The 53,973-nt window shown below is 71.3% G+C and carries 58 protein-coding genes (1 of these 58 only partly in view); 33 read left to right on the forward strand and 25 right to left on the reverse strand.

From position 1 onward, the window contains the following. The first annotated feature begins 624 nt into the window (after positions 1-624). From ABTW72_RS27145 to ABTW72_RS27155, 3 genes are all read left to right on the forward strand, one after another. Complete coding sequence (locus tag ABTW72_RS27145; protein WP_350863216.1) at positions 625-1,659, forward strand: hypothetical protein; 1,035 nt, start codon at positions 625-627, stop codon at positions 1,657-1,659. A 226-nt stretch (positions 1,660-1,885) separates the two neighbouring features. Beyond that, the gene (locus tag ABTW72_RS27150) at positions 1,886-2,860 is read left to right on the forward strand and encodes a pirin family protein (RefSeq protein ID WP_350863218.1); all 975 of its coding nucleotides are present in this window, start codon (positions 1,886-1,888) and stop codon (positions 2,858-2,860) included. Between the two features lie 51 nt (positions 2,861-2,911). Further along, on the forward strand, positions 2,912-3,580 hold the full coding sequence (locus ABTW72_RS27155) for a hypothetical protein (RefSeq protein ID WP_350863221.1): 669 nt from the start codon (positions 2,912-2,914) through the stop codon (positions 3,578-3,580). A 266-nt stretch (positions 3,581-3,846) separates the two neighbouring features. Here ABTW72_RS27155 and ABTW72_RS27160 read toward each other — a convergent pair whose 3' ends face one another. Next, positions 3,847-4,515, reverse strand: coding sequence for a DUF1345 domain-containing protein (locus tag ABTW72_RS27160; protein ID WP_350863224.1), 669 nt, complete (start codon positions 4,513-4,515; stop codon positions 3,847-3,849). Between the two features lie 42 nt (positions 4,516-4,557). Beyond that, on the reverse strand, positions 4,558-4,830 hold the full coding sequence (locus ABTW72_RS27165) for a DUF2795 domain-containing protein (RefSeq protein WP_030332551.1): 273 nt from the start codon (positions 4,828-4,830) through the stop codon (positions 4,558-4,560). A 155-nt stretch (positions 4,831-4,985) separates the two neighbouring features. Here ABTW72_RS27165 and ABTW72_RS27170 point away from each other — a divergent pair, with 155 nt between their 5' ends. The 6 genes from ABTW72_RS27170 to ABTW72_RS27195 all read left to right on the forward strand — a co-directional run bounded on the left by ABTW72_RS27170 (position 4,986) and on the right by ABTW72_RS27195 (position 8,868). Continuing rightward, a complete protein-coding gene (locus ABTW72_RS27170) occupies positions 4,986-5,396 on the forward strand; it encodes a DUF2267 domain-containing protein (protein ID WP_203124864.1) in 411 nt (136 codons plus the stop codon). A 217-nt stretch (positions 5,397-5,613) separates the two neighbouring features. Further along, the gene (locus tag ABTW72_RS27175) at positions 5,614-6,639 is read left to right on the forward strand and encodes a TerC/Alx family metal homeostasis membrane protein (protein ID WP_350863227.1); all 1,026 of its coding nucleotides are present in this window, start codon (positions 5,614-5,616) and stop codon (positions 6,637-6,639) included. Positions 6,640-6,714: 75 nt separating this feature from the next. Beyond that, the gene (locus ABTW72_RS27180) at positions 6,715-7,314 is read left to right on the forward strand and encodes a sulfite oxidase-like oxidoreductase (protein WP_350863230.1); all 600 of its coding nucleotides are present in this window, start codon (positions 6,715-6,717) and stop codon (positions 7,312-7,314) included. Positions 7,315-7,321: 7 nt separating this feature from the next. Further along, positions 7,322-8,086, forward strand: coding sequence for a ferredoxin reductase (locus ABTW72_RS27185; RefSeq protein WP_350863660.1), 765 nt, complete (start codon positions 7,322-7,324; stop codon positions 8,084-8,086). A 34-nt stretch (positions 8,087-8,120) separates the two neighbouring features. Continuing rightward, on the forward strand, positions 8,121-8,414 hold the full coding sequence (locus ABTW72_RS27190; protein WP_091408116.1) for a DUF6510 family protein: 294 nt from the start codon (positions 8,121-8,123) through the stop codon (positions 8,412-8,414). Positions 8,415-8,448: 34 nt separating this feature from the next. After that, positions 8,449-8,868, forward strand: a complete 420-nt coding sequence (locus ABTW72_RS27195) for a hypothetical protein (RefSeq protein ID WP_350863233.1) — start codon at positions 8,449-8,451, stop codon at positions 8,866-8,868. Between the two features lie 27 nt (positions 8,869-8,895). Here ABTW72_RS27195 and ABTW72_RS27200 read toward each other — a convergent pair whose 3' ends face one another. Both ABTW72_RS27200 and ABTW72_RS27205 read right to left on the reverse strand, forming a co-directional pair. After that, positions 8,896-9,039 carry a hypothetical protein gene (locus tag ABTW72_RS27200; RefSeq protein ID WP_350863236.1) on the reverse strand — a complete coding sequence of 48 codons (144 nt, stop codon included), beginning with the start codon at positions 9,037-9,039 and terminating at the stop codon, positions 8,896-8,898. Positions 9,040-9,155: 116 nt separating this feature from the next. Further along, positions 9,156-9,563 (reverse strand): pyridoxamine 5'-phosphate oxidase family protein, encoded by a 408-nt coding sequence (locus ABTW72_RS27205; RefSeq protein ID WP_350863239.1) that lies wholly within the window; start codon positions 9,561-9,563, stop codon positions 9,156-9,158. Between the two features lie 273 nt (positions 9,564-9,836). Between ABTW72_RS27205 and ABTW72_RS27210 the strand changes: the two genes are divergently transcribed. The 4 genes from ABTW72_RS27210 (at position 9,837) to ABTW72_RS27225 (ending at position 14,789) form a co-directional block, all read left to right on the forward strand. After that, positions 9,837-10,559, forward strand: coding sequence for a VOC family protein (locus tag ABTW72_RS27210; RefSeq protein ID WP_350863242.1), 723 nt, complete (start codon positions 9,837-9,839; stop codon positions 10,557-10,559). Positions 10,560-10,628: 69 nt separating this feature from the next. Next, the gene (locus ABTW72_RS27215; RefSeq protein ID WP_350863244.1) at positions 10,629-11,156 is read left to right on the forward strand and encodes a GNAT family N-acetyltransferase; all 528 of its coding nucleotides are present in this window, start codon (positions 10,629-10,631) and stop codon (positions 11,154-11,156) included. A gap of 123 nt (positions 11,157-11,279) precedes the next feature. Beyond that, the gene (locus tag ABTW72_RS27220; protein WP_350863247.1) at positions 11,280-13,433 is read left to right on the forward strand and encodes an amylo-alpha-1,6-glucosidase; all 2,154 of its coding nucleotides are present in this window, start codon (positions 11,280-11,282) and stop codon (positions 13,431-13,433) included. 54 nt (positions 13,434-13,487) lie between these two features. Further along, a complete protein-coding gene (locus ABTW72_RS27225) occupies positions 13,488-14,789 on the forward strand; it encodes an NAD(P)/FAD-dependent oxidoreductase (RefSeq protein ID WP_350863249.1) in 1,302 nt (433 codons plus the stop codon). Positions 14,790-14,852: 63 nt separating this feature from the next. On the opposite strand, the gene ABTW72_RS27230 is transcribed toward ABTW72_RS27225, so the two are convergent. From ABTW72_RS27230 to ABTW72_RS27240, 3 genes are all read right to left on the reverse strand, one after another. Then, positions 14,853-15,947 carry an AI-2E family transporter gene (locus ABTW72_RS27230; RefSeq protein WP_350863252.1) on the reverse strand — a complete coding sequence of 365 codons (1,095 nt, stop codon included), beginning with the start codon at positions 15,945-15,947 and terminating at the stop codon, positions 14,853-14,855. Positions 15,948-16,005: 58 nt separating this feature from the next. Next, a complete protein-coding gene (locus ABTW72_RS27235) occupies positions 16,006-16,800 on the reverse strand; it encodes a spermidine synthase (protein WP_350863254.1) in 795 nt (264 codons plus the stop codon). Positions 16,801-16,903: 103 nt separating this feature from the next. Further along, on the reverse strand, positions 16,904-17,881 hold the full coding sequence (locus ABTW72_RS27240; RefSeq protein ID WP_350863257.1) for a DUF2267 domain-containing protein: 978 nt from the start codon (positions 17,879-17,881) through the stop codon (positions 16,904-16,906). 200 nt (positions 17,882-18,081) lie between these two features. On the opposite strand from ABTW72_RS27240, the gene ABTW72_RS27245 reads away from it, so the two are divergent. Then, complete coding sequence (locus tag ABTW72_RS27245) at positions 18,082-18,396, forward strand: hypothetical protein (protein ID WP_350863260.1); 315 nt, start codon at positions 18,082-18,084, stop codon at positions 18,394-18,396. Between the two features lie 76 nt (positions 18,397-18,472). Here the strand turns inward: ABTW72_RS27245 and ABTW72_RS27250 are convergent, their stop codons facing one another. Then, on the reverse strand, positions 18,473-18,811 hold the full coding sequence (locus tag ABTW72_RS27250; RefSeq protein ID WP_350863263.1) for an STAS domain-containing protein: 339 nt from the start codon (positions 18,809-18,811) through the stop codon (positions 18,473-18,475). A 211-nt stretch (positions 18,812-19,022) separates the two neighbouring features. Between ABTW72_RS27250 and ABTW72_RS27255 the strand changes: the two genes are divergently transcribed. The 5 genes from ABTW72_RS27255 (at position 19,023) to ABTW72_RS27275 (ending at position 23,445) form a co-directional block, all read left to right on the forward strand. Continuing rightward, complete coding sequence (locus ABTW72_RS27255) at positions 19,023-20,780, forward strand: PP2C family protein-serine/threonine phosphatase (protein WP_350863266.1); 1,758 nt, start codon at positions 19,023-19,025, stop codon at positions 20,778-20,780. Further along, complete coding sequence (locus ABTW72_RS27260; RefSeq protein ID WP_350863269.1) at positions 20,777-21,814, forward strand: cobalamin B12-binding domain-containing protein; 1,038 nt, start codon at positions 20,777-20,779, stop codon at positions 21,812-21,814. The genes ABTW72_RS27255 and ABTW72_RS27260 overlap by 4 nt, the downstream gene beginning before the upstream one ends. A 116-nt stretch (positions 21,815-21,930) precedes the next feature. Then, a complete protein-coding gene (locus tag ABTW72_RS27265) occupies positions 21,931-22,278 on the forward strand; it encodes an STAS domain-containing protein (RefSeq protein WP_350863272.1) in 348 nt (115 codons plus the stop codon). Positions 22,279-22,362: 84 nt separating this feature from the next. Then, positions 22,363-22,809, forward strand: coding sequence for a response regulator (locus tag ABTW72_RS27270; RefSeq protein WP_350863275.1), 447 nt, complete (start codon positions 22,363-22,365; stop codon positions 22,807-22,809). A 114-nt stretch (positions 22,810-22,923) separates the two neighbouring features. Then, positions 22,924-23,445, forward strand: a complete 522-nt coding sequence (locus ABTW72_RS27275; protein WP_350863277.1) for an ATPase — start codon at positions 22,924-22,926, stop codon at positions 23,443-23,445. A gap of 24 nt (positions 23,446-23,469) precedes the next feature. Here the strand turns inward: ABTW72_RS27275 and ABTW72_RS27280 are convergent, their stop codons facing one another. The 3 genes from ABTW72_RS27280 to ABTW72_RS27290 form a co-directional block, all read right to left on the reverse strand. Next, positions 23,470-24,318, reverse strand: a complete 849-nt coding sequence (locus tag ABTW72_RS27280; RefSeq protein WP_350863280.1) for a hypothetical protein — start codon at positions 24,316-24,318, stop codon at positions 23,470-23,472. Positions 24,319-24,606: 288 nt separating this feature from the next. After that, the gene (locus tag ABTW72_RS27285) at positions 24,607-25,032 is read right to left on the reverse strand and encodes an OsmC family protein (protein ID WP_030332593.1); all 426 of its coding nucleotides are present in this window, start codon (positions 25,030-25,032) and stop codon (positions 24,607-24,609) included. Positions 25,033-25,102: 70 nt separating this feature from the next. Continuing rightward, complete coding sequence (locus ABTW72_RS27290; protein WP_350863283.1) at positions 25,103-26,050, reverse strand: serine/threonine-protein kinase; 948 nt, start codon at positions 26,048-26,050, stop codon at positions 25,103-25,105. 200 nt (positions 26,051-26,250) lie between these two features. Here ABTW72_RS27290 and ABTW72_RS27295 point away from each other — a divergent pair, with 200 nt between their 5' ends. The 3 genes from ABTW72_RS27295 to ABTW72_RS27305 all read left to right on the forward strand — a co-directional run bounded on the left by ABTW72_RS27295 (position 26,251) and on the right by ABTW72_RS27305 (position 28,824). Next, positions 26,251-26,481 (forward strand): DUF8847 domain-containing protein, encoded by a 231-nt coding sequence (locus ABTW72_RS27295; protein WP_112587606.1) that lies wholly within the window; start codon positions 26,251-26,253, stop codon positions 26,479-26,481. 113 nt (positions 26,482-26,594) lie between these two features. Next, positions 26,595-27,341 (forward strand): response regulator transcription factor, encoded by a 747-nt coding sequence (locus ABTW72_RS27300; RefSeq protein WP_350863286.1) that lies wholly within the window; start codon positions 26,595-26,597, stop codon positions 27,339-27,341. Further along, positions 27,319-28,824, forward strand: coding sequence for a sensor histidine kinase (locus tag ABTW72_RS27305; RefSeq protein ID WP_502892252.1), 1,506 nt, complete (start codon positions 27,319-27,321; stop codon positions 28,822-28,824). Before ABTW72_RS27300 ends, ABTW72_RS27305 begins: the two co-directional genes overlap by 23 nt. Positions 28,825-28,849: 25 nt before the next feature. On the opposite strand, the gene ABTW72_RS27310 is transcribed toward ABTW72_RS27305, so the two are convergent. Beyond that, a complete protein-coding gene (locus tag ABTW72_RS27310) occupies positions 28,850-29,701 on the reverse strand; it encodes an arginase family protein (protein ID WP_350863665.1) in 852 nt (283 codons plus the stop codon). 200 nt (positions 29,702-29,901) lie between these two features. Between ABTW72_RS27310 and ABTW72_RS27315 the strand changes: the two genes are divergently transcribed. The 4 genes from ABTW72_RS27315 (at position 29,902) to ABTW72_RS27330 (ending at position 35,084) form a co-directional block, all read left to right on the forward strand. After that, positions 29,902-30,051, forward strand: coding sequence for a hypothetical protein (locus tag ABTW72_RS27315; RefSeq protein ID WP_165947858.1), 150 nt, complete (start codon positions 29,902-29,904; stop codon positions 30,049-30,051). Positions 30,052-30,068: 17 nt separating this feature from the next. Then, positions 30,069-31,499, forward strand: a complete 1,431-nt coding sequence (locus ABTW72_RS27320) for a class I SAM-dependent methyltransferase (protein WP_350863289.1) — start codon at positions 30,069-30,071, stop codon at positions 31,497-31,499. Beyond that, positions 31,492-33,546, forward strand: a complete 2,055-nt coding sequence (locus tag ABTW72_RS27325) for a sulfatase-like hydrolase/transferase (RefSeq protein ID WP_350863292.1) — start codon at positions 31,492-31,494, stop codon at positions 33,544-33,546. Before ABTW72_RS27320 ends, ABTW72_RS27325 begins: the two co-directional genes overlap by 8 nt. A gap of 254 nt (positions 33,547-33,800) precedes the next feature. Continuing rightward, on the forward strand, positions 33,801-35,084 hold the full coding sequence (locus ABTW72_RS27330) for a citrate synthase (RefSeq protein WP_091408199.1): 1,284 nt from the start codon (positions 33,801-33,803) through the stop codon (positions 35,082-35,084). 232 nt (positions 35,085-35,316) lie between these two features. Here the strand turns inward: ABTW72_RS27330 and ABTW72_RS27335 are convergent, their stop codons facing one another. Both ABTW72_RS27335 and ABTW72_RS27340 read right to left on the reverse strand, forming a co-directional pair. Continuing rightward, entirely contained in the window at positions 35,317-35,961 is a 645-nt protein-coding gene (locus tag ABTW72_RS27335) for a maleylpyruvate isomerase N-terminal domain-containing protein (RefSeq protein WP_350863294.1), read from the reverse strand. A gap of 195 nt (positions 35,962-36,156) precedes the next feature. Next, positions 36,157-37,428, reverse strand: coding sequence for a glycosyltransferase family 4 protein (locus tag ABTW72_RS27340; RefSeq protein ID WP_350863668.1), 1,272 nt, complete (start codon positions 37,426-37,428; stop codon positions 36,157-36,159). 480 nt (positions 37,429-37,908) lie between these two features. Between ABTW72_RS27340 and glgX the strand changes: the two genes are divergently transcribed. The 3 genes from glgX to treZ are packed head-to-tail and all read left to right on the forward strand — an operon-like array spanning position 37,909 to position 44,055. Beyond that, positions 37,909-40,026 (forward strand): glycogen debranching protein GlgX, encoded by a 2,118-nt coding sequence (gene glgX, locus ABTW72_RS27345; protein ID WP_350863297.1) that lies wholly within the window; start codon positions 37,909-37,911, stop codon positions 40,024-40,026. Between the two features lies 1 nt (position 40,027). Next, positions 40,028-42,334 carry a malto-oligosyltrehalose synthase gene (treY, locus tag ABTW72_RS27350; protein ID WP_350863300.1) on the forward strand — a complete coding sequence of 769 codons (2,307 nt, stop codon included), beginning with the start codon at positions 40,028-40,030 and terminating at the stop codon, positions 42,332-42,334. Next, positions 42,331-44,055: a malto-oligosyltrehalose trehalohydrolase gene (gene treZ, locus ABTW72_RS27355; RefSeq protein ID WP_350863302.1), complete on the forward strand. Its 1,725-nt coding sequence runs from the start codon at positions 42,331-42,333 to the stop codon at positions 44,053-44,055. Before treY ends, treZ begins: the two co-directional genes overlap by 4 nt. Before the next feature lie 178 nt (positions 44,056-44,233). Here the strand turns inward: treZ and ABTW72_RS27360 are convergent, their stop codons facing one another. Then, a complete protein-coding gene (locus ABTW72_RS27360; RefSeq protein WP_350863305.1) occupies positions 44,234-44,854 on the reverse strand; it encodes a TetR/AcrR family transcriptional regulator in 621 nt (206 codons plus the stop codon). A gap of 195 nt (positions 44,855-45,049) precedes the next feature. Between ABTW72_RS27360 and ABTW72_RS27365 the strand changes: the two genes are divergently transcribed. Next, positions 45,050-45,505 carry an anthrone oxygenase family protein gene (locus tag ABTW72_RS27365; RefSeq protein WP_196926089.1) on the forward strand — a complete coding sequence of 152 codons (456 nt, stop codon included), beginning with the start codon at positions 45,050-45,052 and terminating at the stop codon, positions 45,503-45,505. A gap of 242 nt (positions 45,506-45,747) precedes the next feature. Here the strand turns inward: ABTW72_RS27365 and ABTW72_RS27370 are convergent, their stop codons facing one another. Beyond that, the gene (locus tag ABTW72_RS27370) at positions 45,748-46,374 is read right to left on the reverse strand and encodes a TetR/AcrR family transcriptional regulator (protein WP_350863308.1); all 627 of its coding nucleotides are present in this window, start codon (positions 46,372-46,374) and stop codon (positions 45,748-45,750) included. Positions 46,375-46,413: 39 nt separating this feature from the next. On the opposite strand from ABTW72_RS27370, the gene ABTW72_RS27375 reads away from it, so the two are divergent. Together ABTW72_RS27375 and ABTW72_RS27380 are read left to right on the forward strand one after the other, a co-directional pair. Beyond that, positions 46,414-47,244: a hypothetical protein gene (locus ABTW72_RS27375; RefSeq protein ID WP_350863311.1), complete on the forward strand. Its 831-nt coding sequence runs from the start codon at positions 46,414-46,416 to the stop codon at positions 47,242-47,244. 209 nt (positions 47,245-47,453) lie between these two features. Beyond that, positions 47,454-47,639 (forward strand): hypothetical protein, encoded by a 186-nt coding sequence (locus ABTW72_RS27380; RefSeq protein ID WP_350863313.1) that lies wholly within the window; start codon positions 47,454-47,456, stop codon positions 47,637-47,639. Between the two features lie 105 nt (positions 47,640-47,744). Here the strand turns inward: ABTW72_RS27380 and ABTW72_RS27385 are convergent, their stop codons facing one another. The 7 genes from ABTW72_RS27385 to ABTW72_RS27415 form a co-directional block, all read right to left on the reverse strand. Next, on the reverse strand, positions 47,745-48,614 hold the full coding sequence (locus ABTW72_RS27385) for a hypothetical protein (protein WP_350863315.1): 870 nt from the start codon (positions 48,612-48,614) through the stop codon (positions 47,745-47,747). An 80-nt stretch (positions 48,615-48,694) separates the two neighbouring features. Continuing rightward, entirely contained in the window at positions 48,695-49,162 is a 468-nt protein-coding gene (locus ABTW72_RS27390; protein ID WP_091408216.1) for a peptidase inhibitor family I36 protein, read from the reverse strand. Between the two features lie 237 nt (positions 49,163-49,399). Then, positions 49,400-49,573, reverse strand: coding sequence for a hypothetical protein (locus tag ABTW72_RS27395; protein ID WP_350863318.1), 174 nt, complete (start codon positions 49,571-49,573; stop codon positions 49,400-49,402). A 56-nt stretch (positions 49,574-49,629) separates the two neighbouring features. Further along, on the reverse strand, positions 49,630-50,841 hold the full coding sequence (locus ABTW72_RS27400) for an MFS transporter (RefSeq protein ID WP_350863321.1): 1,212 nt from the start codon (positions 50,839-50,841) through the stop codon (positions 49,630-49,632). A 400-nt stretch (positions 50,842-51,241) separates the two neighbouring features. After that, on the reverse strand, positions 51,242-51,664 hold the full coding sequence (locus ABTW72_RS27405; RefSeq protein WP_350863324.1) for an SHOCT-like domain-containing protein: 423 nt from the start codon (positions 51,662-51,664) through the stop codon (positions 51,242-51,244). A gap of 11 nt (positions 51,665-51,675) precedes the next feature. Beyond that, complete coding sequence (locus tag ABTW72_RS27410; RefSeq protein WP_350863327.1) at positions 51,676-51,933, reverse strand: hypothetical protein; 258 nt, start codon at positions 51,931-51,933, stop codon at positions 51,676-51,678. Then, on the reverse strand, positions 51,933-52,310 hold the full coding sequence (locus ABTW72_RS27415) for a DUF2089 domain-containing protein (RefSeq protein ID WP_350863330.1): 378 nt from the start codon (positions 52,308-52,310) through the stop codon (positions 51,933-51,935). Before ABTW72_RS27415 ends, ABTW72_RS27410 begins: the two co-directional genes overlap by 1 nt. Before the next feature lie 210 nt (positions 52,311-52,520). On the opposite strand from ABTW72_RS27415, the gene ABTW72_RS27420 reads away from it, so the two are divergent. After that, entirely contained in the window at positions 52,521-52,853 is a 333-nt protein-coding gene (locus ABTW72_RS27420) for a YciI family protein (protein WP_350863332.1), read from the forward strand. Between the two features lie 12 nt (positions 52,854-52,865). On the opposite strand, the gene ABTW72_RS27425 is transcribed toward ABTW72_RS27420, so the two are convergent. Both ABTW72_RS27425 and ABTW72_RS27430 read right to left on the reverse strand, forming a co-directional pair. Then, complete coding sequence (locus ABTW72_RS27425; protein ID WP_350863335.1) at positions 52,866-53,642, reverse strand: alpha/beta hydrolase; 777 nt, start codon at positions 53,640-53,642, stop codon at positions 52,866-52,868. Positions 53,643-53,836: 194 nt separating this feature from the next. Next, on the reverse strand, positions 53,837-53,973 hold the 3' portion of the coding sequence (locus ABTW72_RS27430) for a hypothetical protein (RefSeq protein WP_350863338.1). It continues 55 nt past the right edge of the window; 137 of the gene's 192 nt are visible here — the last part of the coding sequence; its start codon lies beyond the right edge, outside the window; it ends in the stop codon at positions 53,837-53,839.

Below are 53,973 nucleotides of genomic sequence, written 5' to 3' on the forward strand. Positions count from 1 at the left end.
CCCGAGTACTCCACGACCGCGTTCCTCAAGGGCCTCAAGCAGGTCGACGGGTGGCAGGACATGCCGCTGACCGAGGCCGCGCAGACCGTGCAGGTCTCGGCCTACCCGGACGCCTACGCCCAGTGGGAGCAGCAGGCCGCCGACCTGGTTGGCCAGTACTGGAACAGCTGACCCGCACCACGGCACTACCGCATGACCGACCGCTGGCCGGCACCCCTAACCCGGGGTGCCGGCCAGCGGCCTTTCTGCTCTAGCCGGTCGCTGGTCACCGTTCACAGTCGCCGTCCTCGTCCTCGTTCGCTGGCCGCTGGCCGCGAGGCCGTCTGCCGGCCGCGAGGCCGTCGTCCGCTGGCTGCTGGCCGCTGGCCGTGGGCCGCCGGCTGCGGGGTCGTTTGTCGTGGCCGCCGGGCTGCGGATGTTCGCTCTGCACAGGTCTTTGGAGAAGCAAATGGCGTCGTCTGATCGGCGGGTGTTCGTAGATCTTGGACAGTTTCCGTTCTGCGCGAACGGAAACTGTCCAAGATCTACGTTGGCGACGTAGCGGAGTGACGTGATCGGCGCCGAGTGATCCGATCGGCCGGCGGGTACGTACCCCTGGACGGGGACCGGCGGAGGGACACAGGCATGGCCGCAGTGGGGTACGGCGCGGATCGCGAACCGGAGTCTGAGCCGTCCGGTGAGGCCGCACCGCGACGGTGGTCCTCCGGTGCTCGTCTGTTGGTGGCCGCTGCCGCCGTCGTGTTGCTCCTGGGCGCGGCAGCGGTGGCCGTGATCGTTGCCGATCCAGACCACCTCGGCATGACCTACTCCGGTCAACCCGACGGAACTCGCCCGGACGGCACTCGCCCCGACGACGGAACTCGCCCGGACGGCACTCGCCCCGACGACGGCGCTCGCCCGGACGGCACTCGCCCGGACGACGGCGGCCGTCCGGAAGGCGTCGCTGACCCGGACGCGGCTGAGGGTCGCCGAGGTGGTGGTGCGGGTGCTGCTGCCGAGCAACTGTTGACAGCGCCGCTGGCGGGTCGGCAGGAGGGCACCTTCGTGCTCGCGGATGGGCTGTCCTCGTTCGAGCTGCGGGTGGCCGAGTTGGGCGATGACCTGTACCGGATCAGTACCCCGGCCGGCTCGGGTGTGGCGGGCCGACCGACGGTGCGGGGGGAGACCGTGCGGCTCGACCTCGTGGAGTCCGGGACGCGCGGGCCACGGGCGGTGCGGGTGTTGCTCAACGAGCGGGTCGCGTGGCGTCTCCACCTCGTTGGCGGGGTGAGCAGCCAGGTGCTGGACCTGGCCCGGGCCCGGCTGCGGGGCGTGGAACTCGCCGGCGGTTCCAGCCGTACCGAGCTTCTCCTGCCACCGATCACGGCTTCCCGCCCCGGCGATCCCACCGGCCCGCGCTCAGACCGGCCCGCCAGCATCCTCACCGTACGACTCACCGGTGGGACCAGCCAGCTCGACGTCCGGGTCCCGGGGGAGACTCCGGTACGGGTTCGGGCGGGAGCCGGTGCCGGCTCGGTGGTGGTACGCGACGCTCGCTGGGATGGGGTGGCCGCGGGCTCGGTGCTGGGTACGCCGGGTTGGGACCGGTCGGCGGAGCGCCTGTACCTGGACCTGGTCGCCGGTGCCAACAGCGTGCTGGTCTCCTCCAGCCACCGGTGAACCCACGCCGGCCCGCCCACGCCGGCCCGCCCACGCCGGCCCGCCCACGCCGGCCCGCCCCGCCCGCCCCGGGGCCAGCCGACACCGCTCAACCCGCGCCGGTCCGCCCGCGCCGCGGCCAACCCACGCCGATGACCCCGCGCCGATAAACCACGCGCTGGTGAACCCCGCCCAGGCTGGCTGGAAGCGTCGCGGTCGCGGATGGGTGTGCGCGTACAGTCGGGCGGTGGAGCGTACTGAATCGATGCTGGCGCAGACCCGACCGCCTGGCGTGGCCGAGGTCGATCCCGGCAGTGTGTTGTTGCCTGGCCACGACGTGCCGTTGGGTCGGTACACCACGGTGCGGCGGCTGCTTCCGCAGCGCGCCCGCCGGATGGTCGGCGCGTGGTGTTTTGTGGATCATTTCGGCCCGGACGATGTGGCGCAGCGGCCCGGTATGGAGGTGCCGCCGCACCCGCACACCGGGCTGCAGACGGTGACCTGGCTGCTCGACGGCGAGATTCTGCACCGGGACAGCCTCGGCAACGTGCAGCCGATCGTGCCCGGCCAGCTGAACGTGATGACCTCCGGTAACGGCATCGCCCACTCGGAGCGCTCGCCGGCCATTCACCCGCCGGTGATGCACGGTGTGCAGCTCTGGGTGGCTCTGCCGGACCCGGCGCGGGCCGGAGCGGCCGACTTCGCGCACCACGCCGACCTGCCGCGCTGGCGGGACGGCGATCTGGACGTCACAGTGCTGGTCGGCGAGTTCGCCGGGGAGCGGTCACCGGCGGTGGTGCACACCCCGCTGGTGGGGGTGCAATTGGAGTTGGGCGGCGAGGCGCCGGCGACGATGGCGTTGCGGCCGGATTTCGAGTACGCCGTGCTGGCGATGTCCGGGTCCGCGGAGGCGGCCGGGGTCGGGTTCGAGCCGGGGGCGCTGCTGTATCTGGGCTCGGGCCGTCGGGAGTTGACAGTGCGTGGCGGGGCCGGGGCCCGGTTGCTGCTGCTGGGCGGTACGCCGTTCGAGGAGCCGTTGGTGATGTGGTGGAACTTCGTGGGCCGGTCACACGAGGAGATCGCCGCCGCCCGGGAGGACTGGATGGCCGGCGACGGGCGCTTCGGCGTGGTCGCCGACGATCAGGCGCCGCCGCTGCCGGCCCCCGCCCTGCCCACGACCCGCCTCAAGGCCCGCGACCGCACCGGCGGCCTGCACGGCTGACCGCGCCGGGCGGTGGGTGTGTGGCTGGAGGTGGCGCGGGTAGTCGCCGGCATGGCGACCAGTCTGATCACTCCGGTGGAGGACCGTAAACGTCTGGCGCGCCGGCTCGCCGGTAGCGGGCGGGGCTTCGCCGAGCAGTACGGGTTCCGGGTGACCAACAACCCGGCGAGCCTGTTCCAGGTGCTGTACCTGTCGGTGCTGCTGGCCCGTCGTGGTGATTTCCGGCGGGCGTTGGACGGGGCGCGGGCGGTGCGCGACGAGGGGTGGGACAGCGCGGCACGGCTGGCGCGCTCACTGCACGAGGACCGGGTCCGGGTGCTGCGCGCCAGCGGCCAGCGCGGTGACGTGGACGCGCTGGCCGCTGTGCTGGGTGACCTGGCCCGGACGGTGATCGAGCGGTACCGGGGTGATCTGCGCCGGCTGCGGGCGGTGGCGCACCACGACCCGGTCCGGGAGCGGGCGCTGCTGGCCGAGCTTCCGGGCGTCGACGATCAGGTCGTCGACCTCTTCCTCCGCGAGGCGCAGGCGTTGTGGCGGGAGGTGGCCCCGGTCGCCGACCGGCGGGCGCTGGCTGCCGCACGTCGGCTCGGACTGGGCAGGTCGGCGGACGACCTGGCCGGCCTTGCCACTGGCGAGTCCGAGCAGTTGGCCTGGCTGGTGGGGGCGTTGGCCCGGGTCGACCTGGAGCATCGGTACGCGGAGGTGACCGGTCGGCCGTGACGTGCCCTGGCCCACACTTCCTCAAATTCTGACCAAACGGAGGATGTTCTGCCGTATGGTTGGACCCGGCAGTGCTGGCCGCTCGGTTCGAGCGGACCTCCACCGCCTGGTGACCGCGACCGGTTCGGATGCGGTTCACCGCCTGGGCAGGCTTGCGTGGCGCCCTGGGTCGCGGTTCGTGACCAGGGGCGCCCGCCTGTCCCGGCCCTTCGATCGGCCCCGCCCCCGTGTCGCACCCCGGGGGACGGCGCGGCCGGAAACCCGCCTTACCGGGCCAGACCCGCCAGCAGGTTCACGGTCACGGCGATGATGAACGCGCCGAACAGGTACGACACCATCGAGTGGCGCAGCACCGTACGACGCATCTCGTTGCTGGTCAGGTTGGTGTCGGAGATCTGGAACGTCGTCCCGATGGTGAACGCGACGTACGCGAAGTCGGAGTAGCGCGGCGGTTCGGGCTGGTTGAAGTTCACCCCGCCGTCCGGGCCGGTGTAGTAGATCCGGGCGTACCGGGCGGCGAACACGGTGTGCACCACGAACCAGGAGAGCACCACGCTGAGCACGCCCACGCCGCTGTGCAGCTCCCGGGCCGTCCCGGGGGGCGCGTTCTGCGTGCTGGCCACGACCAACCCGACGGCCAGCAGGCTGGCCAGGCAGGCGACGAGCAGCAGGGCGTCCCGGATCGCCCGGTTCGGGTCCTCGTGGACGGCCAGTTGTGCGGTCCGCTCGGCGTCCATCGGCCAGATCTTGTGCCAGACCAGCACGAGCCAGCTCAGCGCGCCCACGTCCCAGCCGGCCAGCGCGGCGAGCGGCAGGGGCAGCAACAGCGCGAAGACGCAGCCGGAAATGACGCCGACCACCGCCACAACGGCGAGCTGCTTCGCAGCAGCCGGGAAACGCACGTCCGCTGGCCGGTCGGGGCCGGTCTGGGTCATCCGGGCCGCTCCCGGGTCAGGGTGGTGGGCGCCACCGCCGGGTCAGATGCCGCGCAGGTGCTGCGAGACCCGGTTGTGCTTCTTGTCCCGGGCCTGCTCGGCCCGCTGGGCGGGGCCGACCTCGGGCGCTGCCTCGATCCCGGCCGACCGGGCCACCTCGGTCCCGTTGGCGTAGTCGACCGGCGGCAGGGCGCGCAACGCCTTCAGCACGTCCGGCGGGGCGCCCTCCCGTTCGGCCTCGCGGACCACGTCGTCCTTCTCGGCCGGGTAGTCCAGGCTCGACAGGTACTGCAGGACGTCGGCGTAGCTCGCCATGGCGTGGGCTCCCTCGGGCATCGATGTGGTGACGACCGGCGGCGGTTACCCGCCCGCCGGCCGGTCACGCCCGCCCGGCGGAGGAAACCGGCGCCGTTTCTCCTCGGCCGTCGCGGGTAACCGCAGACGCCGACGCGAGCCCAAGGGAGTACGCGATGAACTACGACACCTTCATCGACCAGGTTTCCCAGCGCACCGCCACGTCGTCCGAGCGGGCGGTCGAGCTGACCCGGGCCGTGTTGGAGACGTTCGCCGAGCGGTTGACCGGCGGTGAGGTCCTGGACCTGGCCGCCCAGTTGCCCCAACCGCTGCAACTCGTGCTCAAACCGAGCCCGAGCACCGAGCAGGCGGACCGGTTCGGCGCGGCGGAGTTCGTCGCCCGGGTCGCGTTGCGCGCCGGTGTGCAGGAGCCCGCCGCCGAGGACGCCAGTCGGGCGGTCTTCACCACCCTGCGCGAGGCGATCACCGGCGGTGAGTTCGATGACGTGGCGACCCAACTGCCACGTGACTATCGCGGCCTGATCGAGCCGGCGATGGCCCCGGGCGCGACGTTACGCCGCGGCTGACAGCGCTCGTACCGCGCACACACAGCGGTTTACCAGGGCAACCATCGATGTCCCGCTTGGCGTGGCGATTCCGCCTGGCCTAACCTTGTCGTGCGAGGGGAGTACTTCCCACGAACCATTCCGGTCAGTACGGCACGCCCGGCGTGCCTCGGGTGGTTGCCCACCAGATGGTGGGTGAAGGAGACCTCGAACATGACGGTGTTCGAGGAGACCCCATATGAGCCAAGTGTCGTATCTGTCCGCCGCCGGTGACCTGTCGTCGGTGGGCACGCCCACGCTGTGGGCGGTCACCATCATCGGCGTCCTCCTGCTGTTGGTGCTGGACTTCCTGGTCACTCGTCGCCCGCACGAGGTTTCCATGCGGGAGGCCATCGGCTGGTCGGCGTTCTACATAGCGCTGCCGCTGGCGTTCGGTGGCTGGATCTGGTCCCGCTTCGGCTCCCAGCAGGGCGTTGAATACCTGACCGGTTACCTGGTGGAAAAGTCGCTCTCGGTCGACAACCTCTTCGTCTTCATGTTGCTGTTGGCGGCGTTCGCGGTGCCGGCGGTGCTCGCCCAGCGGGTGCTGCTCTACGGCATCGCCGGTGCGCTGGTGCTGCGGGCCGTCTTCATCGCTCTCGGTGCGGCGGCGTTGCAGACCCTCGACTTCGCCTTCCTGCTGTTCGCGATCATCCTCATCGCCACCGCGGTGAAGCTGCTGCGCGATGCCATGTCCGGGCATCAGCAGGAAGTCGACATCAACAAGATGCGCTCGGTGAAGCTGCTGCGCAAGGTCATGCCGGTGGTCGACGACTACCACGGCACCAAGATGACCGTCCGGCAGGGCGCGAAGCGGGCACTCACGCCATTCGCCCTCGTGGTGGTCGCGGTGCTGGCCACCGACGTCGTCTTCGCGGTCGACTCGGTGCCGGCGGTCTACGGCATCACCGAGGACCCGTACCTGGTGTTCGCGACCAACGCGTTCGCCCTGCTCGGCCTGCGGGCGCTCTACTTCGTCCTGCACGCGGCGCTGAGCCGGCTGGTGCACCTCAGCTACGGCCTGGCCGTCATCCTGGCGTTCATCGGTCTCAAGCTGGGTCTGCACTGGGCGCACGGCATCTGGGACAGCGTGCCGCAGATCCCCACCCTGGCCTCGCTCGGCGTGATCATCGGTGTGCTCGTGGTGGTCACGGTGACCAGTCTGCGCGCGACCCGGGGCGGCGACCTGCCCGAGGACCGCAAGGTCGTCGCGGAGCGGCACTGACCGCGCCGCGCCGGCTGACGACGGGGTACGCGGGAAAGCTCCCGCCCCCACCGGCGCGGGTGGTACGACTGTGCAATGGGAATCGTGTCACCGGGCTTTCAGGGTCGGCCCCGAACTCAGGAGCCGGCCCTGCCACCCGGTCAGTATCTGACCGAGGACTTTCCGGTGCTCTCGGCCGGCCCGACGCCCCGGGTGTCACTGGACACCTGGGAGTTCGTCATCTCCGCCGAGAACGGCAGCGACCACCGGTGGTCGTGGCAGGAGCTGATGGCCCTGCCGCAGGAGACGCCGACGGTGGACATCCACTGCGTCACCCGCTGGTCCAAGCTCGGCACCAACTGGCAGGGCGTCTCACTGGACACGCTGCTCGCCGACGTCGACACGGGGGCGCACTTCGCGCTGGCGCACTCCTACGGCGGGTACACCACCAACCTGCCGCTCGACGACCTGCGCGGCGGCCAGGCCTGGGTGGTGCACACCTTCGACGGCGCCCCGCTGCCCGCTGAGCACGGCGGGCCGGCGCGACTGCTGGTGCCGCACCTGTACTTCTGGAAGTCCGCCAAGTGGGTGCGCGGCCTCCGGCTCAAGACTATGGACGAGCCAGGGTTCTGGGAGACCGCCGGGTACCACGACTACGGCGACCCGTGGCGCGAACAGCGGTACCAGGGTGACTGAGCGCGCAGTGGCGACGAGCACCCAGCGCCGTACGCCCAACCGTTGGCAGGTCGGCCGGCTGGTGGAGCGCCGGGTGGAGACGCCGACCGCGCAGACCCTGGTGCTGGAGGTCCCGGACTGGCCGGGGCACCTGCCCGGGCAGCACGTCGACCTGCGGCTCACCGCCCCGGACGGTTACCAGGCGGCCCGGTCGTACTCGATCGCCGGGCCGGCCGTGGACGGGCCGGGAGGGCCGCGCATCGAGGTGACGGTGCAGCGGGTGCACGACGGCGAGGTGTCGCCGTACCTCATTGATGTCTTCGGGGCCGGCGACCCGATCGAGGTACGCGGACCGCTCGGTGGTTGGTTCATCTGGCGGCCCGAGGAGACCGCGCCGGTGCAGCTCGTCGCCGGTGGCTCCGGCGTCGTGCCGCTGATGGCGATGATCCGGGCGCGGCGGGCGGTGGGCAGCAAGGCACCGTTCCGGCTGATCTACTCGGTGCGCACCCCCGGCGACGTGATCTACGCCGACGAGCTGCGCCGCCGGGTCCGCGACGACTTCGGGCTGGACGTCGCGTACGTCTACACCCGCGAGGCGCCCGAGGACTGGCGCGGTGAGCCGCACCGGATCGGGCTCGCCGATGTCAACACGCACGGGTGGCCACCGGATCTGGAACCACTCACCTACGTCTGTGGCCCGACCGCGTTCGTGGAGACCGTGGCCGACCTGCTGGTGGGGCTGGGTCACCCGTCGCGCCGGGTCAAGACCGAACGCTTCGGCCCCACCGGCTGACCACCGCTCACTCACGCAGTGTCGAGGAGATTCGATGACCGAGATGTCGTACCTGGACGGCAACATGCTCGACGGCCCGATGCGTGAGCTGTTCACCGTCGACCTGAGCAGCGCGATGGGCCGCTGTGAGAACTGCGGGACGACCGGGTCGATGGCCAGCCTGCACGTCTACTCGCACGCCCCGGGCCTCGTCGCCCGCTGCCCCTCCTGTGAGGAGGTGATGGTGCGCCTGGTGCGCGGGCCGGACCGGGCCTGGCTGGACATGCGGGGCACCACCTACCTCCAGGTGCCGATGCCGATGGAGCAGACGTTCCCCGGCCCGCTCTGACGGAACGCTCGCCCGGCTGAGGCAGGATGGCCGGATGAGCACCGGTCGATGGCGTGGTGTGCCGCTCGCGGTCCGGTGCGTGGTGGCTGTCGCCGTGCTGGTCTTCGCCTACGGCACCGCGGTGCACGTGGTGCAGCTGTTCCTGCCTCAGTTCAGGCCGCAGCTCGCCCTGCCCGGGTGGCTGACGTTCTACTTCACGTCCCTGACGCTGTGGGATCCGTTGACGGCGGTGCTGTTGGCCGCTCGCCGGGTTGAGGGGCTCGTGTTGGGCTGCGCGGTGCTGGTCACGGACGCGGCCGCGAACGGGTACGCCAACTACGTGCTGGACCCGGCGGGCGGCCTCACCCCGGGCCGGATCGGGCAGGCCGTCATCACCGTCCTCGCCGTCGGTCTCGTCGCGCTCAGCCCGTGGCTGGCACCGTGGTTCGCCCGGTCCGCGGTGCAGCGGCACTGACCCGGTCCCGCTACCGCGTATCCCGGTTCATCTGAGCGAGGACAGCGCGCGCACGGCTTCGACCACGGCGGCGGGTTGGTCCTTGTGGGTGTAGTGGCCGCTGTCGGGTACCACGACCGTGTTGCCGAGGCTGATGGTCAGTGAGAACAGGTCGTGCTCGTCGACCAGCACCGAGCTTCGGCAGTGCGGGCAGCCGTCGAGCCGGGTACCGGGCGAACGCGTTCCGTACGGCCTGCCAGGGCCGTCGTCAGCTCGTCCTCCACCGGCCGGATTCTCGCATCGACGGCTCACTGCGCGATGCCCGCGAGCAGCCACCGCCGGACGGGGATCTCCAGGAGCAGCCGCTCGCCGTCCGGGCCGACCTGCCGGCCGACGTCCCAGCCGTCGTACTTGCGCGCGAACGCCTCGACGACCGGGCTCGGGAACCCACTTCGGTGCACGTGGGCGGCGCCCTCCGCCACCACCGGCGCGTTGCCGCTCTCCAGAGCCAGGGACACCCGTGGGTCGGCCACGACGTTGCGGGACTTGACGCTGCGGCTCTCGCAACCGACCCAGAACGTCGCGGAGAGGTAGACGAACCAGACCGGCGTCAGGTGCGGGGACCCGTCGCGCCGCACCGTGCACAGCCAGACGTTCAGCTCCCGCGACAGTCGCTCCTGGACGTCGGCCGGGGGGATCGAGGGGGTTCGGCTCACCGGGCCAGTGGATCACAACGCCGCACGTTCCGACGACGGTCTTTCACCTGCTGCGGGCTCGCGTGCGGCGCCCGGTCGTGCAGGGCCTGCGACACCGGAACCAGGCTGAGCCCTTCCTCGGTCTCGTGGTCGTCCGGCCTCGCCCTGGGCCCGCACCGTCGCGGCGCACCTCACCGCGTGACCCGAAAGTCGGGTGCGGTCGACCTGGCGCAGCCCTAGGCTCCCGCTCCGACGGCTGTCACGGCGTCCGGTCCGATGGGAGATGAGGTAGCGATGACTTCGCACCTGTTCGCGATCAGTTTCGACGCGAGCGAGCCTCTGCGGCTCGCGCAGTTCTGGTCCGGGCTCCTGGGGCGGGAGATCGTCGACGATCCACACGACGGGGTCCTTCTGCTACCCGTCAACGACAACGGGTACCGCCTCCGCTTCGCACCGAACCAGCAGCCGAAGGTGGTCCAGAATCGGATGCACTTCGATCTGACCAGCTGTTCGCTGGAGGACCAGCGGCAGACGGTGGCCCGGGCGTTGGAGCTCGGCGCACGGCACATCGACATCGGCCAGGACCCGAACGACGATCACGTGGTGCTCGCCGACCCCGAGGGCAACGAGTTCGACGTCATCGGGCCGGGCAACACGTTCCTCGCCGGCTGCGGCTTTATCGGTGCGCTGGCCTGCGACGGATCGCAGGCGGTCGGATACTTCTGGAGTGCGGCGCTGGGCTGGCCGCTGGTCTGGGACCAGGACGAGGAGACCGCGATCCAGTCGCCGCACGGCGGCACGAAGATCAGCTGGGGTGGCCCACCGCTGATGCCGAACGGCGGCAGGGATCGGGTCCGTTTCGACCTCGCCCCAGCTGTCGACGGCGATTGGCAGGCCGAGGTCGACCGTCTGCTCTCGCTCGGAGCGACCCGGGTCGACACCGACCAGGAGGGCGCCGGCCGACTGGTACTGGCCGACCCCGATGGTCAGGAGTTCAGCCTGTTGACGTCCCGCTAGCGCGCCGACGCCCACCCGCCCGGTAGCCGGTTGGACAACGGCGGCAACCGTCGGTCAGAGTGGTCCGCCGTGAGATACCTGCGTACCGGTGGTCCGGCCGCGATCCGACGACCCCGGCCCACCGACTCGGACGAGTTCGTCGTCGCCGCGCGGCGCAGTCGGGACCTGCACCACCCCTGGTTGGCCGCGCCGGCCAGCCCAGAGGAGTACGAGCTCTATCTGCGCCGGATCCGTCGTCGCGACAGCGCCGGCTACCTGATCTGCGACCGGGCCAGCGGCGAGATCGCCGGCTACGTGAACATCAGCGGGATCGTGCTCGGTGCGCTGCGTGGTGGCTTCCTGGGGTACGCGGCGTTCCTGCCGTACAGCGGGACCGGGCACGCCTCGGCGGGCGTCGCCCTGGTGATCGACCACGCGTTCACCTCGGTCGGGTTGCACCGGCTGGAGGCGAACATCCAACCGGGCAACGAGCCGTCGCGGCGGTTGGTCCGCAAGCTGGGTTTCCGGTTGGAGGGCTTCTCCCCGGACTACCTGTTCATCGACGGCGCCTGGCGCGACCACGAGCGCTGGGCGATCACCGCGCCAACTCCCGCCTGACCGCCGGCCCGGCGCGGCCGGGTTGACGGCAGACCGGCACTGCGGCAAGCGTTCCCGGACGTCGCGGAACTTTCACCCAGACCGGGTGATGACGCTCCGCACCATACTTCCTACGGTGGGTGCATGGCTGCCGTGCGTGCGACCCCTGCCAATCCCTTCCCCGGCCTGTCCGTCGCGGATTCGGACAGCGGTGACCAGCGGGCGATCCCCCCGGAGTTGGGCCCCAACTCCATCGCGGTGCTCAGCGGGCCCACCTTCCTCTACTCCAACGCCCAGGGGGATGTGCCGCCGGGCAGCATCGGCGGGCTCGTCCACCTGGACACTCGCCTGCTCAGCGGCTGGACGCTGACCGTCAACGGCAGCGAACTGCTGGTGCTGCGCTCCGAGACCATCGAGCACTACTCCGCGCAGTACACGCTCACCAACCCCGAACTGCCGGGGCTACCGCCGAACAGCCTGGGTCTCCGGCGGCTGCGCTACATCAGCGACGGCTTGCACGAGCGCCTGGAGCTGGTCTCGTTCCAACTGGAGCCGGCTCGGGTGGAGCTGCGGCTGGCCGTCGACGCCGACTTCGCCGACCTGTTCGAGGTCAAGTCGACGGTTCGGGACCGCTCCGCCGAGATCAGCCGCAACCACGCTACCGACGGGTCCGAGCTGTGTTTCTCCTACCGGCGCGGCGACTTCTCCGCGCAGACCCGGGTGTGCTGTGCGACACCGGCGGACCGCGTCGAGGGTGACGACCTGGTCTGGGACCTGAACCTGGGTCCCCGGGAGGTCTGGAAGGTGGACCTGCACGTGCCGCTGCCGCATGGCTTGGGGGTGGTCGAGCCGGTGCGCGGCGACATTGCGGACGTCTTCCACGGCCGCGCCGACGACCCGCTGCGCCGGTGGACCGAGGACCGGGCGGTGTTGCGCAGCGACAGCATGCCGTTGGAGCGCACCGTACGCCAGTCCCGTGACGACCTGTCCTCGCTGCGGCTCGACCTGGAGGTCAAGGGTCAGCAGATCATGCTGCCCGGTGCCGGGCTGCCCTGGTTCCTCACCGTCTTCGGGCGGGACACGCTCATCACCGCGTACCAGACGTTGGTCGCCGGGCCGGCCCTGGCGAAGGGTGCCCTGCTCGCGCTGGCTCGGCTGCAGGGCGAGACCTGCGACGACTTCACCGACGAGGAGCCCGGCAAGATCCTGCACGAGGTCCGCAGCGGTGAGCTGACCCGCTCCGGCGAGAAACCGTACGGGCCCTACTACGGCACCGCCGACGCCACCCAACTGTGGCTGATCCTGCTCTCCGAGTACTGGCGCTGGACCGGCGACGACGAAACGGTGCGGCAACTGCGGGACAACGCGCTGGCCGCGGTGCGCTGGATCGACGAGTACGGCGACCGGGACGGCGACGGCTACGTCGAGTACGCCACCCGCTCGCCCGAAGGGCTGGGCAACCAGTGCTGGCGGGACTCCCCGGACGGGGTCTGTTTCGCCGACGGCCGGATCCCCGTGCTCCCGCTGGCCACCTGCGACCTGCAGGGCTACACCTACGACGCCAAGATGCGGCTGGCCGAGTTGTTCGACGGGCCGTTGGGCGATCCCACGTTGGCGGGCCGGCTGCGCGACCAGGCCACCACCCTGTACGAGCGGTTCAACCAGGACTTCTGGATCGAGGAACGGGGCGGCTACTACGCGGTCGCCCTGGACGGCGACAAGAACCGCGTCGATTCCAAGACCTCGAACATGGGTCACCTGTTGTGGAGCGGAATCGTCCCGCCGGAGCGCGCCGACGCGGTGGTGCGACAACTCATGTCGCCGGAGATGTTCTCCGGTTGGGGCATCCGAACGCTGTCCCGGGAGGAGCGGCCCTACAACGCCCTCGGCTACCACCTCGGCACGGTCTGGCCGCACGACAATTCGATCGCCGCGCTCGGCCTGGCCCGGTACGGCTACCGGGCCGAGTCGAACCGGATCAGTCTGGCGATGATCGAGGCGGCCGAGCAGTTCGGTTACCGGCTGCCGGAGGCGCTCAGCGGGTTCGATCGGGAGCGACTGCTCTTCGCCGTGCCGTTCCCGACCGCGTGCAGCCCGCAGGCCTGGGCGGCCGGCACTCCGCTGGCTCTGATCCGCGCCATGCTCGGCGTCAACCCGGTTGACGGCCGGCTGGTCCTCGATCCGAACGTCCCGGAGGAGCTGGGCCGGATCACCGCCGAGCGGGTCCGGGCGTTCGGCCAACAGTGGGAGGTGGAGGCGGTGGGTCGCAGCGGCCACGTCCGGCTTCAGCCAAGCTGACCGCGGCTGGCGGGCCGGACGTTTGTTCAGGGCTTCGACGGGAAACGGCCCGCAATGACGAAACCTCGTGTGGTGATCGTGGGGGCCGGGTTCGCCGGTTACCACGCGGCGAAGACGTTGAGCCGGATCGCCCGGGACCGGGCCGAGATCGTGGTGCTGAACTCCACCGACTACTTCCTGTACCTGCCGCTGCTGCCCGAGGTGGCGGCCGGGGTGGTCGAGCCCAAACGGATCGCCGTGCCGCTGACCGGGACGCTCAAGGGCGTACGGGTGGTGGTCGGCGAGGCGGACCACGTCGACCTGCAGAACCGCTGGGTCGGCTTCACCCAGGCCGAGGGGGAGAAGAACCGGCTGGCGTACGACCGGCTGGTGCTCGCCGTGGGCAGCGTCAACAAGCTGCTGCCCATCCCGGGGGTGACCGAGTACGCGCACGGCTTCCGCGGCCTGCCCGAGGCCGTCTACCTGCATGATCACATCGTCCGGCAGTTGGAGCTGGCCGAGCAGGCCGAGGACCCGGCCGAGCAGCAGGCCCGGTCCACGTTCGTGGTGGTCGGGGCGGGCTACACCGGCACCGAGGTCGCGGCGCACGGGCAGTTGTTCACCGACGCGTTGCACGCCCAGCGGCCCCGGCTCACCGTCCGGCCCCGCTGGATGCTGCTCGACGTGGCGTCCCGGGTGCTGCCGGAGTTGGACAAGCGGATGTCGGACACCTCGCACAAGGTGCTCAACCGGCGTGGGGTGGACGTGCGGATGGGTACCTCGGTGGCCGAGGCGACGTGCGACGGGGTGAAGCTCACCGACGGCGAGTACGTGCCGACCTGCACCCTGGTGTGGTGCGTGGGTGTGCGCCCCGACCCGTTCGTCAACGAGCTGGGCCTGCGGACCGACCGCGGTCGACTGGTCACCGACGAGTTCCTCAACGTTCCCGGCTACCCGGAGGTGTTCGCCTGCGGTGACGCCGCCGCCGTGCCCGACCTGGTCAACCCGGGGAAGGTGTGCGGGATGACCGCCCAGCACGCGCAGCGGCAGGGCAAGCGCGCGGCGTACAACATCGCCGCGTCGTACGGTTTCGGCCGGCGTAAGCCGTACAAGCACCACGACCTGGGCTGGGTGGTCGACCTCGGTGGCAAGGACGCGGCGGCGAACCCGTTGCAGGTCAACCTGGCCGGGTTGCCGGCCAAGGCCGTCACTCGGGCGTACCACCTGATGGCGATGCCGGGAAACCGCACGCGGGTCAGCGCCGACTGGGCGCTGGACGCGGCGTTGACCCGGTCCGCGGTCCAGTTGGGGCTGGTGCCGGCCAACGCGGTGCCGCTGGAGAGCACCACGCCCGAGGTCGCGACCCGGGCCCGCTGAGCGGGCACCGGCCGGATCGTCGCGGGGCGGGCCGGGTGGCGGCACCGGCCGCACGCGCGACGGTCAGTCGGTGGAGCCGGCCGGTCGCGCGGGCCGTGCGGCCGGGCCGGCCGGCGGGGCGGGTCGCAGCCGGCGCGGGCCGTACTCGCGCAGCAGGGTCTGGACGATGCCGGCGGCGGGGATGGCCAGCAGCGCGCCGAGCAGACCGGCCAGCTCCGCCGCGAGCAGCACACTGACCAGCACCGTCAACGGGTTCAACCGGACCGCGCGGGACAGGATCAGTGGCTGGAGCAGGTGGTTCTCCAGCTGTTGGTAGACGACGAAGAAGACCAGCACCACCACCCCGGCGGTGGGGGAGTGCAGGAAACCGGCACCGGCCGCGATCACCGCGCCGAGGGTCGCCCCGACCAGCGGTATCAGGTCAGCCACCGCCACCAGCAGGGCGATCACCGCCGCGAAGGGCACCCCGGTGACTGCCAGCACCACGAAGGTCAACGCCCCGCAGATCACGCTGATCACGAGGTTCCCGGTGAGATAGCCGGTGACGGTGCGCGACACCTCCCGGCCCACCCGGCGCAGCCGCTCGCCCTGACCGTCCCCGGCCGCCGCGAGCAGGCCGCGGGTGAGCCGCGGCGCCTCCAACACCATGAGGTACGCGAGCACGATGACAGTGATCAGCCCGGCGACCGACTCGACGATGCCGCGCAGCACACCGACCGCGGGTTGGCGCAGCCGGCCGCCGAGGTCGCGCAGTTGCTCGGAGTGCTCGCTGACGTAGCGGCGTACACCGGTGCGCTCCAGCGCCTGTCCCAGCGGGCCCTGTCCGGCGCGGGCCTCCCGCAGCAGCTCGGGCGCCCGGTCGGCGAAGCGGCCCAGCTCGCCGAACAACGGCACCAGGATGAGCGCGGCCAGGATCGCCAGCAGTACGAACGCGGCGAGGAACACCAGCAGGGTGGCCAGTGCCCGACGCCGGACGAAGCGGCGTTGCAGCCGGTCGACGAGGGGTTTGAGCGCGACGGCGAAGAACGCGGCCACCACCGCCCAGACCAGCACCCGCCGGGTCGCGTACACGAAGCCCAGCGCGAGCGCTGTCGCCAGCACCAGACCGATCACGATCAGAGTCCGGCGGCCGGTCGCCCGATCGTCGACATCGCTCATCCGGCGGGCCTTCCCCGCGCGGGCCGTCGGAAACCCGGCATTGCGGGCAAAGCGGCGATCAGTGGCGGGAGTTGCCGTCCGCGTCGGTGACGGGATGGGCGCCGGCGACGAACGTGTCGAGGGCGGCGGCGTGCAGCAGCCCGCCGGGCACCGGGTCCCGCAGGGCGGCCACCGCCAGCCGAGCCACCGGCAGCCCGCCGGGGCGGGAGGTCGCGGCCAGCACCAGATTGCCGTACCGGCGGCCACGCAGCATCCGCCGGTCGCCGACCACGCACACGTCGGTGAAGACCGCCCGCAAGGTGGCCACCTGCACCCGCGTACCGACCAGCGGAGGCAGATCGGTGACGTTGACCAGGTACGACCCGTCGGGGCGCAGGACGCGGGCCACCTCGGCGGCGAACTCGACGGTGCGCACGTGCCGGGGCATCCGGGCCGCGCGGTAGATGTCGGCGATCACCAGGTCGTACCGGCCGTCCGGGGTGCCGGTCAGAGCGTCCCGGGCGTCGGCGACCTCCACCCGTACCTCCGGTGGCAGCGGCGGCAACTCCCGGGCCACCAGCTCGACCACCGCCGCGTCCCGCTCGACGACCCGTTGCGGGGAGCCGGGCCGGGTGGTGGCCAGCCAGCGGGGCACCGTCAAGGCGCCGCCACCGAGGTGCAGGACGTTCAGCGGGGCGCCGGCCGGGGCCGTCACCTCCACCGCCGAGGCGATCCGCCGGACGTACTCGAAGTGCAGGTGCCGGGGATCCTCGACATCCACGTACGACTGCTCGACCCCGGCGGACAGCAGTGTCCGCCCGGTCGGACGGACCGGGTCGGCGACCAGTTCCAGCCGGTCGGCGGCACGGTTCATGTCCGGCACGCTAGCCGAGCCCACTGTGCATCCGACACGGCGGACGGGCCGGCGGAGCGGGGTCGCCCCCGATCCGCCGGCCCGACGGTGTCGTGGTGGCCGGTCAGCCGCCGGCCATCCCGGCCCCCACCTCGTCGATCGCGTCGTCGATCTGGCGGGCGAGGTCCACGTCGAGCGCGGTGACCCCGTTGGCCTGGCTGGTCCGCACGGTCAACACGGCGGCGGTGTCACCCGGACGCCCGATGCTCGGGCCGCGGCCATTGTCCTGGCGCAGCCGGTCGAGCCGGGCGAGCACCCGGTCCAGGTTGTCGGGCGGCAGTGCGACCACCCGGTAGAGGCCCTGGCTGTCGCCGGACCAGTAGGGCAGGTCGTCCAGCGCAGCGCTGATCTCGTCGGCGTCCAGGGTGGGTGTGGTGGTGGAGGCGCCGACCAGGCCGCCGCCCGCCTCCGGCGGGTTCAGCAGGTCGCGCAACCCGTCGGGTACGTGCAACGACTCGACGAGGTCGCCGTCCTGCTCGGCGAGCGCGGCGATCGTCGCCTCGGCCTGGTACCGGGCCTGCTCCGGGGTGTTGCCGCTGATCCGGCCCACCTCGGCCAGGAAGCCGGGCAGGTCCTGGTGCCGTTCGATGCCGTCGACCGGCAGCACGTCGTGCAACGACGCCGGCACCGCGGCGAGCAGCCGCTGCCGCTCGGCGGCCTCCAGGGCGAACGCGAGGACCAACACGGTCGCCTCGGTGCCCACCTTGGCGGTCTTGAAGTCGACCCCGGCGCGACGCCGGACCTCGTCGACCAGATCGTGGTAGCCCATGCTGTTCACGCCGGCCGCGCCGCTCGGCGGGGACGGCTGCGGTCGCGGGTTGTCGGCGCTACCGACCGGCGGCGGTGCCGGCCCGCCGCGCGTGCTGTCCGACTTGTGCACACCGGCCGGTGGTGGGCCGGCCCGCTTACCCGCATCGAGGCTCGTGAGCTGCTTGGACGCGCTCAGGCTGGCGCCGATCTCGCTGGGCTGGCGATTCTGCTCCCGGGCCTGCCGGGCCAGTGCCCGGCGCCTCTGGTTGTCGCCCTCCATCTGCTTGCGCATGGTGGCATCCCTTCCGCTGGGGATCGTGGCTGCGCCAGTCGCCTTCCCGCCGTCCCGGAGAAGGAAACGGAGGCCGCCGGCCGGGTCGCAGCGGCCTGCGCCACGCTTCATCCGGCGGGGGTGATGGGTGCTCACCCGCACGGCCCGCACGATCGGGTCAGGACCGGAGTTCTTCCGAGGTACGCGGAAGGAAGGTCGTCATGAAGGAAGTTGTCGAGATCGTCCCCGCTCGACCCGGCTGGTACGCCCGCTGGCAGCTCACACCCGAGGTCACCAGGTGTTACCCGGTGAGCCTGTGGGCGCTGCTGGAGGAGGCCGACGGAACGGGCCGCGAGGTGATCGGGATGGACTGCATCGGTCAGTGGCCCGGCGCGGACGACAACGAGGCGGGTGGGCAGTTCGTCCGCTACCTGTACCAGACGCCCGATTCGGGGGAGCCCGAGGACGTGGACCCCGCCCCGATCGGCGAGCTGCGTGAGGACGGCCCCCGGCTCCAGCCGATGACGGCACCCTAGACATTCCTCCGGCCCCCGACCCCAGGTCCCAGGGTCGGGGGCCACCCCGTTTCGCTTCCGGGGGGTGGCCTACGGGTCAGCCGATGGCGCGCACGTCGTCGTCGGCGTACGCCTCGGCGAGCAACTCACTCAGGCCGGTGCGGTCCAGCATCCGCTGAAGCTGGGGGCTGACCCCGGTCAGTCGGACCGCCCCGGCGGCCCGGTGCACCACCAGCAGCGCGCTGAGCCCGGAGGAGTCGCAGAGGGTGACCCCGGTCAGGTCGACCAGGACCCGGGCGACATCGTCGCCGCGCAGCTCGGCCGCCGCGGCGATCAGCTTGGGCGCGCTGTCGTAGTCGAGTTCGCCGGTCAGCCGAAGTCGGACGTTCCCGGCGTCGAGCCGGGTCGTCTCGATGGTCAACAGCTGGTCGGGCATCCCACCATTTTCCTTGTCGAGCGGCAAAACGCAAAGCGGGGGCGGCAGAGCGCCCTCGTGTCCCTCGTCCGACACTCCCGCCGTGGCGGTGCCCGTCACCTGCCGTGAGATGCCGCTTTCCGGGTTCCGGCGTAGGGTGGCTGGAGAGTTTTGACGGTGGACGCCGGTTCCGGCACGGGTTCGGTGAACGACAAGGAGTGAGGCTCAGCTGGTGACTGCTTCCGACGTCAGGGACTGGGACCCGGGCGACGGACGGCTCTCCACGCCGAGCACGACTCGACCCTCGGCGTGGTCCGCCGACGTTCCCCGCCCCACCGCGGCCCTGCCGCCGCTGGCCCCCGACCGGGGGCAGGCCCCGCCCGACTGGTCAGAGGTCGTCGAGCACTTCCGGGAAGGGCTGGTGGTCTGCGACGCCGATGGCGTCGTGCGGCACGTCAGTCCGGTGGCTGAACGGCTGCTGCCCGAGGTGACGTCCGGCGAGCTGCTCAGCGCGGCCGGTGTGCCCGGGTTGAGCGAAGGCGTCCCCGGGAGCTTCACCCATCGCGGGCGCCGGCTCACCGCGCGGCAGGTGCCGCTCTCCGGTGACCGCTGCTGCTGGTACGTCGAGGACGTCACCGACAGCGTCAGCCGCGCCGACGCGCTGCTCGCCGAACGGGCCCGCTCGGCGTTCCTGGCCGTGGTCGGCGACAAGCTGGGCAACCCGCTGCACCCCGACCGGGCGGCCGCTGCGGTCGTCCGACTCGCCGTGCCGACCCTGGCCGAGGTGGCGGTGCTGGTGACCGCGCCGCGGGCCGGGCGCGCCCGCTGGTGGCGGGCCTCCCGCACCGACGACGAGGTGCCGACGGTGGACAGCGGAGTGTTGGCCGGCGGCGAGCTACCGACCGCCATCGCCGACGGGTTGACCGGGGCCGAGCCGCACGCGGTGGACTGGCTGGTCGAGCAGGCGGTCGACGCTGGTTGGCTGCCGGGGCTGGCGGGCACCGAGAGCGCCGCCCGGGTCGTCCCGCTGCCGGGGAGTGCCGCGCCGGTCGGTGTGCTGCTGGTGGCCCGTCGCGCCACCCGCTGGTACGACGAGGACGACGTGGAACTGGTCCGCGCGTTCGCGGCCCGTGCCGGCGCGGCGTTGACCACCGCGCTGCTCTACCGCGACCAGGCCGAGGTGGCCGACACCCTCCAGGCCAGCCTGCTGCCGGTCGAGCCGGTCGAGGCCGTCGGTGTGCAGTGGGGCACCGCGTACCGGCCCGCGCAGGCGGGGCTGCGCATCGGCGGCGACTTCTACGGTTCGCACCGGCTCACCGACGGTGGTTCGGTGTTCTTCCTCGGCGACGTGTCGGGCAAGGGTGTCGAAGCCGCCGTCTTCACCGGCCAACTGCGCCAGTGCCTCCAGGCGCTGCACCGATTGGAGTCGAACCCGACGCGGTTGCTGCGGCTGCTCAACGACGCGTTGCTGGAGACGACCCAGGCGCACGGCCAGGGCCGCTTCGCCACGATCGTGCTGGGTGTTGCCCGCCCGGAGCGCGACGGCGGCCTCACCCTTTCCATGGCCGGCGGCGGGCACCTGCCACCACTGGTGCTGCGCGCCTCCGGTGAGGTGGAGACGGTGCCGCTACGCGGCATGCTGATCGGGGTGGTCCCCGACCCCCGCGTCGGGGAGGTGACAGTGCGGCTGGCACCGGGCGAGACCTGCCTGCTCTACAGCGACGGCGTGACCGAGGCACGGGGCGGCCGGCGCGGAGACGAGCAGTTCGGCCCCGAGCGGCTGGTCACGGCGCTGACCGACTGCCAGCGGATGCCCGCGCCGGCCCTGGCCGAGCGGGTCGAGCAGATCACCTGCGACTGGTTGGCCCAGGGCGACCACGACGACATCGCCGTGCTGGCGCTACGGGCGGCCGGCCTGAGCGGGCGCGGGGCGCGACACCTGCACTCGGTGCCCGCCGGCATCGACCAGACAGAGGAGACTGACGCGTGACCGCCGCCACGGCCACCACCGACCTCGGCGAGGCGTACTCCGGGTACCTGGGCCACCTCGCCGACGCCGACGAGTACGCCGCGACGGACCTGGCGATCGGCCTGCTCGACGCGGGCGTCCCGGCGGAGCGGGTGCTGCTCGGCCTGGTCGCGCCCGCCCAGGCCGAGGTGGGCGAGCGGTGGGCGCGCAACGAGTGGAGCGTCGCCCAGGAGCACGCGGCCACCCACATCAGCGAGCAGGTGGTGGCGGCGGTCTCCGCGCACGTCAAGGCGCGGCCGACCGGCGGCCGGGTCGTGGTCGCCTGCATGGACGGTGAGTGGCACGCCCTGCCGCCCCGGCTGGTGGCCGAGGTGCTGCGGTTACGCGGATGGCAGGTGACCTTCCTGGGCGCCAGCGTGCCCGCGGCGCACCTCGTGTCGTACCTGCACCGCTACGACGCGCACGCTGTCGCGCTGGCGTGCGCGCTACCGATGCGCCTGCCGTACGCCCACCGGATGATCGAGGCGTGCCGCCGCTCGGACGTGCCGGTGGTGGTCGGCGGGCGTGGGTTCGGCACTGACGGCCGGTGGGCGCGCCGGCTCGGGGTGGCCTGGGCGCCGGACGCGCCCTCGGCGGCCGAGTTGATCGCCGACGAGCGGGCGCTGCGCGGGGCGGCGCCGGCCCAACTGGCGCACCTGGCCGACGACGAGTACGCCAGCCTGGTGCGCCGTCGCGGTGAGCTGATCGACAGCGCGTTGGCGGAGCTGCGGGAGCGGGTGCCGGCGGCGCGGGCGTACACCGCCGCGCAGCTCGACGCGACAGTGAGCGACCTGGGCCACATAGTGGATTTCCTGGCCGCGGCGGTCTATGTCGACGACCCCTCGCTGTTCACCGAGTTCGTGGAGTGGCTGTCGGGGATTCTGGGCAGTCGTGGGGTGCCGGTCGGGGCGGTCGTCCTGCCGCTGGAGCACTACGCCGTCGCGTTGCGGGACTTCCCCCGGGCGGCGCGGGCGCTGGCGCTGGGATGCGCGGCGCTGCCCGCGACCGCCCGCTGACCGACCCGTCGGTGGCCGCCGGATCGATCACCGCGCTCGGCGGCGTAGGACTCAGCTCTGCGTATACTTGCCGGACTGCAAACGTCCCACCCGAGGGTGGAGCGAGGGGGAGAACGGTGACGTTCAGCGTCAACTACGTCGAGCGCGACGGTGGTGGCGCCTGCCTGCGGCTCGTGGGCGAGCTGGACCTGAGCACCGCCCCCGAGCTGACCGCCGCGATCAACCAGCTCACCGCGGCGGGCGAGACCCGGGTGCTGCTCGACCTGACCGACCTCACGTTCTGCGACTCCACCGGGATGGCCGTGTTCGTCCGGGGCGACAATCAGGCGGCGGCCGACGGGGGTTGGCTCCGGCTCACCGGCGCCCAGGGACGGGTCGAGCGGGTGCTGCGGGTGACCGGCCTCGCCGACGTGTTGCGCTACGAACCGGAGCCGGTCGACCCCGCGTTCCGCAGTGCTTCCTGATGGGCTAGATTTCCCCGCCAGCATTTCCCCGCCAACGCGGTGACCGTCAGGGTCCCGTCTCCGCCGACTTCGAGGCAGGTAGTGATGGGCGCAGACAGCCCGCAGCCGGTACGCATCCTGGTGGTCGACGACGATCCGGGTGACGTGCTGATGATCGAGGAGGCACTGGCGGACTCCGACGTCGACAAGATCATCGACGTGGTGAGTGACGGCGAGGAGGCGATGGAGTTTCTCCGCGCCGAGGGCCGGCACGAGCAGGCCCACAGACCGGACGTGATTCTGTTGGATCTGAACATGCCGCGGATGGACGGTCGCCAGGTGCTCGGGGCGGTCAAGCAGGACGAGGACCTGCGGACCATCCCGATCGTCGTGCTGACCACCTCCAACGCCGACACCGACATCGTCGGCAGCTACACGTTGCAGGCCAACGCGTACGTCACCAAGCCGATCGACCTGGACGACTTCAACGACGTGGTTCGCCGCATCGACGAGTTCTTCGGCCGGGTCGTGGTGCTGCCCAAGCGCGTCTGAGGCCCGCGCCACCTGCGCGCATGCTGAACATTTTTCCCGAACCCCCTCGGCGCGAGCGGTCGCGGCCGAGGATCCAGGTGGGGAAGTAACAGCAGCTGCCTGGGGGGCGACAGTATGAGGTTCTCCGTCGTTGACACCGGTTACGACCAGCGACAGGTGGATTACTGCCTGGACGAGTTGGGGATCCGGCTGTCCCGGCTCGCGGCGCGGGCCGAGGGCGCGGCCGGGGAGGCCCGGGAGTGGGACGAGATCCGCCAGGAGGCAGCCTGGCTCAGTGGGCTCCTGCAACGACTCGACCTGGCCGACGTCGCCGCCCGCCGGTACGCCGGTGACGCGGTGCGGCGCGAGGCCGCCGACCTTCTGGCCCAGGCCCGCGCCGAGCTGGACGAGGCCCGCGAGGAGGCACGGCGGGTGCGGGAGCGGGTGTACGCGGAGGCCGTGCAGGCCCGACGTGACTTCGAGGCGGCGCTGGACGCTCGCCGACGGCGCGAGGTGCGGGTGGACGAGATCCTCAGCCAGGTGACGGTCGAACAGGTGCCCGCCGACACCCCCACCGCAGCCGCCGGGGTGGCGGGCAGCCGGGTCGGGGTCGGGAGCCCGGACGCGGGCGCGGAGCCACCGCCGGGTCGTCGCTGAGACGCGCGGGCGTGGGTGCCCGGCTCAGGCGGTGAGCGCCGCCGCGACGGTGGTCGCCCGGTCCTCGTGCTGGGCGTACGCGTCCGGGTATGCGGAGATCTGCACGGCCTGGGCGGCGGCGGTGACGCTCATGTCCTGCCAGCCGGGGATCTCGTTGAGCGCCGTGTAGAAGGCCCGCGCGGCGTACGACGGGCGCATCAGCTGGGCCACCGTGCCCCAGCCGCTACTGGGCCGCTGCTGGAACAGCCCGACCGAGTCGTGGTCGGAGCCGCTGCCCTGGTTCGGGTACTCCGCCGACTCCGGGAGGACGTCGCTGGCCAGGTTGTAGAGGTTGCTCTCCTGCATGGCGGTGGACAGTGCCACCACCAGGGCGCGGCGCGGCATCTTCATCTCCAGGCCGACGTCCACGATGATCTTCGCGTTGTCCATCTGTGCCTGGTCGAGGCCGGCGACCGGCCGGGGGCGGCGGGGCTTGACCGGCTTCTTGGGCGCCTTGCGGACGGCGGTGGGAGTGGGCGTTGGCTTCGCCGTCGGGCTGGGCAGGATCCGGGCGGGGGCGGCGTCGCGATCCAGTGACCGGGAGGCGCGCTCGTCGGCGATGGCGGCGCGGTCGGCCACCGCCTCGGCGAGCGGCTCGACCGTACGGGGGGTGTCGTCGTTGCCTCGCGCGGTGGCGACCGCGACGAGGCTGAGGCAGCAGGTGACACCGGTGGCCAGCGCCACCCGCACCGGCGTCGAGCCCAGCAGGGCGCGCCGCGACGGTTCGGGAGCGCGGTGACGGCCGATCGTCCGTTCGGTTGATGCGGCGTCGTCCGAGGGGGTGCTCGGGCGCGCGTCGGTCAGCTTCTGGGCGGAGGGGTCGTCGGGATGCACCTGACGAGGCTAAAGAGCTGAATGCCCGATGCCATCAGCCCGTACGGTGGCATGCGCCACAATTTGCCCTGATCATGCCGACTTTATGGGGCAGAACGCGTGCGAAGTAGATCAACCTCGCGGATCACTCCAGACGGTTATTCCCGACTTGCCGGGTGAATGCGGTCTCGCCGTTGGTCCGCCGGTCGAGCCCGCCGCCCTGTCCGGCGGTCATCCGAACGCCCGATGCCCAATCCACCGAACAGCCACGGTGCCCCGTACTGACAAACCGTCGGGCGGTGCCACGCGTCAGTGTCGGCCGTTCTCGGCCGGGGTGACGGTCAGGCGGTGTCGGCTGGCGTCGCCGCTGGAGAACGGCCAGAGCCGGTCGGCGTACTCGACCAGGTCGGCCAGTTGGTCTCGGCTCAGTCCGGCTGAGGAAATCTCCGCGTGGACGTCGGCCCGGTACCGGCCGTCGTTGTCCCGCCCCAGCTTCGCCTCTGCCCGGACCTGCACGGTGTGCGCCTCGTCGGTGATCTCCCCGGCCACCTCCACCGCCGCGTGATGCAGGCAGGAGGCGAAGGCCGCGGCCAGCAACTGTTCCGGGGTCAACCCGGTGCAGTGCGGCGCCAGCGGTGAGGCCAGCGCGGTGGAGAGCCCGCCATCGTCGGTGCGTACGTGACCGCCCTCGGCGGTCGCTGTGGCCTCACGCAGCCAGGAACTCTGATCCGGCATCGCGTTTCTCCCGTCGCTCACCAGGCCGGCTACCCCTTCGCCGCCCGGCGAAACGCCGCGGTTCGTCCGGTCAGCGCCCGGCGGGCAGGTTCGGCTCGTCCACCAGCGCCACCGCCTCGGTGGCCTCCGCGGCGGCCCGTTCGGTCCACGGCGACGTCGGGGCCGTCCGGCGGGTCGTCGGGATCGTCATCGGCACGTACACCCGGGCGTCCACCGCCTCGGCCAGCAGCAGCGCGGCGACCAGGCTGGTCGGACGCTGCTCGGGGTCGTCGGCGAGGCAGGAACGGCACAGCTCGGCGACCTCCGGCGGGAGCCCGGCGATGTCGGGCAGCGGCTCCGGTGGCCGACGGCGGCGGACGAGCAGCAGTTCGCTGGCGGTCGCCGCGCGGTAGGGCAGGCGGGCGGTGAGGCTGTAGTAGAGGAGCACACCGAGGGCGTACATGTCCGCGGCGGGGGTGGCGGGCGCCTCGTCCAGCTGTTCGGGCGCCAGGTACGCCGGGGTGCCCAGCACCATCCCGGTCGGCATCGGGTCGGGTGCGCCGGCGGCGATGGCGATGCCGAAGTCGAGCACCTTCACCCCGACCGGGGTGAGCATGACGTTGGCCGGCTTGATGTCCCGGTGCACGATGCCCTCGGCATGCGCGGCGGCCAGCGCGGCCGCGACCTCCGCGCAGACCCGCACCGCGATCCGCCAGTCCAGCGGCCCGGCGCGCAGGTGCACGGCGAGCGTCTCGCCCTCGGCCAGCTCCATGACGATGTAGGGCACCGGTCGGCCGGGCCACGTCGAGGAGGTGCCGAAGTCGTGCACGCTGGCCACGTTGGGGTGTTCCAGCCGGGCAGCCGACCGAGCCTCCGCCCGGATCCGGTCCACCGGGCCGTCCCGATCGTCACCCCCCGGCGAGAGGAGCTTCACCGCGACCGGCCGGTCCAGCACCTGGTCGTAGGCCCGCCACACCTCGGACATCCCGCCCACACCGATGCGCTGTTCGAGCCGGTACCGCCCGTCCAGCATCCGCATCGACCCGCTCCTCGTCCCCGCCCCGCCGACGGCGGGTGCTGAGGTGCCGGTACCCGAGCGCCGAGCTGGGCAAACCGGAGCCCGATTCGGGGCGGACGGCCCCGCGCACCTCGCTGCGCCACGGCGGTGGGTGCGGTAGCTTGCGAGCCAGAGCCGGTGTCACCGATTGTGCCGGCACGGTCACCCGAGGGGGCGCCGCGATGAGCGAGGTCACCGTACGCTTCGTCGGTGGGCCCGCGGACGGCCTGGTCCGGCTGCTGCCGGCCGGGTCGGACGGCGCCCCGCCCCAGCGTTGGATCATGCGGCACCCGGACGGGACGGGTTCGGTGCAGCCCGGCCCCGACCACCTCTACGAGCGCGACCGGCCCGACGAGGCCGGCGGCTGGAGCATGCGGTTCGTGCGCACCGACGCGTACGGGGTGTCCGAGTGACCACGAGGCGGGGCTGACCGGTGGTGTCGCCGGCGTCGCGTCGGCCCGGCCGCACAGCTCGCGCACAGCTTCCGCAGGGGCGCGGCACAGGCGTGGCGGCCACCATGGGGCCCATGGTCACGAACGGGCAGGCCGCGCCGAGCCGGATCGAGCTGCGTCGCCCCGACGGTGAACCCGTCCGGGTGCTGGTGGTCGACGACGAACCCACGCTCACCGACCTGCTGTCGATGGCCCTGCGCTACGAGGGTTGGCAGGTCCGCACCGCCGGCAACGGCATGGCGGCGTTGGGCACCGCCCGACAGTTCCAGCCGGACGCCGTGGTGCTCGACGTGATGCTGCCCGACCTGGACGGCTTCCAGGTGCTGCGCCGGCTGCGCGAGCACGCCCCCACCGTGCCGGTGCTCTTCCTGACCGCCCGTGACGCGGTCGAGGAGCGCATCGCCGGGTTGACCGTCGGCGGCGACGACTATGTCACCAAACCGTTCAGCCTGGAGGAGGTGATCGCCCGGCTGCGCGCGCTGCTGCGCCGCTCCGGGCTGGCGATCGCCGCCCGGGAGGACGCGGTGCTGACCGTCGGTGACCTCAGCCTCGACGAGGACAGCCACGAGGTCCGGCGGGCCGGGCAGCTCGTCACCCTCACCGCGACCGAGTTCGAGCTTCTTCGTTACCTGATGCGCAACCCGCGCCGGGTGCTCAGCAAGGCGCAGATCCTCGACCGGGTGTGGAACTACGACTTCGGCGGCCAGGCCAACGTGGTGGAGCTGTACATCTCGTACCTGCGTAAGAAGATCGACGCCGGCCGCGCGCCGATGATCCACACGCTGCGCGGCGCGGGTTATGTCCTCAAACCCGCCGAGTAGGCGTCGCCCACTGCGTGCCGCCCGCGGCTGGCTGGCCGGGCGCTCCCTGCGTACCCGCCTGGTGTTCGCCCTGCTCGCGCTGCTGGCGTTGGTCAGCGTCGCCATCGGTGGCCTGACCACGGTGGCGCTGCGGCACTTCCTGATCGACCGGCTCGACGCCCAGTTGGCCCCCGCGACGGCCATGCGGGGCGACCGACCGGGACGGCCGGCGTTTCCCGGCAACGGACCGGGCATCCCGCGCGGGTTGCCGTCCGGCGCGGTGGTCGCCGAGATCACCGACGGCCGGGTGGCCAGCGCCCGGACCCTGACCAACAGCGCCTCCAGCGCCGATCCGTTCCCCGACGAGCAGCCCGTCCCGGTGGGTGAGGTCGCCGTGCTGGCGGACCTACCGGTCGACGCCAGACCGCGAACCGTCGACCTCGGCGATCGCGGTGACTACCGGGCCGTGGCCCGCCAGTACTGGGACGGCCGCGTACGCGTCGTCGCGATCCCCCTCTCCGGCGTCCAGGAGACCGTCTGGGCGCTGGTCGCCGCGCAGGCCGGGGTGGCCGCGGTCGGGCTGCTGCTCGCCGGTGTGGCGGGCGCGCTGATCGTGCGGGCGACCCTGCGACCGCTCAACCGGGTGGCCGCCACCGCCACCCGCGTCACCGAGCTGCCCCTGGACCGGGGGGAGGTGGCGCTCGCCGTCCGGGTCCCGGCCGCCGACACCGACCCGCGCACCGAGGTCGGTCAGGTCGGCGCGGCGCTGAACCGGATGCTGGGCCACGTCGCCGACGCGCTCTCCGCCCGGCAGGCCAGCGAGACACGGGTACGCCAGTTCGTCGCCGACGCCAGCCACGAGCTGCGGACGCCTCTCGCGGCGATCCGTGGCTACGCCGAGGTGGCCCGGCGGGGCCGTGACGAGGTTCCCGCCGACGTGGCGCACGCGCTGCGCCGGGTGGAGTCGGAGAGCACCCGGATGACCAGCCTCGTCGACGACCTGCTGCTGCTGGCCCGCCTCGACACCGGCCGGCCGCTCGCTGTCGAACCGGTTGACCTGACCGCCCTGGTGGTGGACGCGGTCAGTGACGCGCACGTCGCCGGTCCCGAACACCGCTGGCAGCTCGAACTGCCCGAGGTGGCGATCCGGGTGCCGGGCGACGCCGCCCGGCTGCACCAGGTGGTCGCGAACCTGCTCACCAACGCCCGGGTGCACACCCCGCCCGGCAGCACTGTCACCACCACACTGGCCGTCGACGCCGCCAGCGCCGTGCTCACCGTCGCCGACGACGGGCCGGGGGTGCCGGTGGAGCTGCAACCGGAGATGTTCGAGCGGTTCGCCCGGGGCGACAGTTCCCGATCCCGCGCGCACGGCAGCACCGGCCTCGGCCTCGCGATCGTGGCGGCAGTGGTGGAGGCCCACCACGGCACGGTCGGGGTGCAGAGCCGTCCCGGTCGGACAGTGTTCACCGTCCGGCTGCCGAATCCCACAGCCGACGCCTAGTCGGCGCACGGCGCACCGGTGCCGGTCAGCCGACCAGCATCTCGGTGAGGACCTCGACGACGCGTCGGGTGTGCCGGCCGTCGGGGTCCTCGTCGGTGTTCAGGTCGGTCACGCTCATCCCGAGCAGCCGGTCGGCGCGGGCCAACGGTGTGACCAGCGCGATCAGATCCGCCCAGCGGGGCCCGTCCGGTTCGGGATAGGTCACCGCGGGCAGGTCGCGCGGGTCAACCACGTCCAGGTCGAGGTGCAGCCAGGCCGGCCCGTCGCCGTCGCCGGCCAGACCCGCGCCGACCGTCGCCGCGCCTCGGCGTAGCAACTCGGCGGCGTTGACCTGCCGGATCGCCGGATCGATCCTGGCCGCCTCGACCCGGCTGCTCTCGTCGGTGGCCGGGCGGTGCCCGAGCAGATGGACGTGGCTCGGCTCGATCAGCGCGCCGCCGTCGGTGCCGACGGCAGCGGCGGGGCCGTACCCGGTGACCACCGAGAGGTCCATGTCGGCGGCCTCACCGGTCGGTGAGGTCGCGCCGTCGAGGAAGTCCGGGTGGGCGTCGACGAACCACAGGTCGGTCGCCGGGGGCAGGGCCCGGCAGATGCCGGGCAGGATCGCGCAGTCGCCACCGAGCACAAGTGGTCGGTGGCCGTCCGCGATCAACGCGCCGATCCGCGCGGCGATGGCGCCGCCGGCCCGCGCCAGGCCCGCCGCGCCGATCACCCCACTGGCCGGGTCGCGGTTCGGGTCGCGTAACCGCGCCTCGTCGATCTGTCCGTCGTCATCGGCGGCGAGGGCCTCGCGCAGGCCGGCGCGGCGCAGCGCGGCCGGGGCCCGCTCCTCGCCGCGGCCGGCTCCGGAGGAGTCCAGCGGCGCGTCCACGATCATCCAGCGCACGTCCGCAGCGTACCGGCGCGGCCGGCCGTCCCGGCCGCATTCTGTGGTGCGGCTGGGAGTACGCCGATGTGCCCGCGACAGCGACGACGAGCGGCGTACGGTGATGGACAAGTCCGGCTTTCTGGGTTAAAAGCCTCATCGGTGTACGCCTGGGACGCCGGTGTCGAGGCGGCGAGGGCAAGGAGCGATCGGTGGAACATCTGGCCTACCTGGACGCGGGGTCCGGCAGCCTGATCGTGCAGGCGGTCGTCGGTGGGGTGGCTGGCGCCGCGGTCGCCGCGAAACTCTACTGGCGACGGCTGGTCGACCGGTTCCGCCGGCAACCCACCGACCAGCGCTGAGCGGGCCAGCCCCGACGATGGCGATCTCACCCACCGAGGTACGGCCCGAACCGGCCTCCTTCCGCGACCCCGCCAACCGGGTCTTCCACGTTGGCGACGAGGTGCTGCGCGGCCTGGACCTCCAGGCCGCCGAGCACTGGCGGGCACTGACCGGCAGCACGTTCTTCCCGGCTCTCGTCGCCGCGCGCAAGGTCTGCGCCACCGAGGACGCCCCGCCCACCCTGGTGCCGGCCGCGACCGGAACACCGTGGGCGGCAGTCCTGCGCCACGAGCGCATCCCGTTCGTCTCCCACCCGTACGAGTGGTCGTTCAGCATGCTGCGCGACGCCGCACTGCTGCACCTGGAGATCCTGACCGCCGCGCTCGGCGAGGGTTTCACCACGAAGGACGGCTCGGCGTACAACCTCCAGTGGCGCGGCGCCCAACCGGTCTTCATCGACATCGGCTCCTTCGAGCCGGCCCGCGACGGCGAACCGTGGGCCGGCTACCGGCAGTTCTGCCAGACCGTGCTCTACCCGCTGATGCTCACCGCCCACCTGGGCGTCGACTTCCAACCGTGGCTGCGCGCCCGGGTCGACGGCATCGAGGCCGACGAGCTACGGCCACTGTTCAACGGCGCCCGCCGGCTGCGCCCCGGCGTGCTGACCCACCTGCACCTGCACGGGGCCATGCAGCAACGCAACGCCGCCGCCAGCACCACCGAGGTACGCGACCAACTGCGGGCCGCCGGCTTCTCCCGGGAGCTGCTGCTCGCCACCGTACGCGGCATCGAGAAACTGGTCCGCAAGCTGGACCGCCGCCCGTCCGAGAGCCACTGGTCGGACTACCAACGCACCTGCGGCTACTCGGCCCGCGACCGGGTGGCGAAGGAGCAGTTCGTGGCCGCGGCGGTCGCCGCCGGCACCCGCCCCCGACTGGTGCTCGACCTCGGCGCCAACGACGGCCGGTACTCCCGGCTGGCAGCCGGGCACGCCGACTACGTGGTCGCCGTCGAGCAGGACCCCACAGTCGTCGACGAGCTGTACCGACAGCTGCGCTCCGAGGGGCAGCGCCGCATCCTGCCGCTGGTGCTGGACCTGGCCGACCCCTCGCCGGGCGGCGGCTGGCGGGGCGTCGAGCGGGCCGGCTTCGCCGAGCGGGCGTCCGCCGACGTGGTGCTCGCCCTGGCCGTGGTGCACCACCTGGCGATCGGGCGCAACGTACCGCTGCCAGAGGTCATCGACTGGCTGGCCGGGCTGACCGCGCCGGGCGGCGCGCTGGTGGTGGAGTTCGTCCACCCGGAGGACCCGATGGCGACCCGGCTGCTGGCCAACAAGCCCGCGGGTCTCTTCCCGGACTACCGACGCGACACCTTCGAGACGTTGCTCGCCGCCCGAGGGCGGATCACCGACCGGCTGGAACTGCCCTCGGGTACCCGCACGCTCTACCGGACGGTGATGGGTGGCTGAACCGGCCTCCGTCGACCCGCCGGCCCCGCACCACCGGCCGCCGCCGGCCCCCGGACGGTGGGACCGGGGCTGGCGAGGCGAGCTGGGTCGGCTGCTGGAAATCGTCGCGCTGGTCGGTCTCGTGGTCACCCAGCCACTGCTGGACGTGCTCGGCCGCAGCCCCGACTTCTTCCTCTTCCACCGCGCCGACCCGGCCCAAATCCTGCTGCTGCTCGCAATGGTGACGGTGCTCCCGACGGCTGCGGTGGTGCTGCTCGGCGCGCTCAGCCGACTGGCCGGCCGAACCGCCCGTGCCCTCACCCACACCGGGCTGGTCGGGCTGCTGGTCGCCGCCCTCGCCGTGCAGGTGGGCCGACACGTCACGCCACTTCGGGGCGTACCGCTGCTGCTGGTGGCCGTGCTGGTCGGAGCCGCCGGCGCGGCCGCGCACCGGCGGTGGCGGGCGCCGGGCCAGGTGCTACGACTGGCCGCCGCCGGGCCGGTGGCCTTCGTGGCGCTCTTCCTGCTCGCCTCGCCCACCTCGGCGGTGGTCCTGCCGCGCGGCGACGGCGGTGCGGCCGGCACCGCGCAGGGCTCGGGCGTGCACCCGCCGGTGGTCATGCTGATCCTCGACGAGCTGCCACTGGTCAGCCTGCTCGGCGCGGACGGGAAGATCGACGCCGGGCGGTACCCGCACTTCGCCGAGCTGGCCGGCGGCTCCACCTGGTACCGCAACTCCACCGGGGTCAGCGGGTGGACGCCCAACGCGCTGCCGGCGATGCTCACCGGCCGCTACCCGGCCAAGCCGGTCGCCCCGCACTACTCGCAGTACCCGGACAACATCTTCACCGCCTTCGGCGGCCTGTACGACATCCGCGCCGAGGAGAGCATCACCCGGCTCTGCCCGCCCAGTCGCTGCGAGCAGCCCGTGACTCCGGAGCAGGGGCTCGGCGTGCTGGTCCGGGAGACCGGCAAGCTGCTCGGCGGGGTCGCCGGGCCGACCGAGAGCGCTGTCGACCCGGAGGACTCCTACCGCGAGCAGACCCGCGCCGAAGCCGGCCTGGACGCCGCCGAACCGGTGCCGGCCGACCCGAAGTTCCGCTGGGACAGCCTCGACGACAACCAACCGGCCCGGTTCACCAGTTTCCTCGCCGGGCTGAAGCCGACGACCCGGCCCACCCTGCACTTCCTGCACCTGCTGATGCCGCACTCACCGTGGGCGTACCTGCCGTCCGGGGCGCGCTACGACGCCCCCGAAGATCTGCCCAACGACGGCGCCGGATGGGTCGACCTGGCCCGGCAGCGGCACCTCGCCCAACTCGGCTACACCGACCGGCTGATCGGTGAGACGCTGCGGACGCTGCGCGCCAACGGCCTCTACGACCAGGCCCTCGTCGTGGTGACCGCCGACCACGGGGTCAGCTTCCGCGCCGGCGCGCAGGGCCGGGGCATGGACGCCATCAAGGCCGCCGCCGGCGAGGTTGCCTGGGTGCCGACGTTCGTCAAGGAACCCCGGCAGCAGGCCGGCCGGGTGGACGACCGCAACTGGGAACACGTCGACCTGCTGCCGACCGTGGCCGACGAGGCGGGCGTCCGCCTGCCCTGGCGGGTCGACGGGCGCTCCGCCCGGCAGGCCCCCCGCACCGACGGTACGAAGCACTTCTACGACCGCCCCGGCGAACCGGTCACCTTTCCCGGTGGCGTGCCCGCCCCGCCACCCCTGCCGACGCCCCACCCCCTGGTCGGCACCGAGGTACGCGCCGGCCCGGCCGCCGGCAGCGCCCGGGTCGCCGACCTGGCGGCGTTCACCGCCACGGACCCGGACACCGGCACCCTCCCGGCGCTGGTCTGGGGCGACGTCCCGGACCGGATCCCGGACGGCACCCTGCTCGCCGTCGCCGTCAACGGCCGCATCGGGGCCGTCGTCCCGGTGGTGCCGGCCGACCCCGGCGGACGCCGGTTCGCCGCGCTGCTCGCCGACGACAAGCTGTTCCACGCCGGCACCAACCAGCTCGACGTCTTCCAGGTCGCGACGGACGGTACGCTGCGACGCCTAACCCTGTCGTGACCTGGCTTCCGGGGCCGGTCCAGCCTGGCTCGGGAGTCGGTCCGGCCCGGCTCCCGGAGCCGTCAGGTCTGGCTTCCCACTGTCGGTGCGGTCCGGTCCCGTCTGGCGGGATACCGGGTTTCCCGGCCGCCCGGTCGGGAATCGGGTGACGCATACCTCACCGCCGAACCACGGCGGGCGTTGTCCCCCGAGCCGCAATTACGGTAGAAGCGAAGGCAATTCAACGTAGATCTGCCGGCGAAGCGAGGAACCACATGACGGAAGTCAAGCTCGATCACCCCGGTGGGCAGCTGTCGATGCCGGTGCATCCTGCGGTCGAGGGCCCCGCCGGTATCGGGGTGAGCAAGCTGCTGAAGGAAACCGGGATGACCACGTACGACCCCGGTTTCGTCAACACCGCCGCTGCCTCATCCGCGATCACCTACATCGACGGCGACGCGGGCATCCTGCGTTACCGGGGGTACCCGATCGAGCAGCTGGCCGAGAAGTCCTCCTTCCTGGAGGTCTCCTATCTGCTCATCTACGGTGAGCTGCCGACCGAGCAGCAGCTGACCGAGTTCACCGAGTGGATTCGGCGACACTCGCTGCTGCACGAGGAGATGCGCCGCTTCTTCGACGGCTTCCCCCGGGACGCCCACCCGATGGCGGTGCTCTCGTCCGCGGTGAGCGCCCTGTCCACCTTCTACCAGGACAGCCTGGACCCGTTCGACTCCGAGCACGTGGAGATCTCCACGGTCCGGCTGATGGCGAAGGTCCCCACCATCGCGTCGTACGCGTACAAGAAGTCCATCGGTCAGCCGCTGCTGTACCCGGACAACTCGCTGGGGTACGTGGACAACCTGCTGCGGATGACGTTCGGCGTGCCGGCGGAGCCGTACGAGGTCGACCCGGTGATGTCGAAGGTGCTGGACATGCTCTTCGTCCTGCACGCCGACCACGAGCAGAACTGCTCCACGTCGACCGTCCGCCTGGTCGGCTCCAGCAACGCCAACCTGTTCGCCTCGGTCTCGGCCGGCGTGAACGCGCTGTTCGGCCCCCTGCACGGTGGCGCGAACCAGGCGGTGCTGGAGATGCTCCAGCAGATCCACGCCGGCGACGGCGACGTCCGGTCCTTCGTCCGCAAGGTCAAGGACAAGCAGGACGGCGTCAAGCTGATGGGCTTCGGCCACCGGGTCTACAAGAACTACGACCCGCGGGCGGCGATCGTCAAGAAGGCCGCGCAGGACGTGCTGGGCCGGATGGCCAAGCCGGACCCGCTGCTGGACATCGCCATGGAGCTGGAGGAGATCGCCCTCGCCGACGACTTCTTCGTCTCCCGTCGGCTCTACCCGAACGTGGACTTCTACACCGGCCTGATCTACAAGGCCATGGGTTTCCCGACCAAGATGTTCACCGTGCTCTTCGCGCTGGGCCGGCTCCCCGGCTGGATCGCCCAGTGGCGCGAGATGATCAGCGACCCGGAGACCAAGATCGGCCGTCCGCGGCAGGTCTACGTCGGCTCCGCCGAGCGGGACTACGTCCCCTTCGGCGAGCGCTGACCCGCTCCTCGCTACGCCGGCAGGCCGTCGACCCCTCCGGGTCGGCGGCCTGCCGCGTTTCCGCGCTCCGAGCCGCCCCGTGGCCGGCGTGATCGACTCGGGTTTCCTGAGCTGATCCAACCGACCGCCCAGCGTGATCGCCACTTGGCGTGATGCCGGGAGTAGGCCCGGGCACCGAGCCCCGGGCACCGGGCGGATCCGGGCGACGGGTGGTCGGCGACGAGGCGGGCGGTCAGAAGGCGGAGATGGTCCGGGCCCGCTCGCTGCGACTCAGCGTGCTGATCAGCGCGGACTGGCCGTTGCGACGCACGGCCAGGCGGACCAGCAGGTCGCGTACGGGGTCGAAGACGTCCGCCGGGAACTCCGGCGTGGGCACGCCGACGCTCACCGCGAGGTCGTCGGAGTGGACCACGATCTCCAGCTGACGGGTGAGCAGGAACTCGCCGCGCCGCAGCGACCAGCCCTGCCACGGGATCGGCACGACGTCACGGGCGGCACCCCGGGAGAGCAGGTCGCTGACCTCCGTCAGCGCCTGGGCGGAACGGGTGTGCAGGTCGGCCGGCCCGCGTGCCGCGTCCGCCTCGTCGTTGCTCTCGGCGACCGACTTCTCGTCCGGGGTGCCCTCGCTGACCCAGGGGGCCTGCTCGTAGTGGTTGTCTGCCGAATCCAACGTCGGTAGGTCGGTCGGCATCGGCAGCAGTTCGGCAGCGCGGACCGCCTGACGTCCCAGGTGGCACGCCAGGCCACCCACCGACAGGTGCGGCAGGGCGCTCGGGCTCGACCACTGCTCGGTCACCTCGGGGCGTCGGATCAGGTCCAGCGCGATCGAGGCGGCGATCGGAAAGCTGGCATCCAGGGCGTCGACAGGACGAGACATCCGCACATTCTGACAGTCCCGGCCGACCGGCGCCGAGCTGCGCGCCCCGGCTCGATGGTCCGAAACTCAGCGGTGCGGCGCGCTCGGTACGGCATGATCGACTCGGCTTTCCGGAAGTCGGGGTTGCCCAGCGCCGGGACCCCCGATTTCAAGAAAGCCGAGTCGATCAACCGCAAACGGGCCGAACGGCGAGGGTCAGCGCAGGCCGGCGGCGGCGAGCAGGTTGCCCTCGGGCAGCGCCGGAAGGGCCCGACCCTGCGACATCCGGTGCTCGGCGCGCTCGGCCGTGAACGCGGCGTCGTGGTGGATGGCGGCGGCGTAGCTGGCGGCGGTGCGCTGGGCGATCGCGGCCCACCCGTACTGGTCGTGGACCATCCGGCGGGCGCGGCGGGCCATGACGCGGGAACGGTCGGGGTCCGACAGCAGCGCGTCCACGGCATCGGTCAGGCTGTCCGGGTCGTGCGGGCGGAAGGTCATCCCGGTGACGCCCGGCTCGACGATCTCGCCCAGGCCACCGGTGGCGGCGACGGCCAGCGGAGCGCCGGCCGCGGCGCCTTCCAGGGCCACCATGCCGAACGGCTCGTAGATGCTCGGCACGGCGAAGCAGTCGGACGCGGCCATCAGCGCCGGCAGGTCGGTGCCGCCCAGGAAGCCCGGCATGGTGACCATGCCGCCCAGGCCGCGGCGGTGCACCTCGGCCTCCAACTCGGCGCGGTACGGGCCGTCGCCGGCGATCACGGCACGCAGCCCGGGGTGCCGCTCGCGCAGCCGGGGGAGCGCGGCGATCAGGTGCTGGACGCCCTTCTCGTACACCAGGCGGCCGGCGAAGGTGACCAGCGGGCCGTTACCGGCGAAGCGGGCGCGGGCGGCGGCCACGGCACGCGCGGGCACCCGCCAGCGGTGCGGTTCCACGCCGTTGGCGACCACGTCGACCCGCCCGGCCGGTACGCCGAAGAGCGCGTTCACCTCGTCGCGCATGTACCCGGAGCAGACGATCACCCGATTGGACTCGCTGCTGAGCCAGTGCTCGACGCCGTGGATGGTGCGGTTCATCTCCTCCGGCAGCCAGCCCTGGTGCCGACCGGCCTCGGTGGCGTGGATCGTGCTGACCAGCGGGATGTCCAGGTGGTCGCGCAACGTCATCGCGGTGTGCGCGACGAGCCAGTCGTGGGCGTGGATGACGTCGTAGGAGCCGGCCTGGGTGGCGCGCAGGGCGGTGCGGGTGAGGGTGTGGTTGAAGGCCATGGTCCAGGCCAGCAGCGAGCCGGTGGCGAGGGGGAAGGTGACCGGGTCCTCGGGGGCGCGCAGGATGCGCACGCCTTCGGCGTACTCCTCGAGGGGTGCGCCGTCGCTGTGGCGGGTGACGACGGTGACCTCGTGGCCGGCGGCGGCGAGGGCGACGGAGAGGGCGTGCACGTGTCGGCCGAGACCGCCGACGAGCACCGGCGGGTACTCCCAGGACAGCATGAGGATGCGGCGGGTCTGCGGGGGCACCCCGGGGCCGGACTGCGCCGGCACGGGCGTGCCGGGCTGCGCGGTGGGACCGGACTGCGCGGGGGGCCGGGAGGTCAGGGTGGGCCGGTGGGCCCGGTCCTTGGTCGCAGCGAGCTGCTCGTCGACCCGCAGGGTCACATCAATCTCCGTCCATGCATGGTGGTGCGCGCCGGCGTCAGTGGCGGCGGAGCGAGAGGTGTAAGGAGTGGCCGAGGGCCTGGTGGGCACGCGCGAACGCTTGCCCTCGGTCAAGGAAAGTCCATCGGACCCAAGAACGCATCTCGAAAAGGGTCATCGTGACGGAGGACACCCGATCGGTGTAGCGCGCATCAGACGGGCGGTTTCCGCCCATCGCCTGAAAGGATGGATTGGCGCGCCCGGGCCGGGGGCACTACCTGCGTGCGCGCGGGCGATCTCGGCCGGTGCGCACATAACCATGGTCTAAGGAGCGACATGCAGGTCTGGCCGGGCGAGCGGTACCCCCTGGGCGCCACCTACGACGGGATGGGCACCAACTTCGCCATCTTCTCCGAGGTGGCCGAGCGGATCGAGCTGTGCCTCTTCGACGAGTGGGACACCGGCGCGGAGCGCCGCGTCGAGCTGCGCGAGGTCGACGCCTACGTGTGGCACGCGTACCTGCCGGGCATCGAGCCGGGCCAGCGCTACGGCTACCGGGTGCACGGCCCGTACGACCAGGCCAACGGGCTGCGCTGCAACCCGCACAAGCTGCTGATCGACCCGTACGCGAAGGCCATCGACGGTGACGTGGAGTGGGACCCGGCGGTCTACGACTACGACCTGGACGAGCCGGAGCGGATGTCGGAGACCGACTCGGCGCCGTTCATGCCAAAGTCGGTGGTGGTCAACCCGTACTTCGACTGGGGCAACGACAAGCCGCCGCGCACCCCTTACCACCACTCCGTGATCTACGAGGCGCACGTGCGCGGGCTGACCATGCGCCACCCGGACATCCCGGAGGAACTGCGCGGCACGTATGCGGGCATCGCCTCCCCGCCGATGATCGACTACCTGACCCGGCTCGGAGTGACCGCGATCGAGCTGATGCCGGTGCACCAGTTCATCCACGACAACCGCCTCGTCGACCTGGGGCTGCGCAACTACTGGGGCTACAACACCATCGGTTTCTTCGCCCCGCACCACGGCTACTCGGCGCTGGGCCGGCTCGGCCAGCAGGTGCAGGAGTTCCGGGGCATGGTGAAGGCCCTGCACGCGGCCGGGATCGAGGTCATCCTCGACGTGGTCTACAACCACACCGCCGAAGGCAACCACCTCGGGCCGGCGCTGAGCTTCAAGGGCGTGGACGCCCCGAGCTACTACCGGCTCAGCGAGGAGGACCGCCGCTACTTCGTCGACTACACCGGCACCGGCAACAGCCTCAACGTGCGCAGCCCGCACTCGCTGCAACTGATCATGGATTCGTTGCGTTACTGGGTGACCGAGATGCACGTCGACGGCTTCCGGTTCGACCTGGCGGCCACCCTGGCCCGGGAGTTCTACGAGGTGGACCGGCTCTCCACCTTCTTCGAGGTGGTGCAGCAGGACCCGGTGGTCAGTCGGGTGAAGCTGATCGCCGAACCGTGGGACGTCGGCCCCGGCGGCTACCAGGTGGGCAACTTCCCGCCGCTGTGGACGGAGTGGAACGGCAAGTACCGCGACACGGTGCGCGACTTCTGGCGCGGCGAGCCGGCCACCCTCGCCGAGTTCGCCTCCCGGATCTCCGGCTCCGCCGACCTCTACCAGGACGACGGCCGCCGACCGTTCCACAGCATCAACTTCGTCACCGTGCACGACGGGTTCACCCTCAACGACCTGGTGTCCTACAACGACAAGCACAACGAGGCCAACGGCGAGGAGAACCGCGACGGCGAGAGCCACAACCGCTCCTGGAACTGCGGCGTCGAGGGCGACACCGACGACGAGGCGGTCCTCGCGCTGCGGGCCAAGCAGCGGCGCAACTTCCTGGCCACCCTGATGCTGTCGCAGGGCGTGCCGATGATCGGCCACGGCGACGAGCTGGGCCGCACCCAGCGCGGCAACAACAACGTCTACTGCCAGGACAGCGAGCTGGCCTGGGTCGACTGGGACAACGCCGACGAGCAACTGCTGGACTTCGTCCGCACGCTCACCGCGTTCCGTAAACGACACCAGGTGTTCCGTCGCCGCCGGTTCTTCACCGGGCTGCCGGTGAACGGGCGCGGCATCGACGAGCCGCTGCCCGACCTGGCCTGGTACACGCCGGACGGGCGGGAGATGACCGGCGAGGACTGGGGCAACGACTTCGGCCGCTCGGTGGCGCTCTTCGTCAACGGCGAGGGCATCCGCGAGCGCGGCCAGTACGGCCAGAAGCACCACGACGCGTCGTTCCTGCTCTGCTTCAACGCCCACGACGCGTCGCTGGACTTCGTCATGCCCGGCAGCGAGTACGGCCAGAAGTGGGAACGGGTGATCAGCACCGCCGAACCCGAGCCGGACGACGCCACGGTGATCAGTGCGGGCGGCACCATCCGGGTGCCGGACCGCTCCCTCGTCGTGCTGGAGAGGACGATCTGACATGACGGCCACCCCTCCCACTGCCACCTACCGGGTCCAGGTCCGCCCCGGCTTCGACCTGGACGCCACCGCCGCGATCGTCGACTACCTGGACGACCTCGGCGTCAGCCACCTCTACAGCGCCCCGCTGCTGACCGCCACCCCCGGCTCACAGCACGGCTACGACGTGGTCGACCACCGGGCCGTCAACCCGGAGCTGGGCGGGGAGGCCGCCCGGCAGCGGCTGCTGTCCGCCCTGCGCGACAAGCAGCTCGGCCTGGTCGTCGACATCGTGCCCAACCACGCCGGGGTCGCCGTCCCGGCCGCCAACCCCGCCTGGTGGGACGTGCTGCGCCGGGGGCGCGACTCGGCGTACGCCGACTGGTTCGACATCGACTGGGACCGGGGCCGGCTGCTGCTGCCGGTGCTGGGTGACGACCCGGCCGCCCTGGACGACCTCAAGGTGGTCGACGGGGAGCTGCGCTACCACGAGCACCGCTTCCCGATCGCCGACGGCACCGGCGACGGCAGCGCCCGGGAGGTGCACGACCGGCAGCACTACGAGCTGGTCTCGTGGCGGCGCGGTGACGCCGAGCTGACGTACCGCCGGTTCTTCGCCATCGCGGGCCTGGCGGGTCTGCGGGTGGAGGACCCGGCGGTCTTCGCCGCCACCCACGAGCTGATCCTGCGCTGGGCCGCCGCCGGGGAGGTCGACGGCATCCGCGTCGACCACCCGGACGGCCTGCGCGACCCGGCCGGCTACCTGGCCCGGTTGCGGGCCGCCGCGCCCGACGCGTGGCTCGTGGTGGAGAAGATCCTGGAGTACGGCGAGGAACTGCCGGACTGGCCGGTGGACGGCACCACCGGCTACGACGCCCTGGCCGCGGTCGGCGGGCTCTTCGTCGACACCGACGCCGAGGGTGACTTCACCGCGCTGGACAACCGCCTCACCGGGCAGCACACCTCCTGGGAGGACCTGACCCACACCACCAAGCTGGCCGCCGCCACCCAACTGCTCGCCGCCGAGCTGACCCGGCTGGCCGCCCTCGCCCCCGAGGTGCCCACCGAGCAGGCCCGCGCGGCGCTCGCCGAGCTGGCCGCCGCGTTCGCCGTCTACCGGGGCTACCCGCCGCACGGTGCCCGGCACCTCGCCGCCGCCCGCTCCGAGGCCGGCCGCCGTCGCCCCGACCTGGCCGGTGCCCTGGACGCGGTCACCCGCCGACTGCGCAACCCCGACGACGAGCTGGGCATGCGGTTCCCGCAGCTCACCGGCGCGGTGATGGCCAAGGGCGTGGAGGACACCGCGTTCTACCGCTGGACCCGGTTCGTGGCGCTCAACGAGGTCGGCGACGACCCCTCCCACTTCGGGGTGCCGCCGGCGGAGTTCCACCGCTTCGCCGGCGCCCGCCAGGTCCGCTGGCCCGCCAGCATGACCACCCTCTCCACCCACGACACCAAACGCGGCGAGGACGTCCGCGCCCGGCTCGCCGTGCTCAGCGAACTGCCGGGCCGCTGGGCCGAGCAGGTCAAGGCCTGGATGGAGTACGCGCCGCTGCCCGACCCGGCCTTCGCCCACCTGCTCTGGCAGACCGCCGTCGGCGCGTGGCCGATCGAGCGGGAACGGCTGCACGCGTACGTCGAGAAGGCCGCCCGGGAGGCCGGAGCGTCGACCAGCTGGGCGGACCCCGACCCGGTCTTCGAGCAGGCAGTGCACACGGTGGTCAACCAGATGTACGACGACCCGAGCCTGCACGACGAGCTGACCGAACTCGCCGCCGCGATCACCCCGGCCGGCTGGTGCAACTCGCTCGGGCAGAAGCTGATCCAACTCACCATGCCCGGGGTGCCGGACACCTACCAGGGCACCGAGCTGTGGGACAACTCCCTCGTCGACCCGGACAACCGCCGCTCGGTCGACTTCGACGTACGCCGAGAGTTGCTGGCACGCATCGACGGCGGCTGGCGTCCCCCGATCGACACCGACGGAGCGGCGAAGCTGCTCGTCGTGTCGCGGACCCTGCGGTTGCGGCGGGCGCACCCGGAGCTGTTCACCACCTACCGGCCGGTGCCCGCGCACGGGCGGGTGGGCCGGCACGTGGTGGCGTTCGACCGGGGCGGCGTGATCGCCGTGGCGACCCGGCTGCCGCTGGGCCTGGCCCGCGCCGGTGGGTGGTGTGACACAGCCTTGTCACTTCCCGTTCACGAGATGAAGGACCTGTTCACCGGCCGGGTCTACAGTGGCGGGGAGACGCCGCTGGACACTCTTCTGGCCGATTACCCCGTCGCTCTGCTGGCTCCTCCCACCGCTGCCGAGGAGGCCGTTTCATGACCGAATTCTCCGTCTGGGCACCGGACGCCACCCGGGTGCGGCTGCGCCTGGCCGGCGACACCGACCACGAGATGCGCGCCGCCGCCGACGGCTGGTGGCGGGTCGACGTGCCCGACGCCGGCGTCGACTACTCCTTTCTGCTGAACGACGACGAAACCCCACTGCCCGACCCCCGGTCACCGTGGCAGCCTGCGGGGGTGCACGGGCCGAGCCGCCGCTACGACCACGCCGAATTCGCGTGGTCAGACAGCGCGTGGACCGGCCGGCAACTGCCCGGCAGCATCCTCTACGAGCTGCACATCGGCACCTTCACCCCGGAAGGCACCTTCGACGCGGCCATCGACCGCCTCGACCACCTGGTGTCGCTGGGCGTCGACCTGATCGAGTTGCTCCCGGTCAACGCCTTCAACGGCGAACACAACTGGGGGTACGACGGCGTCTGCTGGTACGCCCCACACGAGCCCTACGGCGGCCCCGACGGCCTGAAACGGTTCGTCGACGCCGCCCACGCTCGCGGGTTGGGGGTGATCCTCGACGTTGTCTACAACCATTTCGGGCCCTCCGGGGCCTACGCGCCGCGGTTCGGGCCCTACCTCGCCGAGCAGAGCAACAGTTGGGGTCGCTCGATCAACCTGGACGGCCCGCACTCCGACGAGGTACGCCGCTACATCATCGACAGCGTGCTCATGTGGCTGCGCGACTACCACGTCGACGGGCTGCGCCTGGACGCCGTCCACGCGCTGCCCGACTCGCGGGCGGTGCCCATCCTGGAAGAGTTGGCTGTTTCCGTCGAGTCGCTGTCGACGCACCTGGGGCGCCCGTTGTCGCTCATCGCCGAATCCGACCTCAACGACCCGCGGCTCATCACGCCGCGCGAGGCGGGCGGGTTCGGGCTGCACGCCCAGTGGAACGACGACGCGCACCACGCGCTGCACACGTTGCTGACGGGGGAGCGGCAGGGGTACTACGGGGACTTCGGCTCCCTGGAGACGCTGTCGGACGTGCTGACCGGCGGGTTCTTCCATGCCGGGACCTGGTCGAGCTTCCGCAACCGGCACCACGGGCGGCCTGTTGATCCCCGGGTGCCGGGGCACCGGTTCGTCGCCTACCTCCAGAACCACGACCAGATCGGCAACCGGGCTACCGGGGATCGGATCTCGGCATCTCTGTCGCCTTCGCTGCTCCGCGTTGGGGCCACGTTGCTGCTGACGGCGCCGTTCACTCCGATGCTGTTCATGGGGGAGGAGTGGGCTGCTTCCACGCCGTGGCAGTTCTTCACGTCGCACCCGGAGCCGGAGCTGGCCTCTGCGGTGCGGACCGGGCGGCGGCGGGAGTTCGCGTCGCACGGGTGGCCCGAGGGGGACGTGCCCGACCCGCAGGACCCGCAGACGTTCGTGCGGTCCCGGTTGGACTGGGCCGAACTGGACAAGCCTGAGCACGCTTCGATGTTGTCGTTCTACCAGCGGTTGATCGCTCTGCGGCGGTCGCTTCCTGACCTGTCGGATCCTCGGTTGAACGCCGTGTCTGTGCAGCACGGGGACCAGTTCCTGGTGATGCGGCGGGGAGACACGCTTGTCGTGGCGAACCTGGCTGGGCGGGGGCAGGGGATTTCGCTGCCCGGGGTGGCTCGGCGGGTGCTGCTGGCTACGGGGGAGGGGGTCACCGTGATGCGGGACCGTATTCAGTTGCCGGCGGAGACTGCGGCGATCGTGGCGTTGTGACGTCGATGGCGAATCGCGTGAAGAGGGACACGGATCGCGGCAGATCCGGATACTCGATCAGCGTGAGCGCCCGCTCAATGAACATTGGCGTCACTACAACGGGCGGCGCCCCGTCGGGCGCTGCAGTCGCAGCCCAACGATCCGACCGTCCCGTCGTTGACCTGACCCCACCAGCGGATCAGACGCCGGCCTCACCTTGTAGAGGGGCGACGCCATCGTAGGCACCGGTGACGGTCCTGAGGAGCTCGACATTGCTCGGGTAGGTTGCCGAGAGGAGTTCGCGTATTACGGGTTCACGGTCATAGTCGTCGGCCAGACGTAGACCGAGGATGACGTTGGCCATCATGCCGGCGGCGAGGGTCTGACTGGCTTGTTCGGGTGTGAGATCGCCGCGGTTGACGAGCAGTCGGTAGACGCGGAGGAAGCCGTCTCTGGCGAGTGGCCCGATCTCCGGATCGCTGCCGGCGGTGAAGGCGTGCGCGAGGCAGAGTTGCAATCCCTGCTCCTTGAACAGTTGAAGGTAGGCGACTCCGATACGCGGTGCGAGGTCGCCAGGTGCGTCGTCGTCGATCGTCTGCTCGAACACCTCGACCACTCTGTCGAGCGCGTGCTCGATCGCGGCTCTGATGAGCGCGTCTTTGCTGCCGAACAGGGACACCACGTAGGGCTGGCTCACGGCGGCCTCGCGGGCGATGTCTGCCGTGGTGGTTGCGGCGAAGCCCTTGCTGCCGAAGATCCGGATCGCCGCAGCGAGCACGGAAGCGCGTCGCTGGGACGAGGAGATTCGTTTCTGATCCATGATTGACATGTTATCAATCAATCAATAACCTCTGCGAGTGCGCTGCCGATCGGCCACCTCGGCGTGAGCGCCGGCGATCGCGGCGATCGGCTCCAGCCGTGCCTTCTCATGTGCGGTGTCACGTCGCGGATGCTGCGGCGCAGCTCGCCGATGGGGCGTGACACTGTGCAGTCCGGCACGATGAGGGGACCGGGTATGGACGTGCTGATGTTCGCCACCGTTGCGGTGCTGGGGTTCACGGCGTGCGCCGAGTTCGGCTCCTATGCATTTGTGCATCCGGTGGTCAAGCGTCTGGCGCCGCGTGACCACATCCTGGTCGAGCAGGGTCTGCTGCGTACCTTCGGGATTGTGATGCCGGTGCTGATGACGGCTTCGCTCGTGCTGGCTATCAGCTACGCGGCCCGCCCTGATGGGGCGGGGTTGCCCGAGGTGTTGCGGTGGGTTGCGGCCGCGACCTGGGCCACGGGCATCGTCACGACCGTGGTCGTGAACGTGCCGATCAACCTGTCCACACTGCGCTGGGACAAGGATTTCCCTCCGGAGCGCTGGCAAGAGCGCCGTAACCGCTGGGAGTGGTTTCAGGGATACCGTTCGTGGGCCTATCTCGCGGCCTTCCTGCTCGTCGCTCTCTCGGTCGCCACGGTCGGCTGAGTGAGTGTCGCTTTACCCCTTGACCACGTGAAGTGAGTTGACGGGATCCGTTGTGGTGTAGGGGATTACAGAAGCGGATATCGAACCAAGTGCGACCGGCTTGCCGACGGTCAGTCGCGGCCAGTACCCGCCTGGCTTTGGATGCGGTGCCCGTGGGACGAGGTGATGTGGCCTTCGTGGTCGTCGTCTACCTCGTAATCTTCCGTACCGGGACGGCCTGTCATGAGGCGCCTCATGACACTTCAGGTCAGGAGTTCGCGGGCCAGGGCCTCGGTCCACCAGCGTTCGACTTGATCGGGTTGCCAGCCGCGTTCGTCGGTCAGTGTGGTGTAGACGTCGATGTTGCAGATCGCCGCGTAGATATCGACGGCCGACGGAATGTCCAATCCTTCCCGGAGAGCGCCGCCCGGCCACGACGAGAACACCTGGATCCTGGTTTCGTCCCCCCGCTGACGGCCGTCGCGGTAGACGCTCGCCAGCTCGGGCTCGGTGCGGCCCGCCTCGCGCACGAGCGTGATGACGTCACCGGCGCGCTCGAAGAGGCGCCGGTCGTAGCCGGCCATCGCCGCGAGCTGCCGCACCGGATCGTTCTCGGCCCCTTCCAGTTCGGCAAGCGACTGCGATGGATCCGCGGCGATGTCTGCCGCGTCGGCCAGGGCTTGGATCAGCCCGGTCTTGTTCCCGTACACCGCGTAGACGGTCGGCACCGAGACCCCTGCCTCCCGCGCCACGTCACGTACCGTGGTCGCCGCCCAGCCCCGGGAGAGGAACAGCCGACGAGCGGCGCTGGCGATCTCACCCCTGGTCTCTGCCGCTTGCGCCGCCCGGCGCAGCGACTCGTACCTGCGCCTGCCTGCCTCGGCGGTCATGGCTTGCCCCCTTCGGTTTCCGCACCTTATATTGAATACATGCCACGTAAACGCCGCGTCGAACGAATCACCTGGACGTTTCCGCGGATCGCCGGACTCGCCGGACTCGGCTTCGCCATCCTGATCATCTCCATCAACGCCTTCCTGGTACCAGCCGGCCTGCCCCACACCGGTGCGGAGACCAACGACGTTGTCCAGTTCTTCACCACCCAACAGGGAACCGTCGGCCTCGCGTCAGCACTCGCACCGATCGCCTGGGTGCTGGCCACCCTGTTCGGCGCCGGCGCGGTCTCCGTGCTGTGGCGAACCGACCGCGAGCAAGGCACAGCCTGGTCGCTGGTTGGATTCGCCGGGGTGATCCTGCAGAACATAACCTTCACCGGCGTGATGGCCACCCGGCTCGCGCTCGCGTCAACGACCACGCACGACAGCGGCACGATCGCCGGACTCTGGGCACTGCACAACGCGCTGTTCATCTTCAACGGCACCTTTTTGGCACTGGCCATGACCGGCCTGTCCATCAGCGGCCGACGCGCCGACCTGATCCGCCGCTGGCACGGCGGGATCGGCCTGCTGGCCGCCGCACTCCAGTTCGGCTCGGCCGTGCTGAGCCCCCTGGTCATCGACGACCCCGGTCCGGTCGGTCTCCTCGGCCTTGTCGGCTGGCTGATCTGGGTCGTGTGGATCGTCGCCTACAGCATCACCCTGATCCGCCTGACATCCGTTCCCATCCAGGCGATACCGAACAACCAACGCACCGGTCCCGTTGAGTCACTTCGATCAGACCATCGGCAGGCCGATCTACCCGACGGCCAGCGTCGCCATCCAGCACGGCAGCGCGTCGAACCGCCGGAGAGCGCGCAGGCATAGACATCCGCTCATCGGCAGATCCGGAAGCCGTGCGGGAACCGGGCGACGCCTAGCCCTAACCGCGGCCCCAACCGCCGCGAACGCATCACCCCCACCAAGCGCACCCCGGTGATCATGAGATTGACGGGCCTTTCGAAGATCGAACCGGCCGTCAACCTCATGATCACCGGCGTGGGGCCAGGGGCGAGCCGCAGCGATCGGCGGGAGGCGTGGCGGCGGTTGCCGGCCGAGTACCGGGCGCGTATCTGGTGGACGTCGCGCGGGCGTACCTCCAGGTGGGTGACGTGCGCGGCGCTGCCCGCGCGCTCGTCGACGCGGCGCTGCCCGCGCGCTCGTCGACGCGGACAGCGTCGCGCCGGCTGCGGTCCGGTGTCGGCCTCTGGCGCGTACCGTGATCGCCGATGTTGCCCGCGCGCAGCCGGCGCCGGCCGGTGTGCCGCGACTGGCGACGGTGGTCGGCCTCACCCGCTGACCGACCTACCCGCCGGTCGCGGCTGGCCTCACCTCGTCGCCAGCACGCGTCGGCCGTTGGCGAGCCGGGCGCTCTTGGCCTGCTCGTAGCGTTCGATGTCGGCGGAGCGGCTCGCGATCGTGCGCCGCTGGTGCTCCACCATCGTCGCTTGCCAGATCGTCACGAGATCCGTGCTGTCCTTGCACGCGACGTCGGCCACCGCGGTCCGGCGCTCCACGTCGCTGGGATGGTCGGTGCTCCACCTCGGGTCGTCGTTGGCCTGCCAGGGGTCGGCGTAGGTGAACCCCTTGCCGGCCATGCACGTCGACCAGGCCCGGAAGGCGGCCTGAACGCGCGTGTCCTGCTCTGCCTGTTGGCCGGCTCGCACGGCCAGGTCGTACAGGAACGTCTCGTCGACCGGTGGCGCGCCCTCGGCGAGGTGCCGGGTCGCCTCGCCGAGGCAGCCGCCCGCAGGGATCCGGCCGCCGGCCGGCTCCGGTCCGTCGGTGCCGAACCGGGTGCCGGTCAGCGCCAGCGCCGTCTTTTCCGGAGGCGGTGGAGGCTTGTCCTCAGCCGCGTCACCGCCGGGTGCGGCGTGGTAACCGAGGCGCTGCGCCTGGTCGTGCTCCACCAGCCCGTACAGCCCGTCGCGGGTGGCAGCCGGGTCCGTGTGGTGCGGTTCCGGCGGCCGGTAGGAGATGCCGAGCCGGCGCATGCAGGCCACGACCAGCTTCGCCTCGGCCCGCTGGAGAAGCAGATCCTCGTCCCCGGACGGGAACAGTCGGTCCAACGGAAGGCTCATGGTCGCCGCCGGTGTTGGCGCTGCGGGCCGCTGCGCGGGCCGGCTCGGTTCACAGGCGGTCCCGGCAGCGACGGTCAGGCAGGCCAGCACCAGGGCCGCGAATTGGCTACGGATCATGGGCATGGAGACCTCGCTCAGGGTGGAGGGGCTCGCGTTGACCGCTGTTTCGCGGCCGACGCGAGCCCCTCGATGCGGTCCTACGGACGGCAGCGGGTCTGCGGCTGGCCGGCCCAGACGAAGCAGAACGAGCTGAATCGGTCGTCCCAGTGGTTCCCGTTCTGGTCCCGGTCCAGCGTGAGGTTCAGGGCCTCGTCCGACTGGCCGCTGTTGGCCTTCTGCCGCCAGAAGTAGAGGCCCCGGTAGTTCTCGTGCTCGAAGAGGCGGACGGCATTCTGCGTGTCGTAGTTGCGCAGCGAGCTGACGTTGTCATGCAGTAAGCAGTCCGAGGTACAGGCAGCCACGAACGACCATTGCTTGAAGTCCGCAGTGGTCGAGAGGGTGTCGTAGCGACCGCCGCGCAGGTCAGGGTGCTGCCACATGCACAGTTCGCCGCTCTCGCACACGCCGTTGCGCGAGGTCGCCGCCTGGGCCGGGCTGGCCACGGCCAGGAGCCCGCCGGCCGCCAGCGCCAGCGCACCGAAGAACGCCAGGATTTGTCGCTTCATGAGTCTCCTTAGCTTGGGGATCCTTCTGCCCGGAGCTGAGTGATTGTGCTGGTGGCACCGGTGTGGACGAGGTCAGTCAACCCCGGGGACAGCGGCGCAGCCGAGACATTCGAACCAGCTCGAATGTCGCTCCTGCCGGCGTTTCCCGGGCTGCCGCTGAGGGTCCACCCCGGGTTTGGTGAGGGCCGTCCAGGTTGGTGCCTCCGGCAGCCCGCGCGCCAGGGCGACGGCGCATGGCTACGTCAGGGCGTCACGGTGGCCGGGCGACGGGGGTACGACGCCGAGGAGTACGCCGAGCAGCCAGGCGGCCAGGCCGAGCCGCTCGCGACGGACGTCGGTCAGTGGCGGTAGCAGCAAAGTGGTGACGAGCGTGCCTCGCCAGTCGAATATCACCGCCCGGAACTGACGCACGGGTCAGACCCTGCGTGGGCGAGTGCCGTTGCAGGCCCAGACGATGTGCCGGTTGTTCATCCCTGTCCTCCTCCTCGGGCTGCACCGATGGGGGACGTGTTGCCCGGTGCCGCTGCCCGTGGGGTCCTCGCGATGGTCACCATCACGGCGGTGCTGAGCAGCGCCGCGACGGGTGCGAGGGCCAGGCCGTAGCGGACGCCGTTCGCCACCACCAGACCGGTGAGTGCCGAGCCGGCGGCACTCCCGACGGTGAACGCGGTAGCGACCCAGGCGAACGCCTCAGCGACGGTGCCCGGCATCGCCAGCTGGTCCACCTTGAGGAAGATGGCGGTCAACACCGGTGGGAGGGCCAGGCCGCTGACGGCAAGCAGCACCGCCATCACGGTAGGACGTGGCGTCAGCAGCAGCGGAATGAAACCGAGCGCCAGCGCGGCGGCGAGCAGCGGCAGACGCCGAGGTCCACCAGGCCCCGCCCGCGTGTAGAGCAGACCGCCCGTCAGCGCGCCGGCCGCCTGAGCAGCGAGAAGCCAGCCTGCCAGGTGCCGATCACCGGCCGACTCCGCATAGGCGGTGACCGCGACCGCGATGCCGCCGACCGCCAGACCCGTACCGGCAACCCCCACCAGCAGCACCATGAACTGCGGTACCCGCAGCGGACCGGCCCAGTGCCGTACCACCGGAACTCCGCGCCAGGCACGTACGGATGGGGCCCAGACGAACAGAGCTGTGCCAGCGAGCTGTAGGAGTGCCGCCACGACCAGCCCCGCTGGCGGCCCGCCGAGTGCCACTGCGAGCAGTGTGCTGAGCGGACCAACGACGAAGATCACTTCCTGGACGGCAACGTCCAGCGCATAGGCGACCGGTACGGCCGCCGGCGGCACGATGCCCGGCCACAGCGAGCGCAGGCACGCCTCCAACGGGGGAGTGCCGAGCCCGGCGACCGCAGCGCCGACGGCGGCCCCGGTTGCGCCCAGGCTGCCGGTAGCCACAAAGACGAATCCGGTGCCAGAGAGGACAGCCGAGATCCACAACACCGGAGGCTGACGCCAACGGTCCACCGCGCGGGCGAGTAGCGGGGTGCCCACCGCCATCGCGGCGGTGTAGGCGGCGACGAGCAATCCGGCCGCGGCCAGACTGAGTGACTGCCGGGCGAACAGCAGTAGAGCGAGCGGGCCGGAGGCCGACGGCAGCCGGCCGACCTGGGCGGTGGACAGGACCCAGAGCACTTGCGGGGTACGGAGAACTCCCCGGATACCGGGTGAGGGCATGGGACATCGCTCCCGGGCGATGGAAAGGGTAAGAGGATCCGTGGGCAACCGCCGGCACGGGTCAGGGAGCGAAGTCGGACCGATCGTGATCATTGCCGTACAACGGCAGAGCGGGCGTGACCCAACGGGCGTATGCAGCCGCAACCGCCTCCACCGGAATCACGTGCCGACGGTATCGCACGAGACGCCGCGGACGCTGCCCTGCCACCAGTACGCGCACTACGGGCAGTTGGTGCGGGTGTTGCACCACGGAGGGACCACCCGCCCGAGTGGTCCCTCCGCTGGTGCCGGTGCGCGGCTAGACTTCAGGTTGGCAGTTCACCTGTGCTCTGCTGCGGCGGGCGCAGCCTCGGGAGGGTGTTCCAGCACCCTCTCGAGGGGCCGTCCCATCGGACGGCGCCTACTCGCAGAAGACGCGCACTGTGGCATCGGGTGAATCCACCTCCACTGTCACCTCGTCGAGGTGCTCCACGAGCGCCTCCAACTGCTCGGGCTTGAGCTGCGTCAGGTCGATCGGCACACCCGAGTCGCTGAGTGAGGCATTGGCCTTGACCAGGGCCTGCGGCGGGATCAGCGCCGCCAGCCGTACGCCGGCCCGCAGCAGTTGCAGTGGCACCCGCACGTTGACCCGCGACGGCTCGCCGTTGTCGGTGGCGTCCACCACCACCCGCAGGTACTTCACCCTGCCCTTCGGCCGGGCGTCGTGACTCGCCGTCGCCGGTGCCTGGTCCCGTTCGAGTGCCGCGATGAGCTGCTCCGCCTCCTCGGCGGTGATCTTGCCGGCGGCCAGCATGTCGAGGATGTCCTTGCGTTGTTCGGTCATTCGAACCTCTCCTATCGGATGGCCACGAGCACGGCCGTGCGGCCCTGCTCGATGTCGAAGCGGGCGCCGGGCAGCGCGGAGATGACACGCCAAGCGGCGCCGAGTGCGCGCACCACGCCGATGCGGAACACGACGCAGGCCACGATCGCCGCCAGCACGACCAGGACCACGACCGGGAAGAGCACGAGCACCACGGGAAGCACAGGAACCCAGACGCGGAGGGGCCGGCGGTCCGGGCGGTTGACCTTGACGGTCACCAGCTGCGGCATCACGTCCGGCCGTCCAACTCGGCCAGCGCCTCCTGTGCGGTGATCTCACCGCGGCGCAACCGGTCGATGATGTCGGCTCGCGAGGGCGCCGGGTCGGTCTCGACGAAGTCGAGCATCTGGGTGATCCGGTTGAGCCGTGACTTGATCGTCGGGTAGCTCACCCCGAAGATGCGTTCCATCTCCTTGATCGAACCGTGGCAGCGCACGAACGCCGTGACGAAGACCTGATCATCGACGTTGAGCTGAGCCAGTTGCGGTGGCTCGAACTCGCCCTCGATCGCGACGCCGTTGCTCGCCAGGCGCACCCGCTCGACGACGAACGGCTGCCCTCGCGTCAGGCTGGTGAGTTCCTGCCAGTCCATCGCCTGCTCTGTCATACCTAAATTTGTAACTCAGAAAACTTCAACTTCCAAGAGGTTGATCTTAATTTTATTAAGTTCGTACGTAGCGCGGCGGAGGTGGCGTCGGGATGCGGCGGACGGGTTGGCCGTTGAGGTTCACCACGACGGCTCGCGTTGCTGGCCCAGTAGCGCGGGGACCGTGATCACGGATCGGTGGCAGGAGCAGGCCGTCGGTACGATGCGGGAATGGGCAGGTTCCTTGCGCTCTTCAACGGCGCGGCTGACGACGCCGACAAGGCCGAACTCACCGAGCAGCAGCAGACCGAGTTCATGAACGCGTGGGCGTCGTGGGCGCAGGCCAACGAGAACGCCATCGTCGACCCCGGCGCTCCCGTGTACGCGAAGAAGCTGGTCACGGCGCGAGGTGTCGAGGACTTCACCGACGCCCTGATCGCCTACACCATCGTGGAAGCGGGCTCGCACGACGAGGCGGTTCAGATCTTCTCCGGGCACCCGCACCTGGGGCTGTTCGCCGGAAACTCGATAGCGGTCCTGGAGTGTCCGCCGCCGCCCAGCTGACGCGCGCGCCGATCATGTCGTTGCTGTCCGGTCGAGGAGGAACCGCGCCGTGGCGTCGATGACGTCGTCGAAGTGCCGGCCGTTGCCGGGGTAGTGGAATCCGTGTTCGGCGTCTTCGTACTCCAGGAGCGTGCACTCGTTGCCGGCGCGGACCATCGCGTCCCGGAAGTGCCGCGCCGAGCCGATCGGCTCGACCTCGTCGCGGGTGCCGTGGTGGATCTGCATCGGCGGGATGCCCGGCCGCACGAACTCGTTCAGCGAGTACTCGATCAGTCTGCCGTCGGCGATACCGACCTGCCGTGCGAGGTGGCGCTGCGCGTCCGGCTCAAGCGAGCCCAGATTCAGTCCGGCAGGGTTGAGGGCCACGGTGGCCGCGACGCCGAACGTCGGTGCCGTGCGGGACGGGGTCGTCGCGGCGAGCATCGCGAGATGAGCGCCGGCTGAGCTGCCACCCGAGGCTAGGTGCCGCGCTTCGAGCCCGCGCGACGCTGCCAGCCGACCGAACCGCTCGACCGCGCGTCGCACGTCAGCGAGGCAGTCGTCGATGCTGGCCGCGCCACGATTGAGCAGCCGGTAGCCGGCCGACACCGCGAGGATTCCCCGCGACGCCAGTGCTCGGCAGTGCGGGGCGAGCCCGTCGGGCGATCCCTCCCGCAAAGCGCCGCCATGGAACAGGACGATGCCGGCGCGTGGCGGCGTGCCCCCGGCAGGCTCGAAGACCAGCAGGGGCAGTTCACTGCCGTCGGCGGCCCGGTAGGACGCCGAGGACTCGCTACCGGCCCTCGTCATGACCGCGTCCGATCATTGGTCGCGCACCTCTGCAAGCTGATTGGCGCCGGGACGTGTCGTCCTGTCAGGAGTGCGGGCGGTATGGCCACAGCGGACGCCGTTCGCCAGCGCGGCCTGGCCGTCACCGTGGTGGCCGCGATCGTGCGTCCCGGCTCCTGGGCACCTCGACTTCAGGAGATTCGAGGGCCGTGCCGTCAGCCGTCAGAGCGACGCCGTCGTTCCCTCACCGCGAAGCCCACCGCCAGGACAAGCAGCCCAACCGCGATCAGCCCGCCGCTCAGGTATCGAAGCGCTGGTGACACCTCCGGCCAGGCGAACTGCACCGCGATGA

Source organism: Micromonospora sp. NPDC127501, assembly GCF_040302185.1.
In the GTDB taxonomy this organism is placed as follows: domain Bacteria; phylum Actinomycetota; class Actinomycetes; order Mycobacteriales; family Micromonosporaceae; genus Micromonospora.

Bases quoted from the DNA above. Each gene is read 5' to 3' on its own strand.
- ABTW72_RS27145 (WP_350863216.1), top strand. From the start codon at position 625: ATGGCCGCAGTGGGGTACGGCGCGGATCGCGAACCGGAGTCTGAGCCG.
- ABTW72_RS27155 (WP_350863221.1), top strand. From the start codon at position 2,912: ATGGCGACCAGTCTGATCACTCCGGTGGAGGACCGTAAACGTCTGGCG.
- ABTW72_RS27160 (WP_350863224.1), bottom strand. From the start codon at position 4,515: ATGACCCAGACCGGCCCCGACCGGCCAGCGGACGTGCGTTTCCCGGCT.
- ABTW72_RS27165 (WP_030332551.1), bottom strand. From the start codon at position 4,830: ATGGCGAGCTACGCCGACGTCCTGCAGTACCTGTCGAGCCTGGACTAC.
- ABTW72_RS27170 (WP_203124864.1), top strand. From the start codon at position 4,986: ATGAACTACGACACCTTCATCGACCAGGTTTCCCAGCGCACCGCCACG.
- ABTW72_RS27175 (WP_350863227.1), top strand. From the start codon at position 5,614: ATGAGCCAAGTGTCGTATCTGTCCGCCGCCGGTGACCTGTCGTCGGTG.
- ABTW72_RS27180 (WP_350863230.1), top strand. From the start codon at position 6,715: ATGGGAATCGTGTCACCGGGCTTTCAGGGTCGGCCCCGAACTCAGGAG.
- ABTW72_RS27190 (WP_091408116.1), top strand. From the start codon at position 8,121: ATGACCGAGATGTCGTACCTGGACGGCAACATGCTCGACGGCCCGATG.
- ABTW72_RS27195 (WP_350863233.1), top strand. From the start codon at position 8,449: ATGAGCACCGGTCGATGGCGTGGTGTGCCGCTCGCGGTCCGGTGCGTG.
- ABTW72_RS27210 (WP_350863242.1), top strand. From the start codon at position 9,837: ATGACTTCGCACCTGTTCGCGATCAGTTTCGACGCGAGCGAGCCTCTG.
- ABTW72_RS27220 (WP_350863247.1), top strand. From the start codon at position 11,280: ATGGCTGCCGTGCGTGCGACCCCTGCCAATCCCTTCCCCGGCCTGTCC.
- ABTW72_RS27225 (WP_350863249.1), top strand. From the start codon at position 13,488: ATGACGAAACCTCGTGTGGTGATCGTGGGGGCCGGGTTCGCCGGTTAC.
- ABTW72_RS27230 (WP_350863252.1), bottom strand. From the start codon at position 15,947: ATGAGCGATGTCGACGATCGGGCGACCGGCCGCCGGACTCTGATCGTG.
- ABTW72_RS27235 (WP_350863254.1), bottom strand. From the start codon at position 16,800: ATGAACCGTGCCGCCGACCGGCTGGAACTGGTCGCCGACCCGGTCCGT.
- ABTW72_RS27240 (WP_350863257.1), bottom strand. From the start codon at position 17,881: ATGCGCAAGCAGATGGAGGGCGACAACCAGAGGCGCCGGGCACTGGCC.
- ABTW72_RS27245 (WP_350863260.1), top strand. From the start codon at position 18,082: ATGAAGGAAGTTGTCGAGATCGTCCCCGCTCGACCCGGCTGGTACGCC.
- ABTW72_RS27250 (WP_350863263.1), bottom strand. From the start codon at position 18,811: ATGCCCGACCAGCTGTTGACCATCGAGACGACCCGGCTCGACGCCGGG.
- ABTW72_RS27270 (WP_350863275.1), top strand. From the start codon at position 22,363: ATGGGCGCAGACAGCCCGCAGCCGGTACGCATCCTGGTGGTCGACGAC.
- ABTW72_RS27275 (WP_350863277.1), top strand. From the start codon at position 22,924: ATGAGGTTCTCCGTCGTTGACACCGGTTACGACCAGCGACAGGTGGAT.
- ABTW72_RS27285 (WP_030332593.1), bottom strand. From the start codon at position 25,032: ATGCCGGATCAGAGTTCCTGGCTGCGTGAGGCCACAGCGACCGCCGAG.
- ABTW72_RS27290 (WP_350863283.1), bottom strand. From the start codon at position 26,050: ATGCGGATGCTGGACGGGCGGTACCGGCTCGAACAGCGCATCGGTGTG.
- ABTW72_RS27295 (WP_112587606.1), top strand. From the start codon at position 26,251: ATGAGCGAGGTCACCGTACGCTTCGTCGGTGGGCCCGCGGACGGCCTG.
- ABTW72_RS27300 (WP_350863286.1), top strand. From the start codon at position 26,595: ATGGTCACGAACGGGCAGGCCGCGCCGAGCCGGATCGAGCTGCGTCGC.
- ABTW72_RS27305 (WP_502892252.1), top strand. From the start codon at position 27,319: ATGTCCTCAAACCCGCCGAGTAGGCGTCGCCCACTGCGTGCCGCCCGC.
- ABTW72_RS27310 (WP_350863665.1), bottom strand. From the start codon at position 29,701: ATGATCGTGGACGCGCCGCTGGACTCCTCCGGAGCCGGCCGCGGCGAG.
- ABTW72_RS27320 (WP_350863289.1), top strand. From the start codon at position 30,069: ATGGCGATCTCACCCACCGAGGTACGGCCCGAACCGGCCTCCTTCCGC.
- ABTW72_RS27330 (WP_091408199.1), top strand. From the start codon at position 33,801: ATGACGGAAGTCAAGCTCGATCACCCCGGTGGGCAGCTGTCGATGCCG.
- ABTW72_RS27335 (WP_350863294.1), bottom strand. From the start codon at position 35,961: ATGTCTCGTCCTGTCGACGCCCTGGATGCCAGCTTTCCGATCGCCGCC.
- ABTW72_RS27340 (WP_350863668.1), bottom strand. From the start codon at position 37,428: ATGCTGTCCTGGGAGTACCCGCCGGTGCTCGTCGGCGGTCTCGGCCGA.
- glgX (WP_350863297.1), top strand. From the start codon at position 37,909: ATGCAGGTCTGGCCGGGCGAGCGGTACCCCCTGGGCGCCACCTACGAC.
- treY (WP_350863300.1), top strand. From the start codon at position 40,028: ATGACGGCCACCCCTCCCACTGCCACCTACCGGGTCCAGGTCCGCCCC.
- treZ (WP_350863302.1), top strand. From the start codon at position 42,331: ATGACCGAATTCTCCGTCTGGGCACCGGACGCCACCCGGGTGCGGCTG.
- ABTW72_RS27360 (WP_350863305.1), bottom strand. From the start codon at position 44,854: ATGGATCAGAAACGAATCTCCTCGTCCCAGCGACGCGCTTCCGTGCTC.
- ABTW72_RS27365 (WP_196926089.1), top strand. From the start codon at position 45,050: ATGGACGTGCTGATGTTCGCCACCGTTGCGGTGCTGGGGTTCACGGCG.
- ABTW72_RS27370 (WP_350863308.1), bottom strand. From the start codon at position 46,374: ATGACCGCCGAGGCAGGCAGGCGCAGGTACGAGTCGCTGCGCCGGGCG.
- ABTW72_RS27375 (WP_350863311.1), top strand. From the start codon at position 46,414: ATGCCACGTAAACGCCGCGTCGAACGAATCACCTGGACGTTTCCGCGG.
- ABTW72_RS27385 (WP_350863315.1), bottom strand. From the start codon at position 48,614: ATGATCCGTAGCCAATTCGCGGCCCTGGTGCTGGCCTGCCTGACCGTC.
- ABTW72_RS27390 (WP_091408216.1), bottom strand. From the start codon at position 49,162: ATGAAGCGACAAATCCTGGCGTTCTTCGGTGCGCTGGCGCTGGCGGCC.
- ABTW72_RS27400 (WP_350863321.1), bottom strand. From the start codon at position 50,841: ATGCCCTCACCCGGTATCCGGGGAGTTCTCCGTACCCCGCAAGTGCTC.
- ABTW72_RS27405 (WP_350863324.1), bottom strand. From the start codon at position 51,664: ATGACCGAACAACGCAAGGACATCCTCGACATGCTGGCCGCCGGCAAG.
- ABTW72_RS27410 (WP_350863327.1), bottom strand. From the start codon at position 51,933: ATGCCGCAGCTGGTGACCGTCAAGGTCAACCGCCCGGACCGCCGGCCC.
- ABTW72_RS27415 (WP_350863330.1), bottom strand. From the start codon at position 52,310: ATGACAGAGCAGGCGATGGACTGGCAGGAACTCACCAGCCTGACGCGA.
- ABTW72_RS27420 (WP_350863332.1), top strand. From the start codon at position 52,521: ATGGGCAGGTTCCTTGCGCTCTTCAACGGCGCGGCTGACGACGCCGAC.
- ABTW72_RS27425 (WP_350863335.1), bottom strand. From the start codon at position 53,642: ATGACGAGGGCCGGTAGCGAGTCCTCGGCGTCCTACCGGGCCGCCGAC.